A 56,937-nucleotide genomic window follows, 5' to 3' on the forward strand; every position below is an offset into this window, starting at 1 on the left:
ATCCTGCTGGTCAACGCCGAGGACAAGCCGGAAGGCATCTCGGTGCGTATCGATTCGGTGGAACCGCTCGACCAGGCGGCCGGCAAGCTGCAGAACGCGCTGCGCGTGTTCCTGCGCGGCGCCGAACCTCTGGCGGCGCTACGCGACGTGCTGAGGCCGGGCGGGGAGGGCGACGTGTCGCTGATCGTGCTCGGCGACGGCAAGCGCGGCGAGGTGGAAGTGAAGCTGCCTGGCAGCTATCGGGTGTCGCCGCAACTCGCGGGGGCGCTCAGGGCGGTTGACGGCGTGGTAGACGTCGAGCTGGCTTAGGCGCGATCGATTCCGGCGCAGGATGCCGCCTGCGAACGGGCAGGGCGGCTGCGGGAGGGTCGCGAGTGATTGGAGCGCCGGGATCCGGCCTGGATGGCCGTCCGCGCAGACACTGGGCCGTGGTCCGATCAGCGGCTCTCTGAGCCGGCCCAGAGGTCGCGGCGGACGGCAGCGAACACGGCACGGAACATTTCCGGTGTCAGCACGCCGGTGTTGGTGTTGTAGCGCGAGCAATGGTAGCTGTCGTAGAGGCGAACGCCGGGGAGTCCCTCCAGCGCGTGCACGGCGCCATGGCCGAACTTGTGGCGGACGAGCGGCACCCCCAGCGTCTTCAGCGTCTGGTCGTGGGCGATCTTGCCGAGAGCGATGATGGCGGAGAGCCGGGAAAAGCCGGCGAGCGTCGCGGCGAAGAAGCGCCGGCAGGTGTTGATCTCGTCGTTGGTCGGCTTGTTCTCCGGCGGCACGCAGCGAACGGCGTTGGTGATGGCGGCGTCGACCAGTTCGAGGCCGTCGGCGGGATCGGCGCGATAGGTGCCGCGGGCGAAACCGTAGTCGATCATGGTGTCATAGAGCAGGTCGCCGGCATAGTCGCCGGTGAACGGCCGGCCGGTGCGGTTGGCGCCCCGGAGGCCAGGGGCAAGCCCGACGATCAGCAGCCGCGCATCCGGCTTGCCGAAGGTCGGCACCGGCGCGTTGAACCAGTCTGGGTGGGCGGCACGCTGCACCTCGCGAAAAGCCGAGAGGCGAGGGCAGAGCCCGCAGTTCCGGTCGGGTTCGACCGGTTGCCCGGCATGGGCGGCAAGCGTCCCGTGGCCTCGCATGCGAATCTCCTTGCGCTCGAATCCGTGGGCCGCTGGTTTAGCCTGCCTCGGCGGGCGTTCGCCGGAAAATTTCGGCTCGATGCGGACGGCGGCAGGCCAGGACCAACAGCCGCAATCGGGGGCTGGTTCCGGCTGATGGACGGCGATCTTGCCGTCTTGGGCTCCGAAGATGGTTTGGCGGGCTGTCCGGGCATCCGACGAATCCCAAGAATCTGCCCTGTTGGTTTGCCGGAGGGATGATCGCTCTCGGTCGTTCCCATTCGTCGATGGACCTTCACATGCAGCGCGATGGGGGTATCCATATATGAGGCATACATACTAATTTTACCCTGTGTCGAGGCAGAGGACCAAAGATCGTGGCGTGAGAGACGGGCGTGGAGTGCCGGGCGCGGTGGAGCGGCAAGAACTGGCGAACGGCCGGCCGCCGATGACCACATCGAGGGAAGCGGAACTCCGAAAATCGCAAGCATCGAAAAAGAGGCCCAGAGAAGCACTCAGGTTGATGTCGATTGCTTTTCCCGTTGAGATATCCGGCGATCGACGGTGTCAGGCAGATGGGCAACTCCGGGCGGGAACTGCGGATCCGTTTCGGGAAGATGCCGGAAAAAGCGCGGGCGGCAGTCGCGGTTTGATCGCAATGAACAGCGCGGCGCCAAGACCGATCACAAATACGCAGTATCAATTCCTGGCGTGTTCGGAATGATCGATTGTCTGGTGCGCCCGATCGGCACTATTGCGTGACGGAATGAGAGCGCTTCAGCTCTTGCGTGCAAGAGGGCTATCCATGTCGCGATCGGCAGAGACCCGCATATTGGCTCTCCAATCCTGACGAAGCCAGCCGCGCGGGATTTCATATCAATTCGTGGAGAGGCTGACCCACCCACTCACTGAGCCCATCAGCGATCTCTCACTTGCTTCAGCGACATGGGAAATCGGTAAGCGGATGATCATCAGTCGTTTTCGATGCCTTGCACCGCAAGTCGGCGCTTCCGGCTTCAGCGAGGACGATGCCGGTCGGCCGGGGGCAGAGATCGTGGCGCCTCCCTGGCGCCTTTGTCTTCTGCCGCGTTGAAAGCGTGTCTCGTGCGGCGTGGCAGCGGATTTCAGCCGTCCCTGTCTTCGAAGCCGAGTCAGCATGCGCTACGCCCGGCAAACGACCGGAAGCGACAAGGCGCCGCTAAACGCGCATCCGAACGGATTCGGTTCTTTCCAGAGACCAGAAAACACCGAACCGTCTTCCGGCGGTTCGTATCGCAACAAGCATACGTCCAGCGCCCGACAACATCAGGTGAAGTCGATGCGCGCCATGCTGTCGTCAGACCTCGTCGACGGAACTCGCCCGGTCGGTGGCGCGCGGCGGTCGCTCGGCGGGATCGCGGCTGATGCGGGAAGCAAGATTGGCGAGGTCGATGAAGTGATCGGCCTGACGGCGCAGTTCGTCGGCCACCATCGCCGGCTGGGTCTGCAACGTCGAGACAACCGAAACCTTGCGGCCCTTGCGCTGGATGGCTTCGACCAGCGAGCGGAAGTCGCCATCGCCCGAAAACAGAACGATGTGGTCGACGTGTTCGGCCAGCTCCATGGCATCGACGGCCAATTCGATGTCCATCGATCCCTTCACCTTGCGGCGGCCGGTGGAATCGAAGAACTCCTTGGTCGGCTTGGTCACGACCTTGTAACCGTTGTAATCGAGCCAATCGATCAACGGACGAATGGAGGAGTATTCCTGATCTTCAGCGAGTGCAGTGTAATACAACGCTCTCAGGAGATACCCCTTGGCGCTGAATTCCTTTAGCAACCTACGATAATCAATATCAAATCCAAGAGCCTTGGCAGTCGCGTAAAGATTTGCACCGTCGATGAAGAGGGCGATTTTTTCGCGTTCGTCAAACATTACGACTTTTCTGACCTCACAACCGGCGATCGTTTGATGTTCTTTGTTCAGATAAACTGTCGCCCATGCAGGCGGTGGAATCCTTCCGCCCGACGACAGGCGGCGCGTATCATTTACGCCGCCAACGTTTTTTCCCCAGTAGTCTGCCTGTTAGCAAGTTTCGGCGCCCCAACCAAGTTAAAATCATTTCATTTCATGGATTCCCACGGAAAATGGCAGAAATGGCCGACTATGCGACCAATGGCGCAGGCAATCCTCACGGGGACTTTCCTCAGACGCTGCTAACATCACACGTTGTTGATGTTTGGCCGGGGCGCCTGTGCGCGAAACTCGCCAAATCATCCTTTGCATCTCCGCTTGCTTTCCGGTCGTCCTCCGCCTATTTAGGTCGTGAGTTCGGCGGTTCCGCCTTGCGCATTCGCGCGCGGGGCGGCGACACCGACGGCGAAATTCGCACTCTCAGGGCGCTTGCCGGACGGGATGCCGTTCGCGCAGGCGAAATTTGTTTCTGAAGCTGGAGTTGGACTATGGCACGCGTCACGGTCGAGGACTGCATCGACAAGGTGGACAACCGCTTCGAACTGGTCCTGCTGGCCAGCCATCGCGCCCGCATGATTTCTTCCGGCTCGCCGCTGACGGTCGACCGGGACAACGACAAGAATCCGGTCGTCGCGCTGCGCGAGGTGGCGGAATCGTCGATTTCGCCGCAGGACCTCAAGGAAGACCTGATCCATTCGCTGCAGAAGTACGTCGAGGTGGATGAGCCCGAGCAGGAGCCGGTGGCCGGCCTGATCGGCGGCCCCGGCGAGGGTGGCGAGGACGACGAGATCGTCTTCGACCAGATGTCCGAGGAGGACCTGCTGCGCGGTCTCGAGAGCATGGTTCCCCCCGAGAAGGTCGAGGAAATCTGATCCATTCGCGAATTCGCGGATCGGCAGACGGGCGGATCGGTTCAGGTCCGCCCGTTTTCGTTTGTCCGCAACGAAACGAAAAGCACGGATTCGATTTCGGCAGCCTTCGGCGTGAATGCGCTACATTCCAGCTTATTGTTGCGTTAGCTTGATTTCCGATACCGGCGCGGACCATGGGATTCGGCGTCCGGGCAGCGGAGTGATCGTTCCCAAATGATGCGGCAGTACGAACTCGTCGAGCGGGTGCAGCGCTACAATCCCAATTGCGACGAGGGACTGCTCAATCGCGCCTACGTCTATGCCATGCAGAAGCACGGCACGCAGAAGCGCGACTCCGGCGACCCCTATTTCTCGCATCCGCTGGAAGTTGCCGCCATCCTCACCGACCTCAAGGTCGACGACGCCACCATCGTCATCGCGCTCCTGCACGACACCATCGAGGATACCGACGCGACGCGGCAGGAGATCGACCAGCTGTTCGGCGTCGAGATCGGCCAGCTCGTCGAGGGGCTGACCAAGCTCCAGAAGCTCGACCTCGTCTCCAAGCGGACCGCCCAGGCGGAGAATCTCCGCAAGCTGCTGCTCGCCATCGCCGAGGACCTGCGCGTCCTGCTGGTCAAGCTCGCCGACCGCCTGCACAACATGCGGACTCTGCATTTCGCGCCCGAAGGCAAGCGCGGCCGCATCGCCGAGGAGACGATGGAGATCTATGCGCCGCTGGCCGGCCGCATGGGCATGCAGGACATGCGCGAGGAGCTGGAGGACATCGCCTTCAAGACGCTGCACCCCGACGCCTTCAGCGCCATCAAGGCTCGTCTCGACGAAATGGAGGCCCTGCAGAAGGACCTGATCGCCGACATCGAGAAGGAGCTTCGCGAGAATCTGGAGGCGCGCGGCATCGTCGCCGTCGTCAAGGGGCGCCGCAAGCAGCCCTATTCGATCTTCCGCAAGATGATCGACAAGCAGCTCGGTTTCGAGCAGCTCTCCGACATCTACGGCTTCCGCGTGCTGGTCGACGATGTCGACACCTGCTACCGGGCGCTCGGCGTCGTGCATCAGCTCTGGCGCACCGTGCCGGGCCGCTTCAAGGACTATATCTCGACGCCCAAGCCCAACGGCTACAAGTCGCTGCATACCACGGTGGTCGGCCCACATCGCCAGCGCGTCGAGCTGCAATTCCGCACCCACGACATGCAGCAGGTCAACGAATACGGCATCGCCGCCCACGCCCTCTACAAGGACAAGATCAGCGAGAGCGGCCACCTGCCGCAACTCGCCGACGACACGGCCGCCTATGCCTGGCTGCGCCAGACCGTCGAGGCGCTGTCGGAAGGCGCCAGCCCCGAGGAGTTCCTGGAAAACACCAAGCTGGAACTGTTCCAGGACCAGGTGTTCTGCTTCACGCCCAAGGGCCTGTTGATCGCCCTACCGCGCGGCGCCACGCCGATCGACTTCGCCTACGCCGTCCACACCAACATCGGCAACACCTGCGTCGGCTGCAAGATCAACGGCCGCATCACGCCGCTGGTCACCGAGTTGAAGAACGGCGACGAGGTGGAAATCATCCGCTCCAAGGCGCAGGTGCCGCCGCCCACCTGGGAGACCATCGCCGTCACCGGCAAGGCGCGCGCCGCCATCCGTCGCGCCACGCGCGCGGCGACGCGCAAGCAGTTCGCCGCGCTCGGCCGGCAGGTACTGGAAACGGTATTCACCCGCGAGGGCCGCGAACTGACCGACCAGTTGCTGGAGCAGGCGCTGCCACGGCTGTCGCAGCCGACGGTACCCGATCTCCTGGCCGCCGTCGGCCGCGCCGAGGTGCCGTCGGCCGACGTGCTGAAGGCTTGCTTCCCCGACTATCGCGAGGAGCGGGCGGCCCGCCAGACGGCGGCGACGCGCCAGGAAGGCGGCTGGTTCTCCTTCTCCGCCCAGGCCGGCATCAAGTTCCACGGCGATTCCGATTCGATCCGCGCCCACGGCCTGCCGATCCGCACTGTCGCCGCCGACCTGCCGGTGCGCTTCGCGCCGGACGGCGGTGCCGTGCCGGGCGACCGCATCGTCGGCATCGTCGAGCCGGAGGTCGGCATCACCATCTATCCGATCCAGTCGCCGGCCCTCGTCGCCTTCGAGGACTCGCCCGACCGCTGGCTCGACGTGCGCTGGGACATCGACAGCGAGGATCCGATCCGCTTTCCGGCCCGCATCTCCATCCAGTCGTTCAACGAGCCGGGTTCGCTTGCCCGCATCGCCAAGGCGATCTCCGACAGCGACGGCAACATCGACAATATCGGCATGGCTCGCCGCACGCCCGACTTCCACGAGATCGTCGTCGACCTGGAGGTCTGGGACCTCAAGCACCTGACGCAGATCCTGAACGAACTCAGGGTGCTGCCCAACGTCGGCAAGGTCGAGCGCGTCAACGGATAAACGGCATGATCATCGGCATCGGTTCCGACCTCATCGACATCCGCCGCGTCGAGAAGACGCTGGAGCGCTTCGGCGAGCGCTTCGTCCGAAGGGTGTTCACCGAGGTCGAGCGCCAGCGTTCGGACCGGCGGCACAACCGCGCCGCGTCCTACGCCAAGCGCTTCGCCGCCAAGGAGGCTTGCTCCAAGGCACTCGGCACCGGCATCCGCATGGGCGTCAACTGGCGCGAGATGGGCGTCGTCAACCTGCCGACCGGCCAGCCGACCATGCGGCTGGAAGGCTCGGCGGCGGCGCGCCTCGCGGCCTTGACGCCGGCGGGCCTCAAGCCGCGCATCGATGTCACCATCACCGACGACTATCCGCTGGCCCAGGCGTTCGTGGTGATCTCGGCCTGGCCGCCCGACTGGCCGGGCACGACGGCGTGATCGCCACAATTCGGCTCGCTTTTCCGCTTTTCGTTGCGCCGCCGGTGCCGCTCCGATAAAAGGCGCCGAGATCCGGGCCGCCGCAGGCCGGCCGCTTCGGCGCCGGCGAACGAGGTGATCGGATACCACTCCGATGGAAGGGCGGCCAAATGTCGGCAACCAAACAGAAGGCGGAATCGAAGGACGGTATGTGGGAGACGATCAAGGTCATCGTCGAGGCGCTGCTGCTGGCGCTTGTCGTGCGCACCTTCCTGTTCCAGCCGTTTTCGATCCCCTCGGGTTCGATGATGCACACGCTGCTGGTCGGCGACTACCTGTTCGTGTCGAAATACTCCTACGGCTACAGCAAGTACTCCTTCCCCTTCGGCCTCGGTCCCTTCGACGGCCGTATCTGGGCGAGCGCCCCCAAGGCCGGCGATATCGTGGTGTTCAAGCTGCCGGCCGACCACTCCACCGACTACATCAAGCGCGTCATCGGCCTGCCGGGTGACCGCGTCCAGATGAAGGGCGGCGTGCTCTATCTCAACGGCGAGCCGGTGAAGCACGAATACACCGGCGACTTCGTCGAGAAGGACGCCTTCGGCCGCGACATCACCGCCAAGATCTGGCGCGAGACGCTGCCGAACGGCGTCTCCTACGACACGCTCGACATGGGCACCACGGCCGGCGACGATACCCGCGAGTTCGAAGTCCCGCCGGGCCACTATTTCATGATGGGCGACAACCGCGACAATTCCGCCGACAGCCGCATCGACGGCTCCGGCGTCGGCTACGTGCCGTTCGACCATCTGGTCGGCAAGGCGCAGGTCATCTTCTTCTCCATCGACGAGAGCGCCAAGCCCTGGATGTTCTGGACCTGGCCGTGGACGGTGCGCGTCGACCGCATGTTCACCATGCTGAACTGATCCATGAACACCCATCAGGCACAGGTTCTGGAGGCGCTCGAAGGGCGTCTCCGCTACCGTTTCAAAGATCGCGCCGGCCTCCTGCGCGCGCTTACCCACCGGAGCGCCGTGCCCGGCGACCAGGTGGCGCACGAGAGCTACCAGCGGCATGAATTCCTCGGCGACCGCGTGCTGGCGCTGGTGGTGGCCGAGATGCTGTTTGCCGCCTACCCGCGCGAGGAGGAGGGCGATCTCGCCCGCCGCCTCAACCAGCTCGTCCGCCGCGAGACCTGCGCCGAGGTGGCGGCCGAACTCGATCTCGGCTCGGTGGTGCGGCTCGGCGCCGGCGAGCGCCAGTCCGGCGGCCGCCGCAAGGAGGCGATTCTCGGCGACGTGGCCGAGGCGGTGATCGCCGCCATCTACCTCGACGGCGGCTTCGAGGCGGCCAGGGACTTCGTTCTCGGCAACTGGAAGCCGCGCATGGAGAAGCTGACCGGCTCCCTGCGCGACCCCAAGACGCTGCTCCAGGAATGGGCGCAGGGCCGCGGGCAGGGGCTTCCGGTCTATACGATCGTCGAGCGCTCCGGCCCCGACCACGCGCCGGTGTTCCGCGTCGTCGTCACCATCGACGGCGAGACGGTCGGCGAAGGGCAGGGCAAGTCGAAGCGCGACGCCGAGCAGGCTGCCGCCGCCGAGGCGCTGGAGAAAAAGGCGGGATAACGCCCAACCCGGCGGGCGGCCAGCGTGCCGCCGCGTCCGGCAGCGGGAAGGACGCAATTCCCGCCGCCCCGGTAAGCCGTTCGTAACCGGACATTTCCATAATGTTTCGATGGATAGGGCGGTCATCAGGTCGGAACGGCAAGGCGGCGAGGACGCCCTTCGCGTGCTGTGCTTCCTGGCGATCGTCGTGCTGCACGCCAACGCCGCCGGCAGCTTCGATCATGTCCCGCTGACCGGATTCGTCGCGGACGAACTCTCACGCTTTGCCGTGCCGTGCTTCTTCCTGCTGTCGAGCTACCACTGGAAAAGCCTTGATGCCGGGCCTCTGACGAAGAGGCTGATCGACCGGGTGGGGCCGGCCTTCCTGTTCTGGCTGATCGTCTACAACCTTGCCGCCTATTGCGGCTTCCTCGATCCCAAGCTGAAAGGCGATCTGCCCTCGCCGACATGGCTGCTCACCGGGGGAGCCGGCTATCATCTGTGGTTCCTACCGGCGCTGGTGATGGGCGCGGTGATCGTGGCGCTCTTTCATCGCCGGGGCAGGGCGTTCGCCCTGCGCGCCACGGCATCGCTGCTGGTCGTCGGCATTCTGGTCGGCGCCTACGGCTCCTGGCTTTTCGGAGGCAGCACCCCGCATATCCTGTTCAGGAACGGCCTGCTGTTTTCTCCGTTCTTCCTGATGATGGGCGTCGTTCTGAAGGACGGCTGGGCGAGCCGGACAAGCGTGTCCGTCCTCGCTCTCTCCGCCACGGCATTCGCCGGTTTGCAGGTGGCGGAAGGGCTGCTGACGGGGCGCTTCCCGCTGGGGCACGACTTCGGCTTCGCAACGGCCGGATTCGCGCTGTCCGTCACTCTTCTCGCCCTGCGGTGGAAGGGACACAGCGCCGTTCTGGCCGCCCTCGGCAAGGCCAGCTTCGGCGCCTATCTCGTCCACGCGCTGCTGATGGCCGGGGCGATGCGGACGCCGCTGGCACAAAGACCGCTGATGCTGATCCTCGGCGTCGCCGCCGGCAGCCTGATCGTGTCGCTGGCGTGCCAGCCGCTCCTTGCCCGCCTCGGCTGGCCAGGATCTCGGGAGCATCCGCTCCGCACGAGAGGCGCGGGAGAAACCGCGCCGATCGCCGGGCCGGAGGCGATGGCAGCCGACGGACTGGACACATCGGCCACAAAGCTCTAGTCCACGCAGGAATCCTCCTACGGAGAGAGAGACGCGATGACCGACGCCCCCGCTCCCGCCGCTGACGCGCCCACCCGCGCCGGCTTCGTCGCGCTGATCGGCGCCCCCAACGCCGGCAAGTCGACGCTGCTCAACCGTCTGGTCGGGGCCAAGGTGTCGATCGTCAGCCACAAGGTGCAGACGACGCGCGCCATCATGCGCGGCATCGCCATGCACGGTTCGTCGCAGGTGGTGTTTGTCGACACGCCCGGCATCTTTGCGCCGAAGCGGCGGCTTGATCGCGCCATGGTCGACACCGCCTGGTCGGGTGCCGCCGATGCCGACATCGTCGGCCTGCTGATCGACGCCAAGCGCGGTCTTGCCGAGGAGGTGACGCAGGTGGTCGACAAGCTCGGCGAGCTGCGGCACCCCAAGGTAATGATCCTCAACAAGATTGACACCGTGAAGCGTGACAGCCTGCTGGCGCTCGCCGCCGACCTCAACGCCCGCGTCGGCTTCGAGGCGACGTTCATGGTGTCGGCGCTGAACGGCTCCGGCACCGACGACCTGCTCGCCCATCTGGCGGCGCGCGTGCCCGAGGGGCCGTGGCTCTATCCGGAAGACCAGATCTCCGACCTGCCGATGCGCATGCTGGCCGCCGAGATCACCCGCGAGAAGGTGTTCCTGCGCCTGCACGACGAGTTGCCCTATTCCTCCACCGTCGAGACCGACCAGTGGAAGGATCAGAAGGATGGTTCGGCCCGCATCGAGCAGACCATCTTCGTCGAGCGCGAAAGCCAGAAGAAGATCGTGCTGGGCAAGGGCGGCGAGACCGTCAAGGCCATCTCCATGGCCGCTCGCAAGGAACTGATCGACATTCTGGAGCGGCCGGTGCACCTCTTCGTCTACGTCAAGGTGCGCGAGAACTGGGCCGACGATCCCGAACGCTACCGCGAAATGGGACTGAACTTCCCGAGACGGTGAGGGAAGGGGAGTGCCCGCGGGCGCCTCCATCCTCTGCGGCAAGATGGGCGCCATCTCCGGTCCGGGGTAGTGGGCCTCGGCGGCGCTTGGCGCGTATTCCATTTATAAAATAAATATATAGCCGTCGTATTCACGTGGGAAGGCTGGCCTCGGACGGGTCGCCGGGAAGCGGATATCGGCCCTCTGCCGGCCGGAAAGCCCGGCGCTGCCGCCTTCGCTCCCAGGTGCCGGCAGAACGCTTTGCCCTGGCGGTTTTCCCACCGCTGATGTCATCCGCTTCTCCTCCGGCTGCCGTCCGCCTCTGTCCCCTCTCTTGTCCTGAGTGGCCGGAAATCAGCCCGATATCCTGTCCATGTGGACAGAACGCCCCGAATCCGGCCCATCCGCATGGCCGGATATGGTTCTGCCGGCTGAAATTCATTCTTGACATCGCTGTCACAACCTGATTTTCTGCTGCACGTGACAGCGATGTCAGGCAATCGGCCGGGGAGGGGTGATTGGTCACGTTGAAGGATGTCGCCCGCGAGGCGGGGGTGTCGCCGAAGACCGTATCGCGCGTCGTCAACGACGATCCGGCCGTCAACACCGGGACGCGCGAGGCTGTGGCGGCGATCATCAAGCGCATGCACTACGTGCCCGACCACGCGGCCCGCATGATGCGCATGTCGCATTCCTCCGTCGTCGGCCTGATGACCGACGTGGTGGCGACCACGCCCTACTCGGTGGACATCGTGCGCGGCACGCAGGCGGCGCTCAGGGAGCAGGCGCGCACCATGCTGATCGCCAGCACCGACGGCGATCCCGAGCAGGAGCAGGAGTACTGGCAGGTGTTCCGCGCCCACAAGGTCGCCGGTGTCGTCTACGCCACCATGTTCCATCGCCCGGTGGACATCGGCACGCCGGATTTCGAGCGTGGCATCGTGCTCGCCAACTGCTATTCGGCGCGCCGCAGCCATCCCTCCGTGGTGCCCGACGACGAGGGCGGCGGCTATACGCAGGCCCGCCATCTGATCGAGCTGGGCCACCGGCGCATCGGCATCGTGTCGCTGAGCCCGGTGCTGCGCGCCACGGTGCTGCGCGGCGCCGGCTATCGCACGGCCTTTGCCGAGGGCGGCATTTCCTACGACACCTCGCTCGACGTGCCGGGCTTCATCGGCCGGCCGGACGGGGGCGAGGACCTCGTCGCCTATGATGCGACGCTCGGCCTGTTGCGCCGTCCCGACCGCCCCACCGCCATCATCTGCGGCAACGACCAGATCGCCGTGCAGGTCTACGCCGCCGCCGCGACGCTCGGCCTGTCGGTGCCGGACGACCTCTCGGTGATGGGCTTCGACGACATGACGGTGATCACCCGCACCCTGAGGCCGATGCTGACCTCGGTGGCGCTGCCCTATTTCGAGATCGGTCGCATCGCCGTCGAGCAGCTTGCCCGGCTCAACCGCGAAACCGGAGGCGTGGTGACGCCGCAGACGCTGGTGCCCTGTCCGCTGGTGGCCCGCCAGTCCTGCCGGCAGGTCGCCTAGATGCTGGACGCAATTCCGGGCGCAAAACCGGTGCCCACTTTTGCTGGAATTGCTTTCGCACCGATCGTTCACTTTTATCGAACGTAATGACGACCGGACGCCGACTTGTTCCACGCAGGCCGTACGCTTAAATCCTGATCGAAACTGGCCGCCCTGACGCGGCCGCGCCTGGACCCCTGCGAGGGCGGGGTTCCCGAAAGGATGGTTCGATCATGGCCGCGCTCGGTCACCCCTTTGCCGATCTTCCCGTCAGCCCGCGCATGCCGGCGCTGTTCGTCGGCCACGGCAGCCCGATGAATGCCATCGAGGACACGCCTTACAGCCGAACCTGGCGCGAGCTGGGTGCCCGCCTGCCGGTGCCGAAGGCGATCCTCGTCGTCTCCGCCCACTGGATGACGCGCGGCGTCACGCTGGTACACGTCAAGGAGCACCCGGTCACCATCCACGATTTCGGCGGCTTCCCCGACGAGTTGTTCGCCCAGCGCTATCCGGCGCCGGGCGCCCCCGGCTATGCCGAGGCAACCATCGATCTGGTCAAGAACCACCACATCGAGCCGGACGAGCGCTGGGGCCTCGATCATGGCGCCTGGTCTGTGCTGATCCAGATGTTCCCGAAGGCCGACATCCCCGTTTACCAGCTGTCGATCGACCTCAGCTGCTCGCCGGAGGAGCATTTCGCGCTGGCTCAGGAGCTGAAGGCGCTGCGCGAGCGCGGCGTGATGATCATCGGCTCGGGCAACCTCGTGCACAACCTCCGGACCATCGCCTGGGGCGGCGGCCCGGCCTACGACTGGGCCGAGGAGTTCGATGCCCGCATGGCCGAGGCGATCGGCAAGGGCGACTACCGGGCCGTCGTCGAGGCGCCGAAGCTTGGCCGCATCGCCCGGTTGTCGCACCCGTCGCTGGAGCATTTCTTCCCGGCGCTCTATCCGCTGGCCGTCGCCGACAAGGCCGACGAACTGAGCTTCTTCAACGAAGGCATCGACCTCGGTTCGATCTCCATGCGATCCTTCATGCTGGCTTGACGCCAACGCCGCTGGCGGCCGAAACTGGGTCGCTTGTCAGCGGAGAAGGCCATGACTGCCAATCGACTGCGCATCGCGCTGGCTCAGATCATGGCCGGTGCCGACATCGATGCCTTGGTCGGCCGGGCGGCCGGCGAGGGCGCCGACGTCATCGTTTTCCCCGAAATGTTCTCCAACGGCTACGCCGGCTTCGATCCGGCCGACCCGGCTGCCCGCGCCGCCTGGGTCGCGGCTGCCGAACCGCTTGACGACGCCTTCGTCGGGCGCTTTCGCGATGCCGCCCGCCGGCATGGCATAGCCGTGGTCGCGACGCTGCTCGAGCGCGCCGCACCGAAGCCGTTCAACGCGGCGCTGCTGATCGATGCTGCCGGCGACATCGTCCTGCACCAGCGCAAGCGCCATATCTGCTTCTTCGGCCCGCCGGAGGAAGCCTGCGCCGCCGGAGAGCGCTCGGCGGTGGCCCGTCTTCGGACCGCGGCGGGCGAGGTGGCCATCGGCCTGATGATCTGCATGGACCGCGAATACCCGGATGTGGCCGCCGATCTCGTCCAGCAGGGCGCCGAGGTGGTGCTCATTCCCAACAGTTGCCCGCTGCACGACGATCCCGATATCGGCGACGTGCGGCTCTGCGGCCTGCGCGCCATGGCCTTCGAGACTGTCATGGCGATGGCGGTCGCCAACTATCCGGCGCCGAAGGACGACGGCCATTCGGCGATCGTCGATCCCCTCGGCCGCATCGTGGCGATGGGCGATGCGGCGCCCGGCCTCGTCTTCGGCGACATCGATCTCGCGGCGCTGCGGCGCTTGCAGGAGAGCGAATGGTTCCGCCGGGCGCCGATGCCCGCCGACCGCTGATGGACGGCCGACAGGGGGCGTTGTAAAGACTCGGGCCGCTTCACGACAACCGCGGCGGCGGGGTTCGCATGGCGCAGATCATTTTCCTGCATGGAGCATCGAGCAGCGGAAAGTCCACGATCGCGCGGGCGCTCCAGGCGCGTATCGAGAAGCCGTTCTGGCATATTTCCATCGATCATCTCAGGGACTCCGGCGTCCTGCCGATGAGCCGCTTTCGCAAGGGCGAGTTCCGCTGGTCGGACGCTAGGGCGGCCTTCTTCGACGGCTTTCACCGATCGCTGAAGGCCTATGCCGATGCGGGGAACAATCTGATCCTGGAGCATATTCTCGACACGAGCGGCTGGCTGGACACGCTGCGCCGACTGTTGGCGGACCACGACGTGCTGTTTGTCGGCGTTCATTGCCCGCTTGAAGTTCTCCTCGCGCGGGAGGTGGCGAGGGGAGACAGGCCGCCCGGCAGCGCCAGGCAGGACTACGAGACGATCCATCTCGGAAAGACCTACGACCTTGATATCGACACCATCAATGGGGTCGACGCCAATGTCGACAGGGTGCTCGCAGCCTGGCGAAGCGGCTCTCGATCGTCGAGCTTCACCGCGTGAGACCCCGGCGAGCGACTTATCGTAACCGCAATTCGCGATGAACCACGACAGGTGGAAACTCGACAAAGTCCACGAGATCGAAGACGACGGAAAAATCGAGCGTCTTGCTTTCCGCCCACTTGATTGCGGCGGACTTCGCCGACTGCGGAACTCTCGTCGCAAGCGAGCAATGGGGAACCCATCGTCCGACGCGATAGTGCTCATCGCAGGCAAGCGGATCGATATGGCTATGCAACGTCGCGTGGAGGTTCAGCAAGGCCTCGTTGGAGCAGGGCTTTGCCCACAGCACCAGCAGATCGTTGTCGAAATATCTGACGCCCTCGAAAGTTACCCGCAATGAATCCTGCGACGAGAATACCTCGGCTATGATCGCTCCAAACTCTCCCGGATATTCCGGAAAGACCGCAAGCGTCAGATGCGGCGGGTAGTTCAATTCCCGCATCGAGCCGACAGGCTCGAAGACGCTCGCCTCATCCCACATCCTGACGATGTTGGCGGCCGTAACGCCGGCGCTTTTCACACTGATCGCATAAGGCATCTGTTGGACCGATCATCCATGGCCATCTAAACTTATCGCCATCTGGCGATCTGGGTAAACTGTCCTCTTCAGGCCGAAAGCGGCCGACGAGAATGACCAGCGCATCAAGAGGCGAGACCGCCGCATTCCAAACCGGCCCGCCTACGGCCAGCCACATCACCCATTCGCATAATAGATATTATGGAACCTAAAGGCATTGGGGGGAATGTCGGGAATTCGGCGTTCCCTCGGATAGTTCGGCATTGGCTCAGACAAGGAAGCCGGAGATGGTCTCCCGGCCACCGTAAAGCCGGTGCTCGCCGAAGCGGTCTTCCGATCACTGCGCCGCGACGATCCTCGGATCGAGGCGCGCCATCAGCACGACGTCGCGATAGTCGTCCGGGCCGAGATATCGGGCCGCGCGCATCACGCCCTCGCGGACGAAGCCGGTCTTCTCGTAAAGCGCCATGGCCCGGAGATTGTCGGCGAACACCGTGAGTTCGATGCGCCGGAAATGGCGTTGATCGGCGGCGGCGATGGCTGCATCGAGCAGCGCCTTGCCGAGACCCCGGCCGCGATAATCCGGCAGCAATCCGATGCCCAGCACGCCGGCGTGCGCCTCGGTCTCCAGGTCGTGCCGGCAGATGTCGCACCAGCCGACGACCTCGTCGCCGAGGACCGCCGCCAGATGCACATTGCCGGCCGCCAGACCGTTACGCAGGAACGCGAGGCTGGCGTTCATCGGAAACGCGTCGACGACCCGCAGATAGCGGCGCTCGCGCGCCACCACGCCAACCACCCGGTTGAAGCCTTCCGCGTCTTCGATCGACATCGGACGTATGACGACGCCATCCCCAGCCATTTTTGATCTCGAAAAAACAATTATTTCAATAGATTATACTGTTTTCTTGAGAGTAGCAACAGCAAGCTGGCCTGTCCTGGAAAGACGAAACGCGCCCCCGATCCACTCGGAAGCGCGTTCCAACCCAGTCTGCAAACGTGTCCGCCGGTCAGCCGGCCGTACCGTCCCTCAGCACGTCGAGGAACACGTCGATCTCCTCGCGCAGCCGCTTGGCCTCGTCGTGCAGGGCCGAGGATGCGGTCAGCACGTCGCCCGCCGACGAGCGCGTCATGTCGATGGCCTGCGTGGCGCTGGAAACGCTGCTGGCAAGCTGGCTGGTGCCGGACGCCACCGTCTGCGTGGTGCGGGAGATCTCCTGCGTTGCCGCTGACTGCTGCCGCACGGCCGAGGAAATCGAGTTGGTGGCGGCGAGAACCTGCTCCATGGCCGCCGCGACGCCGCGGATGGAATGGACCGCCTGCCTGGTGGACGACTGGATGGCCGAGATTTCGCTGGAAATCTCCTCGGTCGCCTTGGCGGTCTGGCTGGCCAGTTGCTTCACCTCGCTGGCCACCACGGCGAAGCCCTTGCCGGCGTCGCCGGCCCGCGCCGCCTCGATCGTCGCGTTGAGCGCCAGGAGGTTGGTCTGGTCGGCGATGCCCTTGATCAGGCCGATGACGTTGCCGATCTTCTGGCTGGCCGCGTCGAGGGCGTCGATTTCCCGCGCCGATTCCTCGGTCATCCGGCCGGTTTCCATGACGATGCCATTGGTCTCCTGCACCTGGCGCGAGATATCGCCGATCGACGCCGTCAACTCCTCGGAGGACGCCGCCACGGCCTCGATGTTGCCGAGCGTGCCGTGCGATGCCTCGGCGGCCGATTGGGCCTGCGACGAGGCGCTGCTCGCCGTGTCGGCCATGCCCTCGGCCGTCAGGCGCAGATGGGCCGACGTCTCGTCGACGATGCCGAGCACCCTGTTGGCGATGTCGCGGAAATTGGCGACCGCCGCGTCGACGCGTCGACCCAGTTCCCGGCGGGCCTCCACCTCCTCGACGTTGACGTCCTCAAGCCGCAAGCGCTCCTTGGTCGACTGCCGGAATGCGGCGACGGACTTCTCGATGGCGTCGATCTCGGAAATCACCGAGGCACGCTCGACGTCGACGCACTCCTCGCCGCGCACGAGGCTGCTGAGGCAGCCGGCGATCGACACCAGGGGCCTGGCGATCATCCGGTCGAGGAAGAAGGCGCAGGCCACCACGGACAGCAGGATGACCACTCCGCAAACCAGCGCGAAGCGCAGGATGATGGAGGACTGGAGATCGTCGATCCCGGCGCGGTCGATGCCGACCGCCACGACGCCGATCGCCTTGCCGCTGGCGTCCTTCAGCGCCGCGTAGGACACCTCCAGCGTCCCGTCGCCAACCTCCTGACGGTTAACGACGGCATTCGCTCCGAGAGCCGCCTTCAGGTCGTCGGCCGAAGCCGAGAAGCCGGCCGGAAAACTGGTTGCCGCCGGCTCGGGGCTCTCTGCCCCGAGATAGACGGCAACGAAGCTGCCGCCGGTGCCCGCCAGCCTGTCGATGAACTTCTGGTCGAAACCGAAGCCGAATTCGACCGTCCCCACCGGGCCGCCCTCGCCCCGCACCGGCACCACGCCGCGAATGCCGACGCCCGCCACGCCGGATTCGATGCCGGCCACCGTCTTGCCGGACCTGTTGGCCTCGACGACCAGCGGACGGATCTGCGTCAGGTCGTCGCCGAATTTCTCAGGCTTGTGCAACCGCAGAAAGGATGTCGCCGATGGTTCGTGGAAATGGAACTGGTCGACGCCCTCCGGCTGGATGGCCTTGTAAGCATCCTGCAACTCGGCCAGCAGCCCTGCCCTGTCCCGCGCGGCGAACAGATGCCGGACGGAGCCGAGGCCGGCCGTGAACTCCGCCAGCGTCCGACTGGCGGCAATTTCCATCGAAATGGCACCCCTGATGCGATCCTGCTCGGCGGCCAGCCGGTCGGTCAGATTGCGGCTGGTGATCGAACCGGCAATCCACCAGCTCGCATAGATGCAAAGGGCCGCGCACAGAATGGCGGCGCTCGAAAGACCGAGCGCCAGAATCGACCGCAGACGCAAGATGGACCCCCATTAGCAGAATCTAATATGATCATATTGACGAGGGTCACTGTTAAATTTCTCTATATAAAATGCTACCCACGCGACAAATTCTCATTGCTATTTATCAATCAATTCAGATTGTTTATCAGGTATTTATATGTGCATCACTCAACATTTCGCTTTCGCTCAACGAATGCTTGCAACCATACCGTAAAGCCCTTAGGTAGATAACCGGGTTACGGTACGACGACCTGAGCTTTTCCCAAAGCCGTTCGTGCGCCCGTCGGCCAGTCTGGAACCTGGAGATCAGCATGGCGGTGAACTGGAAGCCGATCGGCCTGTTGCTCGTCGGCGCACTGGTCCTACAGGCAGTGGTGCTGCATTTGATGGGGCAGCCGGCCATCTGCGCCTGCGGCAGCGTGCGGCTGTGGGCCGGTACCGTACTCGGCCCGGAGAATTCGCAGCAGATCACCGACTGGTACACGCCGTCGCACGTCATCCACGGCCTGCTGTTCTACGCGCTCGGCTGGCTGCTGCTGCGAGGCCGGCCGCTTCTCGCCCTCGCCCTGGCGCTCGGCATCGAGATTGGCTGGGAGCTTGTCGAGAACTCGCCGCTGGTGATCGAACGCTATCGGGAGCAGGCGCTCGCCGAAGGCTATTCCGGCGATAGCATCCTCAACTCGCTCTGCGACACCACGGCCATGCTGATCGGCTACTGGCTGGCCTCCCGGCTGCCGGTGCGGGCCAGCGTGGCGCTGGCGCTCGCCGCCGAGCTGTTCACCGCCGTGATGATCCGCGACAACCTGACGCTCAACGTCGTCCAGCTCCTCGCCCCCAGCAGGGCCATTTCCGCCTGGCAGGCCGAAGGCGGCCTCTACGGCGCGCCGACCGTCGAGTGACGGCCCCTTGCCCTGCCCGCCGTCTTGAATCGAATCAGAAAGCCGCCGGCCGCAAGTTCGGCTTACACTTCCTGCCGCGATGTTTTATGGAGCCAGCAGCCGCCGCGCCGCGGCCCCGCCCGTCAAGGAGGCACCGATGGCCCTCGACCGCGTTCTCTCCGAAGCCTTCATTCCCGAGCTGCCCAATTACTACAAGGGCAAGGTCCGCGAGAACTACGACCTGCCGGACGGCACCCGCGTCATCATCGCCACCGACCGTCTCAGCGCCTTCGACCGGGTGCTGGCGGCCATCCCCTTCAAGGGACAGGTGCTGACCCAAACGGCTCGTTTCTGGTTCGACGCCACCGCCGACATCTGCCCCAACCACGTCCTTGCCTATCCGGACCCCAATGTGGTGATCGGTCGCCGGCTCGACATCCTGCCGGTCGAGGTGATCGTGCGCGGCTATCTCGCCGGCACCACTAGCACGTCGGTGCTGACCAAATACCGGGCCGGCGAGCGCACCATGTATGGCCTGACGCTGCCCGAGGGCCTGTTCGACAACGAGAAACTGCCCAGGCCCATCCTGACGCCGACCAGCAAGGCTTTCGACGGCGGTCACGACGAGCCGCTGAGCGGCGACGATATCCTCGCCAAGAAGCTGCTGACCGAAGAAGAATGGGCCACCGTCTCCGACTATGCGTTGCGGCTTTATGCGCGCGGCACCCATCTTGCCGCCGAGCACGGCCTGATCCTCGCCGACACCAAATACGAGTTCGGCCGCGACAGGGAGGGCAACATCGTACTGGCCGACGAGATCCACACTCCCGATTCGAGCCGCTACTGGATCGCCGCCGCCTATGACGAGGATTTCGCCGCCGGCCGCCGGCCGCGGAGCTTCGACAAGGATTTCATCCGCGCCTGGGTGGGCGAGCGCTGCGATCCCTACAAGGATCCCATCCCGGTCATCCCCGAAAGCCTGATCGCCGAGACCTCCAGGGTCTACATCTCGGCCTACGAGGCGATCACCGGCCAGGCTTTCGTGCCCGACCTGACGGGGGCGACGCCGCTCGACCGGGTACGGGCCAACCTCGAGTCCTATTTCAAGCGCTAGCCAAGCGTGTGGTTTGCCGGCTCGGAAACATCCTGTGAACCACTTGCGGGTTATGCTGCGAAAAGTCAGGCAGGTCCGGCTCTTCGCCGGCCGAGCGTTGGGGCTGGGGCAGCATCATGGGGCAGATCGCCGGCGAGGCAGCGCCGTTCGATGACAATCCGGGATTGAGGAAGGCGCTCGACCAGCTGGAGCGGCTGACGTCGGTGCTGCGCAAGCCCGATGCCCCGCCTCGGACGCAGGACCCCGCCAATCCCGTCCACGCCCTTCAGGCCACCACCGAGGCCGCCTTCGCCGCACCACCGGCGTCGCCGGAGGCGGAGCCGGCAGCCGCCGCTCCATCCCGCCGGGCCAAGCCGGCGACCACGCCGGCGCCGACGCTGCTGTCCATGAAGCAGGCCTCGGCCATGACCACGCTCTCGGTGTCGTCGATCAAGCGAATGATGGCGGCCGGCACCTTCCCCAAGCCCGTGCGGCTCGGCGAAAGCCGCATCGCTTTCGTCGACACGGAAATCCACGCCTGGGTGCGCGCCCGCATCGCCGAGCGCGGCTGACACGCTTCCAAGACCCGCCGTCAGGCGTTGCGGATCGCCTGCGTCACCGCTTCGGCGGCGCCGCGCACCAGCGCCGACAGGCCGTCGTGGCGATCCGGGGTGATCTGTTCGGCCTTGCCGATGGAGGCGACCGCGGCGACCACCCGGTTGCGACCATCGAATATCGGCGCCGCGATGCAGGCGGTATCCTCGAGGATTTCCCGGTCGTCGAACGCCCAGCCGCGCTGGCGCACCAGCTCCAGCTCCCGGTTGAGAGCATCCATCGAGGCGATGGATTGAGGCGTCGCCCGCGTCGCCCAATCGAGATCGGCGATCAGCCGCTGCCGCTCCGCCTCGTCCAGGAAGGCCATCAGCGCCTTGCCGGCGGCCGTCCGGTGCAACGGCCATCGCCGGCCGTCGCCGCCGGTGCTGCGGGCGCCGCCCTGGGGGCTGGCACTGGCCAGCACCACGGCATGCCGCCCTTCGAAGGTGGTGATTTCACAGGGCAGGCACGATTGACCGGCCAGAAGGTCGAGCGGCCCGAGGGAAACGCGGTCGATGACGCGCTGCTGCGAGCCGAGGGCGCCAAGCTCGCAGACTTTGGAACCGAGGATGAAGCCGCCGTCGCTTTGCACCTGCAAGGCGCCGACGTCCGTCAGCGCCTTCAAGAGCTGGTGGGTTGTACTCTTCGGCAGGTCGAGGGTTCTTTGGATGGCCGAAAAAGGGAGCTTGCCGCGCCTTCCTACCAGATCGAGAATCAGCGTCGCCTTGCGCAGCGAGGGAACGGCGACCGCCCGACGCGAGGCGGAAACCCCTTTTTCATGCTCGCGGACCATGCCCGTCCTCTTGAGTTGTCGTCCGTTGCAAGCTTTACGACGTGCGGCGAATCCGGCCATCCGTGGCGACACGTGGATATGTATAAAAATCCGCATTTGTCCCGAGACAATGCCCAATAAAGTGAAGGAATTCGCTTGCGCCCTTGAACGACTCCCCGCAAAACCCCCAGACTCGGCGGGCCGTGGAGGCCGCGCCGTCGCGCCCTTTGCCGCTTTGCGAGGGCCGACCGGCCGATGGATTCGGCGGCCGGAGCCTGGAGCCGCCCATGTCGACCTTGCCCGAAGCGTCCGGAGAGGCGCCCTCCCCACCCTCCAGCTCTCCGGAGCGGGTGCTGCTCGCCATCCTGCTGGTCGTCGGCTCGACGATCTTCTTCGCCGGCGGCGACATCGGCGCCAAGCTGATGAAAGAGACGGCGCCGGCGCCGCTGGCCACCTGGTTCCGCTATTTCGTGTTCTTCCTGGTGGCGATGCCATGGGCGCTGTCGTCGCGCGGGCTTTCGGCCTTCCGGCCGGCCAGCTACCGGCTGCAGATCGCCCGCGGCCTTTCCGCCGTCGCTTCGACGAGCTTCTTCATCCTCGGCCTCGCCTATCTCGACGTGCCCTCGGCCACCACCATCCACTTCATCTCGCCGATCATCGTCATGGTGCTGTCGATCTTCGTGCTCGGCGAGACGGTCGGTATCCGCCGCTGGCTGTCGGCGGCGGTCGGTTTCACCGGCGTGCTGCTGATCGTCCGGCCGGGCACCGCCAGCTTCCAGCTGGCCGCCCTGCTGCCGCTCGGCTCGGCGACGGCCTGGGCATTCGGCGCCCTGTTCACGCGCCTGATGAAGAACGAGCCGACCGAGGTCACCTTCATGTGGACCGGCATCATCGGCCTCGGCGTATCGACGCTTCTGGTGCTGCCGGTGTTCCATGTGCCGACCGGCCGCGAACTGGCCTATGGCATCGGCGGCTCGCTCAGCTTCACCATCGCCCACCTGCTGTTCATTTCAGGCCTCAAGCTGGCGCCGCTGTCCGTCCTGGCGCCGATCACCTACGTGCAGTTGGTGTCGGCTGGTGTTCTCTCCTATCTGTTCTTCGGCGATTTCCCGAGCTATTATACGCTGATGGGCATGGGCTTGATCGCGGCGTCCGGCCTCTACTCGGCGCACCGCGAGCGAGTCCGGCACAAGACGCCGGCGATGCCGGCGCCCCCCGCCCAATAGGCGCCGGGCGCCTCCCCGTCGCACGGAACCAACCGCCGCAAACATCGTTTCCTGTTTGCGGCGCTGGTGGACCGCGGTTCTTCGGTGCTTTCAATGAGTTCATCGAGCGATAGGAGAACGCCCATGAGGAAATCATCCATCATCTGGATCATCATTGCCGTCATCGTGGTGATCGGCGCCATTATCTATTTCTCCGGCAGCAAGACGACCCCGCCGCCGCCGCCGCCCGCCACCTCGACCGCGCCCGCGGCTCCTGCCGCGCCGGCCCCGGCCGAACCGGCTGCGCCCGCGACGCCCGCTCCGGCCGCGCCTGCTCCGGCGACCCCGGCTCCTGCCGAGCCCGCGACGCCGTCGACGCCGGCTGCTCCGACCACGCCGTAACGCGGCGACAACCCGTCAGAAACGCGATCGGCGCCCGAAGGGGCGCCGATCCTGCATTTACCGGATCGCTTGGCTCAGACCTTCTGGTCGAACACCGCGCTGCGCGGCGTGCCGCCGGTGCCTCCCCATGCCTCGATCATTGCCTGAAGGCGGAGAGCGAATTCCTGATTGTCCTGGACAACGGAGGCATTGGCCGGCGAGTCGGCCGTCTCGGCCTTCGCCGAAGCCTTGCCGTCCTCGGCCGAGAACAGATCGAAGCCGGATACCTCGTCGCGCGGGCTGGCCTTGATCGTGTTGGCCGCCGTCAGCGCATTGGAGGACGCCGCCTCGCCCTTCGGCTTGTCGGCCGAAGCGTCGACGGAGCGACCGTCCGTCTTCTCGGCCATCTTCACCGCCTTGGCGGCGGCAAGATCGGTGGCCGTCGACTGGCTTTGCTCGCTCGGCGCTTTCGGCACCGGCGAGGTCACGCCGGCCAGTACCGGCTTCGCGCTCCCGATATCCATGCCCTGTCCTTTCGAGACGGAGTCCGAGGGATCCGGATCTTCAAAAGAAGGGTACGCGCGAGATTTGAAGGTCCCGTTTCAACAATCGTTAAAGTTCTAGCAACCTCTCATAACCGGGAGGTGTTGAGAGTGACTCCCCGGTATTCCGCTTGCCGATTTCTCGTGCCGCGGATGCAGATGAGAAATCGGCAATGGCCTCAATGAGCGGATGCGTCGGCATCTCCGCGAATTGGCATCAGGGCGCCGGATGGATGAACGGCCAGGGCGACGCCTCCGAATCGCTCGGCACGGCGACGCGGATCAGCACCGGCCCTGCCGCGTCGAGCGCCGCCGGCAGCACGGCGGCCAGCTCGGCCGGCGAGGCCACGCCGTGCGCTTCGACGCCGAACGCCTCGGCCAGCTTCAGGAAGTCCGGATTCTGCAAGTCCGAGGCGATGAAGCGGCCCTCGTAACGGGTGCGCTGGTCGCGTCGGACATTGCCGTAGGCGCCGTTGTCGAACACCACGGCCACCACGGCGATGCCCTCCTGCGCCGCCGTCGCCAGCTCCTGCACGCCGAACATGAAGCCGCCGTCGCCGCAGACGACGACCACCTTGCGATCGGGATTGGCCACCTTGACGCCGAGCGCCGTCGGGAAGCCGTAGCCGAGCGTGCCCTGATAGCCCTCGCTGACGTAGGTGCGCGGCTGCCGCGCTTCCCAGGCAAAGTAGGAGGCGAAACCGGCCTGGCACAACTCGGTCAGGAAGAAGCCGTCATCGGGCAACGCCGCCCGGATCGCATCGAGATAGTCGACCTCCGGCTGCACCCCGGCGACCTCCGCCGCCACGGCCGCCTTGGCGGCGGCGATGTCGGCGCGGATGGTGGCGCCGTCGCGTCTCGGCGCACCGGCTTGCAGCCGCTGGACTGCCTCGATCAGCGCCTGGGCGCCAGCCTTGGCGTCGGCGACCACCGGCGCGTCGGCCTTGAGGCGGATCATTTCCTCGGGATCGACGTCGATGCGGACGAGCTTGCGGCCGCCCGGCAGGCGGTCGTGCCAGGTCATCATGCCGGTCCAGCGCATGGTCGGCAGTTCCAGCCGCGTGCCGATGCCGAGCACCACGTCCGTTTCCGGATAGAGCCGGTGGGCAACCGCCGACGACAGGCCGAGCGGCTCGCCCCCGCCGACGATGCCGCGGCCGCCGCGCAACGCCGTCACCGGTGCGTCGAGGAGGGCGGCGAGCGCCCTCACCTCGCCGGCGGCGTGCTGGGCGCCGCTGCCGGTCATGATCATCGGCCGTCGGGCGGTGACGAGCAGCCGCGCCGCCGCCTCGATCGCCGCCGGATCGGCGGCGGTCGGCGCGGGGATGTCGGCCGGGCCGAGCGGATCGACCACCGCCGTCTCGCCCATGGTGTCCCAGGCCATTTCAAGGGCGACCGGACCGGGCCGGCCGCTCAGCATCTGCCGGAAGGCTTCGTTGACCAGGACCGGCGCGTCCTCCACCCGCTCGATGCGGGCCGACCACTTGGTCATCCGCTTGAGGAGGCCGAGCTGGTCGGGAATTTCGTGCAGGTGGCCGCGTCCCCGACCCTTGAAGGCGGACGGCACGTCGCCGGTCAGGAGCAGCACCGGCGCGCAGCAGCCGAGCGCGGTGATCAGCGCCGCGCCGGCGTTGAGCACGCCCGGCCCAGGCACCACCGAGAACACGCCCGGCCGGCCGGTGGAACGGGCATAGCCGAAGGCCATGTAGCCCGACGCCTGCTCGTGGCGGGCGCCGTAGGTGCGGATGCGGTCGTCCGAAAGCGCCAGCGCATCGAAGATCGGATAGGTCTGCGCGCCCGGCAGGCCGAACACGGTATCGACGCCGTTGGCGATCAGGGCGTCGACGATCGCGCGACCGCCGGAGACGGCGTCACGGACTTGCAGCATGGTATCCTCCGTCAATCCCGCCTTTCGACCTCAGTCGACCGGATAGCCCACCGCCTTCAGCGCCGTCACGAAGGCCGGAATGTCGCGCACGTGCAGGCCGGCGACGTTGATGCGGCCCGAGCCGGCCATGTAGACGGCGTGGTCCTTGCGCAGCGCCAGCACCTGCTCCGGGCTGAGCGCCAGCGTCGAGAACATGCCGGTCTGGTTCTCGTGCGCCTTGAGGCCGGGGCCGGCGGCGGCCAGCGCCGCCCGCACGCCGCGCACACGGGCACCCATGCGGTCGATCTCCTCGCGCCAGATGCGCGTCAGCTCGCCGTCCTCCAGGATCGTCCGGACGATGGCGGCGCCATGGTCCGGCGGCATCGACCAGGAGACGCGGCTGAAAGCGGCGAGGTTGGACATCACCGCCGCGGCCGCCTTGTCGTCGTGCGCCTTGACGTAGAGGGCGCCGACGCGCTCGCGGTAGAGGCCGAAGTTCTTGTCGCAGGAATAGGCGACCATCACCTCGTCGAGGTTGTCGGTCAGCAGGCGAACGCCGTAGGCATCACCCTCGAGGCCCTTGCCGAGGCCGTGATAGGCAAAGTCGATCAGCGGCACGACGCCGGTCTCCTGCAACGCCTTCAGCACCGTCTGCCAGTCGGCCGGCTCCAGCTCGCCGCCGGTCGGGTTGTGGCAGCAGCCGTGCAGCAGCACGACGTCGCCGGCCGAGGCTCCCTCGATCGCCGACACCAGCGCCGCCACGTTCACCGTCTGCGTCTTGACGTCGAAATAGGGATGCGGCACCGCCTTGAGCCGGGTGGCGTTGAGGATCTGCAGGTGGTTCGGCCAGGTCGGCGCGCCGTAGAGAATCTTCGCTTCGGGACGGGCCAGCGCCACGAGATCGGCGGCAAGCCGCACGGCGCCGGTGCCGCCCGGCGTCTGGATGCCGGCGACGCGGCTGCCGGGGTCCTTGCCGAAGACGATCGGCTTCAGGAGATCGGTGTAGACGGGGTCGCCCTCCGGCCCGAGATAGGCCTTGGTGGCCCGCGTCTCCAGGAGCACCTTCTCGGCCGCCTTCACAGCCGCCATGATCGGCGTCACGCCGTCATCGTCGCGATAGACGCCGACGCCGAGGTCGAGCTTTCCGGGGCGCGGATCGGCGCGGTAGAGACCGATGAGGGCGAGCAGGGCGTCGGCAGGCTGTTGCGGCAGGGTGTCAAACATGGGAAGCGATTCCGGCTGGCGGTGGAAAGCCGCACCTTAGCCGGTCGCGACGGAAATATCTCTGCGATTTCCGTAAAGCCGATTGCTCCCGGCGAATATTTTCAGCATTATGCGGCCCGTTCGCGCATGTTTCTTGCGAAAGGTTTGCCGGAGTTCCGCGCTTTGGAAGAGCTGGATGTCTTCGACCTGCGTCTCCTTGCCGCCATCCAGGCCAAGGGCGACATGACCCAGGCCGAATTGTCAGAAAAGGTGCATCTGTCCCCCACCCAGTGCGCCCGCCGCCTGCAACGCCTCAGGGCCGACGGCTATGTTCGCGACATCGTCGCCATCCTCGACCCCGAGCGTCTGGGCATCAACATCATCGCCCACACGCTGGTCGGCCTCAGGAACCACGACGACGAGACCGGCCGGGCCTTCCGCGCTTTCATCGATGACGCCGACGAGGTGGTGGAATGCTGGTCGCAGACCGGTGACGCCGACTATCTCCTGAAGATCATGGTCAAGGATCTCGGCGAACTGGCCAGTCTGATCGAGCGGCTGATCACCGCCGTCGGCGGCTTCGCCTCGCTCCGGTCCTTCGTGGCGCTGAAGGCGATCAAGCGGACGACCACGGTGCCGATCCGGGCATGAGTAAATCGGCCATGTCGTGAGAGGCGTCCCAAACGGGCGCCGGGTTCCATCTGGCCCGAGATCCTCCCCCTCACGCGGAGGATGACAACATCTGTATCTCTATATGGAATACGCCGAGATGGTCCGTGGAGGCGGACCATCTCGGGGAGAATGCATCGTCACCGAATTCGCGGCTTCACGCCTTCCGCCACTCTCTCCTCGGCTCTCTTGAGAAAATCCTGCCGGACTTTCGTTTCAGCTTCATCTGCTTTCGTTTATTTGCTAGCGTCGCGCCGACTGAAGGCCGGAACCGGAGGGCGGCATGGCGGAAGTGGATATTCTGGTGATCGGCGGCGGCATCAATGGCTGTGGCATTGCCCGCGATGCAGCTGGGCGCGGCTATCAGGTGCTGCTGGCCGAGCAAAGCGACCTCGCCTCCGGCACCTCGTCGGCGTCAACCAAGCTGATCCACGGCGGCCTCCGCTATCTCGAGCACTACGAATTCCGTCTGGTCCGCGAGGCGCTGACCGAGCGCGAGGTGCTGTGGGCCATGGCGCCGCATATCGTCTGGCCGCTGCGCTTCGTGCTGCCGCACCATGCCGGCCTCAGGCCCGCCTGGCTGTTGCGGCTCGGCCTGTTCCTCTACGACCACCTCGGCGGCCGCAAGCGCCTGCCCGCCACCCGCGCGCTCGATCTCTGCGCCGACGCCGCCGGCCGGCCGCTCAAGGTTGGATACCGCAAGGGCTTCGAGTATTCCGACTGCTGGGTGCAGGACGCCCGTCTGGTGGCGCTCAACGCCGCCGACGCCGCCGCCCGCGGCGCCACCATCCTGACGCGCACCGGCGTGACGGCGGTCGTCCGCGACGGTGATCACTGGATCGCTACGCTCACCGACATGGACACCGGCGCGAGCCGCACCGTCACCGCCCGCCTGGTCGTCAACGCCGCCGGCCCGTGGATCGACGAGGTGCTGCGCCTCGTTCCCGGCACGCCGGACGTACGCAACGTTCGTCTGGTACAGGGCTCGCACATCGTCGTGCCCAGGCTCTACGATCACGACCGCGCCTACATCTTCCAGAATGCCGATGGCCGCATCGTCTTCGCCATTCCCTACGAAACCGACTTCACGCTGATCGGCACCACCGACCGCGACTATTTCGGCGACCCGGCCGCCGTCCGCATCACCGAGGCGGAGACCGCCTATCTCACGGCCGCCGCGTCCGAGTATTTCGACAAACCGGTCACGCCGGCCGACGTCGTCTGGAGCTACTCCGGCGTCCGGCCGCTTTATGACGACGGCGCCTCGAAGGCGCAGGAGGCGACGCGCGACTATGTGCTGAAGCTCGACGGCGACGACGGCGCGCCGAAGCTGCTCAACGTGTTCGGCGGCAAGATCACCACCTATCGCCGTCTCGCCGAAAGCGCGCTCGAACGGATCGGCGAGGCGCTCGGCAAGCGCGGCACGCCCTGGACGAAGGGTGCGACGCTGCCGGGCGGTGACATCCCGCTTGGCGGCCTCGACGACTATGCCTCGCGCCTTGCCGCCGGCCGCCCCGGCATCGATCCGGCGCTGATCCATCGCCTCGTCCGCACCTATGGCAGCAGGACCGAAACGATCCTGACCGGCGCCGCCGTCACCGCCGATCTCGGTCGCGATTTCGGCGCCGGATTGACGGAAGCCGAGGTGCGTTATCTCGTCCGCCGCGAATGGGCGAAAAGCGCCGAGGACATCCTGTGGCGGCGTACCAAGCTCGGGCTCCGCGTGCCGCGGGAGGCGGCCGCCGGGATCGATGCCTTCATCGCCACGCTGCATCAGACCTGATAGACACCAAAGGACGGGAGGAGACCGACCATGGCCGCATACATCCTGGCGATCGACCAGGGCACCACCTCGACGCGGGCTATCGTCTTCGACGAGGAATACCGCGTCAAGGGCGTCGGCAAGCAGGAATTTCCGCAGCATTTTCCGGATTCGGGCTGGGTGGAGCATGAGCCGGAGGACATCTGGCACACCACGCTCGAAACCATGCAATACGCCCTGGCCCGCGCTGCCCTGTCACCGCAGGACATCGCCGCCATCGGCATCACCAACCAGCGCGAGACGACACTGATCTGGGATCGCGACACCGGCAAGCCGATCCACCGCGCCATCGTCTGGCAGGATCGCCGCACCGCCGACCGTTGCGCCGCGCTCCGGGCCGACGGCGCCGAGGAGATGGTGCGGGAGAAGACCGGCCTGCTGCTCGACCCCTATTTCTCCGGCACCAAGATCGCCTGGCTGCTCGACAACGTGACCGGCGCCCGCGCTGCCGCCGAGGCTGGACGGCTGGCCTTCGGCACCGTCGATACCTTCCTGCTCTGGCGCCTCACCGGCGGCAAGGTGCACGCCACCGACGCCACCAACGCCTCCCGCACCCTCCTCTACGACATCGCCGCCGGCGACTGGGACGACGACCTCCTGCGCCTGTTCGGCGTGCCGCGCGCCCTGCTGCCCGACGTGCGCGACAGCGCCGCCGACTTCGGCACCACCGACCCGAACCTGTTCGGCGTCGCCATTCCGATCCGCGGCATCGCCGGCGACCAGCATGCGGCGACCGTCGGCCAGTCCTGTTTCTCGCCGGGCATGCTGAAGTCGACCTACGGCACCGGCTGCTTCGCGCTGCTCAACACCGGCAGCGAGATCGTCCGTTCCTCGAACCGGCTGCTGTCGACCATCGCCTACCGTCTCGACGGCAAGGTCACCTATGCCCTCGAAGGCTCGATCTTCATGGCCGGCGCCACCGTGCAATGGCTGCGCGACGGATTGCGCTTCTTCGAGCGCTCCGATCAGGCCGGCGCGCTGGCCGACCACGCCGATCCCAACCAGAACGTCTATCTGGTGCCCGCCTTCACCGGCCTCGGCGCCCCGTGGTGGGATGCCGAGGCGCGCGGCGCCCTCTATGGCATGACGCGCAACACCGGCCCGGCCGAGATCGCCCGCGCCGCGCTGGAGGCGGTCTGCTACCAGACGCACGACCTCCTGGAAGCCATGCGCCGCGACTGGACCGGCTCGTCGGAGACCGTACTGCGCGTCGACGGCGGCATGGTGGCCAGCGACTGGACCATGCAGCGCCTCGCCGATCTCCTGAACGCGCCGGTCGACCGGCCGCTGGTGCTGGAGACCACCGCGCTCGGCGCCGCCTGGCTGGCCGGCCACAAGGCCGGCGTCTGGCCGGACATGGCGGGCTTCTCGGCAAGCTGGAAGCGCAACCGCCGCTTCGTGCCGCAGATGGACGACGATATCAGGCGGACGAAACTCGCTGGCTGGGCCGACGCCGTGCGGCGGACGCTGACCACCTGACGCCGAAAGACATTGAAAAAGCCTCTATGTGTTTCGCTTGCCGATTTCTCGTGCCGTTGAGGCGAACGAGAAATCGGCGATGGTCTCAACGAGCGGATGCTTGGGCGTCTTCGTGAGTTGATTTGAGGACCGCATCCGGCGGGCCCACCGGCAAGTCCGCGTCGGCCCGCCGGCAGCGTCGTTGCGTCCGAATGCCTACAGAATAGTCATTTGCCTAATTCGTATTCAGCACCGGCGTAGTATTTTCGCGGATATCCAGATGGGATTGAGTGTCAACACCATCGACACGACCATATTCACCTGCCGATCGGCGTGAATTCATGACATTTCGACTTGCGGCCGGAGCAATTTGCCGATCACATCCATGTAATCTTGATCCATGTCATCGCCAGACCTAGCCTTAAGGCCAATCATGGCGGCATCGCGTATCGTGAACGTGGAGGTGTGAATGATCGACAAATCGTCCTCCAAGCCGGATGGCTGCGGCTGCGAGCGGGAACCGGAGCTGATGCGCCGCATGGCGACGACGCTGGATTCCGATCCGTTCCTGAAGGGGATCGAGCGCAAGCTGGCCGCCGACCGCTGCCACGAATGCACCGAGCTGGATGCCTGCAAGGTGTGGCTCGACATCACCGCCATTCGCGGCGCCGTACACCCGCCGAAGTTCTGCCGCAACGCCGACCTGTTCGAGGAAATCAGCAACGACGCCGCCGGTTCGACTTTCTGAGCTTCCGGCCGCTGCCGCTGGGATCAGGCCGCGTCGGCCTCGTCCGGTCCGTCGGTCGGGTCGACCGATACGGTCAGCGAGGCGAAGCTGTCGGACACTTCCACCGGCTTGTCGGTGCGTGCGCCGAGACCCGATCTGCTGCGCTCCAGCGACTTCAGGGTGAACTCCCGGAACGCCTTGACCGGGATGGGCGGCGAATAGATGTAGCCCTGCGCCTGCACGACACCGATCGACTTCAGGTGCTCGACCTGATCGGGCCGCTCGACGCCCTCGGCGACGATGCCGAGGCCGAGCTGGTGCCCCAGTTCGACCAGCGTATCGACGATCGTCTGCGACGAGTGGTCGGTACCGATATGATCGATGAACATCTTGTCGATCTTGATGATGTCGACGCCGAGCTTCTGCAGGTAGGCGAGGCCGCCGTGGCCGGTGCCGACGTCGTCGAGCGCCACCGAGGCGCCGAGCGCCTGGATGCGGCCGATGATGGCGCGCGACAGCGCGAGGTCCTTCAGCGGATGCTGCTCGGTGACCTCGAAGCACAGCTGCTCGTAGCGGATCTTCGAGTTGCCGTAGATCCGCTTGATGTCGTCCATGATCTCCAGGTCGTTGAAGTGCATGGCGGTGAGGTTGATGGCGAGCTTCAGGCCGGGATTCTTGTCGTAGATGTCGGAAACGTCGACCACCGTCTGCGCCATCAGCTGGCGCGTGATGTCGCGGATGGCGCCGGTCGCCTCGGCATAAGGCAGAAACTGGCCCGGCGACACCATGGTGCCGTCCGGCCGCTGCCAGCGCACCAGCACCTCGCAACCGCGAATCTCGCCGGTCATCAGGTCGAACACCGGCTGGTAGAAGGGAATGAACTCGTGATTGTCGACGGCGCGCGAGAAGCTGTCGCCGTCCGACTGCCGCCACATCGACCAGGTGACGATGATGAACACGCCGAGGCCGGCCAGCGTCGACAGGATGATGGTGATGGTCCTGAGACCGGCGATCGACTTCTGCGCCGCCTCCTCGTCGACGGCCACCCGCACCTTGATCGGATAGCGCTCCGAGGACATCGTCGACACCAGCGCCGAAGACCGGTCGCTTTCGGTCCACTTGCCGACGAACTTGCTCCATTCGGAGCCGTCGTCGAGATAGACCGAGACGATGCTGGAATCCTCGAAGTAGCTGGCACCGGCATTGATGTCGAGCGCCCGCGCCGCGAGGCGGGCGACGAGGCGCATCCGTTCGTCGATGCGCAGCGTCACCACGGCCTGCCGCTTGTCCTTGCCGTCGCTCAGCACCGACAGCATCACCGACGGATCGCCCTTCTCGGCCACTGGCAGCCGGGCCGGCGCGGCGAGCGCCCCCATCGGCTCGCCGCAGATCAGCGTGCCCGCCTCGTCGGTGAGGCCGACCTGGACAACGAATTCCGAGTTGAAGGCGGCCATGCCGAAGGCGGTGCGGTCGGCGAGGCTGCATGTCAACCGGCCGGCCGACCTGAGGTCGGCGAGCACGCGAAGCCCCTCGGCCACCGTCGTCTCGGCGCGGGCGATATAGCGCGCCGCCATGGAATCGGCCTCGGCCTGGCCGGTGGCGATGGCGTGCTGGGTCAGGACGTAATCGGCGGCGGCGATCGGCGCGGCGGTGACCACGGCCGACAGGCCAAGAAGCCGGAGCCATTTCAACCAGCGCAGCTTCACGTCGCGTCCATTCCCCGGCCGTCATCCCGAGAGCGAGACGGCCTCCGCCTGCCCGCGGCGCGGGACCGGATACCGTCGTTTTGAGGGTTTATCTTTGTAGACCGGCAATGAAGAAATGGTTTCCCGCGGCGGCCGCCGCCGTTTTTCTTTGGCGCGCAGGAAGCCGCTTCTCCACGATGAAAAATGGCCTAGGGCATGGCTTGTGCGCCGACCGTCATTTGGCCACAATGTCGGGCTCGTAAAGCGTGGGTTGGGCCTATTTGCCGACAAAGACTTTAATCGGGAGTATGAAATGACGATTTCCAGTCGCTGGTCCCTCACTGTAGCCGCCGTGGCGCTGACGGTGGGGCTGGCGGGGCCAGCCATGGCGGCGGCAACGCCTGAACAGGTGACCGCAGCGCTGACCAAGCTGCTGGCGGCCGACAAGGCGGTGACCGTCACGCTGGGTACTCCGGCCCAAACCGACGACGGCGTCGTCTATCATGACGTCACGATCAAGGAGGCCGACGGCGGCGAGACGAAGATCGCCGTGCTGACGATCGGCAAGCCGGAGGTCGAGGGCGACACGCTGAGCGCCGACTCCATCGTCGCCGAGAACGTCACCGGCACCAGCAAGGGCGACAACCTCACCGTCGCCTCGCTGGAGATCACCGCGCCGGTGTTCACCGGCAAGGAAACGGGCAACCGCATCGACGCCATCTCGGCCGAGGGCATTTCCCTGACCCAGCCGGGCAAGTCGCCCCTCGCCATCGACAGCGCCGGCGTCGATCTCTCCGATTATGCCGATGATGTGCCGCACGCCATCGACATTTCCGTCGAGGGCATCGCCGTCGATCCGGCCTCCGTCGACGATAGCGGCCAGTTCGCCGGCCAGCTGAAGGCCATGGGCTACGACAAGCTGACGCTCGGCTTCTACGGCTCCGGCTCGCTCGACGAGACGAGCGGCGACCTGGTGGTCAATGAGATCACCATCGACGGCACCGACCTGGGCACGGTGACGCTGACCGGCACCTTCGGCGGCCTCGACGCCGACACCATCAAGCAGCTGAAGCAGAAGAATCCGCCGGAGGAAGCCCTGTCCAAGGTGACGCTGAAGCAGGCGTCGCTCTATTACGGCGACGCCTCGCTGGCTGGCCGCATCATCGCCCTGCAGGCCAAGCAGATGGGCCAGGAGCCGGCCGCCTTCGTCGGCCAGATCACCGGCGCCCTGCCGCTGTTCCTGTCGGTGATCGGCAACCAGCCCTTCCAGGACAAGCTGGCTGGCGGCCTGACCACCTTCCTGAAGGACCCGAAGAACCTGACCATCACCGCCAAGCCGGCCGCCCCGATCGCGCTGCTGGACCTCGTCGTCACCTCGCAGACCGCGCCGCAGACCCTGCCGGACGTGCTGAAGGCCGACGTGATCGCCAACCAGCCCGAGACGGAAGACGACGACGCGGGCGAAGGCACCGACCCCAACTGACCGTCAGGCCCGTTGCGCCTGGTCCGCTTGCACCCACGCGCCGGCGCATCCGCGCCGGCCGCTTGCTCTGAGGTCCGGCGCCGGCCGCCGAAGCCCGCTGCGCGGGTTCAATCATGATAAATCCGGGAGGATCGCCGATGAGGACCAATGCACTGCTTGGCGTCGTCGCGGCGTTTGCCGCACTTGCCTCCGCCTCGCACGCCGGGGCGGCGACGCCGCGGGAGGATCTCGTCCGGCAGTGGCTGGCCTCGGCCGCCTTCGGCCTGCCGGTGAGCGTCGGTGACAGCAGCTTCGATCCGGCAACGCAGACGGTGACGCTGTCCGACGTCGGCATCGGCGATCTCGACGATGACCTGATCGCCATCCATTTCGACGAACTGAGCGTCGAGGACCCGCGTGCAGCGCCGGGAGGCGCCTTCGCCGCCCATGCCATTCGCGGCTCGAACTATAGCGTCGAGGTGCATTTCGACGTCGGCAAATGGTTCCCCGGCCTCACCTCCCTCGCCGAAGCCGGCAAGGAAGACGGCAAGGCCACGGCGCCGGCCACCCCCGCGCAGAAGCCGGCCGGCCGATCGCAGAAGAGCCGTGCCGACAGCGCGGCGCCCGCCGCCCAGCCTCCGGCCGACGGGACGGCTGCCGATGCCACCAGCGAAGCGGACAAGCTGCCGGTGGTCGACTATTCCCTTTCCGCCGACTCGCTGCTGATCGAGCGTCCCGTCTTCCCGTCGCTGCCGGCCGCGCTGCCCGCCGACCGGCCATTCTACGAGAAGGTGTTCTACTATTCCGGCTGGCTGACCGGCCTGCGGGCCGACTGGGCAGAGATAAACAGCGTCCGCGTCGAAACAAACGGCATGACGCAGGGCGACGTCGTCGCCACCTATTCCCTCGCCTACCTGTCGGGGCTGCACGAGGGACGCATCGAGCGGGCGGGCGTCAACTCGCTGAACCAGAAGCCGAAGGACGAGACGCAGCCGCTCAAGTCGATGACCATCGACAGCAGCTATATCATTGGCATGGATTTCGGCGCGGCGCTGGAAGCGCTCGATCCGGCCCGCTATGCCGGCGGCGTCGGCGACGGCAAGGCGCGTACCATCTACACGCAATACGGCCTCAACAACGTCGCCGTCGCCTTCGAGGGCGTGACGGTCAGCATCGACAACATCGAGGCCAACAACGTCTTCCTGCGACAGACCGGCCAGCCGGTGGTGAAGCTGATCGCCGAGGCGCTCGCCGATCCCAAGCGGATCGAAGACGACCCGATCGCCTTCCTCTCCACCGTTCTGCCCAATTACACCCAGCTCTCCGGCGTCGACTTCGTCCAGATGAACAAGCTGGAGGTAAAGGCCGGCGAGACCTTCAATCTCGCCATCAATCGCTTCGACGGCAACGACATCGACGGCAACGGCATCGGCGCCTTCACGCTGCGCGATATCAGCGCCGAGTCCAAGGAGGCGTCGACCAAGTTCAGTCTGTCGCTGCTGACGCTTCAGGACGTCCGCTTCGGCTCGCTCGCCTCCCTGCTGGAGCTTGGCAAGAGCGCTTCCGAGGGCAAGAGCCCGTCCGGCGAGGCGATCCGCAAGGCGGTTCTCGAAGGCAACACCACCTTCGGTTTCGTCGAACTCGGCACGCTGTCGGTGGAATCGCCATTCGGCACGGTGGGGCTCGACACGATGGCGATGACCAGCGGCAACTACCTCAACACCCTGCCCCAGCGCGCCGACTTTACCTTCACCTCGCTGACGCTGCCGGTGGCGCTGCTGTCCGACGAGACGATGGTCTCCGAGCTGACCGACATGGGCTACGAAACCCTCGACCTCTCCGGCGGCCTGACGCTGACCTGGGATGCCGACAAGGGCGATGTCCGGCTGGAGGACCTGACGCTGAAGGCGGCCGACATGGGCGTCGTCTCCGGCGACTTCCACCTCGGCGGCCTGCCGCTGTCGCTGATCGAGAAGCCCGACGAGATGGAAGCCCGGCTCGATGCGGCGACGCTGGTCTCCGCTTCGGTCACCTATGGCAACGCCGGCATCGTCGAGAAGGCTTTCGAGGCGCAGGCCAAGAAGCTCGATCAGGACGGCGACAAGTTCCGCGAGAACACTGCCGGCGCGCTGCCGCTGATGCTGAATTTCCTTGAGGACAAGGAGCTTCAGGCGCGTTTCGAGGGGCCGATTTCCGCCTTCATCCGCAATCCCCAGTCGATCACCCTGACGATCGCTCCGGAAAAGCCGGTTTCCTTCGGCGAACTCGAGAAGATCAACACCGATAAGCCCAACGATATGATCCGCATCCTCAATGTCGGCGTCACCGCCAACGAGTGACGAGGGGATCTTTCGGCATGAGATGGTCTGCCAAGGCGGACCACCTCGGGCAGAGCGAGGCTCCAGAAGCAAAAAGGCCGGGGAGGCGCCCTCCCCGGCCTTCTTCATTTCCGAAGCCTCGTCCCGCCGCTCAGTTCGGCAGGTTCAGCTTGAGGTGCAGTTCGCGGAGCTGCTTGATCGAGGCTTCCGACGGTGCGCCCATCAGCGGGTCCTCGGCGCGCTGGTTCATCGGGAACAGCGTGATCTCGCGCAGATTGTGCACGCCGCAGATCAGCATGACGATGCGGTCGATGCCCGGCGCCATGCCGCCGTGCGGCGGCGCGCCGTACTGGAAGGCGCGATAGAGGCCGCCGAAACGCTCCTCGACCGTCTTGGCGTCGAGGCCGACGAGGCTGAACGCCTTCACCATCAGCTCGGGCATGTGGTTGCGGATGCCGCCCGAGGCGATCTCGAAGCCGTTGCAGACGAGGTCGTACTGATAGGCCTTGATGGTCAGCGGGTCCTGGTTGTTCAGCGCATCGAGGCCGCCCTGCGGCATCGAGAAGGGATTGTGCGCGAAATCGATCTTCTTCTCGTCGTCGTTCCACTCGTAGAAGGGGAAGTCGACGATCCAGGCCAGCTCGAAACGTTCGGTATCGACGAGGCCGAGTTCGGTGCCGGCCCGCGTGCGCGCCTCGCCGGCGAACTTGTAGAACTTCGCCGGGTCGCCGGCGACGAAGAACACCGCGTCGCCCTCGGCGAGGCCGAGCTGCGTCCGGATCGCCTCGGTGCGCTCCGGGCCGATGTTCTTGGCCAGCGGACCGGCCCCTTCGAGGGCGCCGTTCTCCGACCGCCAGAAGATATAGCCAAGGCCCGGCTGGCCCTGGCCCTGCGCCCAGGAGTTCATGCGGTCGCAGAAGGCGCGGCTGCCGCCGGTCTTCGCCGGGATCGCCCACACCTCGGCCTTCGGATCGGCCTCGATCATCCGGGCGAACACCTTGAAGCCCGAGCCGGCGAAATGCTGCGTCACCGCCTGCATCTCGATCGGGTTGCGGAGGTCCGGCTTGTCGGAGCCGTAGGTGCGGATCGCCTGGTCATAGGGAATGCGGCGGAAGGTCTGGGTGACCGGCTTTCCCTCCGAGAATTCCTCGAACAGGCCGCGCAGCACCGGCTCCATCGTGCCGAGGATGTCGTCCTGCGTCACGAAGCTCATTTCGAGGTCGAGCTGGTAGAACTCGCCCGGCAGGCGGTCGGCGCGCGGGTCCTCGTCGCGGAAGCAGGGGGCGATCTGGAAATAGCGGTCGAAGCCGGCCACCATCAGGAGCTGCTTGTACTGCTGCGGCGCCTGCGGCAGCGCGTAGAACTTGCCGGCGTGGATGCGGCTCGGCACCAGGAAGTCTCGCGCGCCCTCCGGCGAGGAGGCCGTCAGGATCGGCGTCGAGAACTCGGTGAAGCCGGCATCCTCCATGCGGCGGCGCATCGAGCGGATGACCTTGGTCCGCTTGACGATGTTGCCGTGCAGCGTCTCGCGCCGGAGGTCGAGGAAACGGTACTTGAGGCGCACGTCCTCCGGATAATCCGGCTCGCCGAATACCGGCAGCGGCAGGTCCTTGGCCTGCGCCAGCACGGAAATCTCGTTGGCGAATACCTCGATCTCGCCGGTGGAAAGGTTGGGGTTGACGGTCTCCGGCGTGCGGGCGCGCACGAGACAGTCGACGCGGATCACCCATTCGGCGCGCAGCGTCTCGGCCAGCTTGAAGGACGCGCTGTCGGGATCGACCACCACCTGCGTCATGCCGTAGTGGTCGCGCAGGTCGATGAACAGCAGGCCGCCATGGTCGCGCACGCGATGCACCCAGCCGGACAGCCGCACGTTCTGCCCGACGTCGCTGGCTCGAAGCTGGCCGCAGGTGTGGGAGCGATAGGCGTGCATGATGATCGTCCTGTCTGGTTGATTCCGTTGGGAACGGCTCCGGAATCCGCCTCGCGGGCGGCCGGATGTGTGGGCGCGACAAGCGCACGGCGGGGCGATTTTGTCAAGAATGCGCGTGGCCGCCGAGGCTCGGGCACAGGCCGTCAGCCGGGCGCCCGGCACACCGCCTCGACGTTGTGGCCGTCGGCATCGATGATGTAGGCGGCATAGTAGTTCGGCGCGTAGGGCCGGAGGCCCGGCGCGCCGTTGTCGGTACCGCCGGCCGCAAGCCCGGCGGCATGGAAAGCGGTCACCGACTGGCGCGTCGGCGCCTTGAAGGCGAGGTGCAGCTGGCCCCGCCGGCTGGCGGTCGACAGCCAGAAGCCGGCATGACCCTCGCGGCCGTAGCCGGCGTTGGAGGCGCCGCCCGGCCGGGTGGCGACGCGGGTGATCAGCCGCGCGATGCCGAGCGGGGCGAGCAGCGCGTCATAGAAGGCGATGGCGCGGCGGATGTCCGACACCGGACAGTCGACATGATCGAACATGGTCTCTCCCGGACGCGCGGAAGCAGGCGCCTCGGGCGCCCGCCTGCCTGTCATTCCACCCCGCCGTCACTCCGGCTTGTGGCAGACCGCCTCGATGTTGTTGCCGTCGGGATCGAAGACGAAGGCGGCGTAGTAGTTGGGATGATAGTGCGGCCTCAGGCCCGGCCCGCCGTTGTCACGGCCGCCGGCCGCCATTGCTGCCGCGTAGAAGGCGTCGACGGTGGCGCGGTCGCTGGCGACGAAGGCGACGTGGAAATGGGTGATCTCGCCGGCCGGCCGGCCGCTCGCCACCCAGAAGTCCGGCTTGCCGTCGCTGCCGTAGCCGGCGAAGGCGTCGCTGCCGCTCTCCTCGGCCGAGACGGCCATCACCATGGAAACGCCGAGCGGCGCCAGCGCCTTGTCGTAAAAGGTCTTCGACTTCTCGAAGTCGACGGCCGGAAAGCCCATGTGGTCCAGCATGTTCCCCTCCCATTTTCGGGTGGCCGGAGACCTAGCAGCCGGCCCTGCCAGCCCCTGTCAGGATCGTCCCTCGAAACCCGTCAGCACGCCGACGGCGTTGTGGCCGATGTCGGCCACGGCATAGCCGCCCTCCTGCACGAACAGCGTCCGCCGGCCGAGCCGGGCGATGCGCTCGCCGATCTTCGGATAGTCCTCGCGCTTCAGCTTGAACTTGGAGATCGGGTCGCCCTCGAAGGTGTCGAGGCCGAGCGACACCACCACGGCATCCGGACCATAGGCCTCGATCGCCCGGCAGGCGTCGTCGAGCGCCGCGCCCCAGGTTTCCCAACTGGTGCCGAACGGCAGCGGATAGTTGCGCGTGAAGCCCTCGCCCTCCCCCTTGCCGGTCTCGTCAGTGCGGCCGGAGAAGAAGGGATAGGCGACGGTCGTGTCGGCGTGCAGGTCGATCATCTGCACGTCGCGGCGGCGGTAGAAGATCTCCTGCGTGCCGTTGCCGTGATGATAGTCGACGTCGAGGATGGTGACGCGCTTCGCCCCGAGGTCGAGGAAGCGCTGCGCCGCCACGGCGGCATTGTTGATGAAGCAGTAGCCGCCCATGGTCGATGAGCCGGCATGGTGACCCGGCGGCCGGCAGAGCGCATAGGCCCCCCGTTCGCTGCCGGCGATCAGTTCGGCCGCCCCAAGCGCCGACCAGACAGCCGACTGCACCGCCTCCCAAGTGCCCTCGACGAAGGAGGCGCCGCCGTCGAAGGAATAATAGCCCATCAGGCCGTTGACGTGCTCGGGCCGGATGTCGTGCTGGCCGCGCGCCGGCCAGACGTAGGGCATGGTCGGCCCGCTGCGGCCCTCGGCCAGCCACAGGCGCCAGAAGTCGGCCATGAACTGGAGATAGCCGGCATCGTGCACCTTCGACGCCGCCGCGACGGCGTCGACGCGCGTCGCCTCGATCACCTCGCCGAGCCCCACCGCCGCGATCCGTTGCAGGATGAAGTCGACGCGGGCCGGCAGCTCGAAGGCCGGCGTGATGACGCCGGCGTTGAGTTCCTGGTTGTCGGCATGCAGGCGGTGGCGCGGCGAATAGACGGTTTTCATGGGCGATTCCGGTCCAACGGCTGTCTCGGAGCGACGACGCTACACCGGTCCTCTCCATCGGCAAGGGCGAAAAGGCGACAGGCGGCTGAAAATCGCGCCCGCCGTCTTGCCTTTCACGGCCGTTCGGGCGAAATCGCCGGGCCATGCTGATCATCTCCGACCTTACCTACCGCATCGCCGGCCGCACGCTCATCGAGAACGCCTCGGTGACCATCCATGACGGCGCCAAGGTCGGCCTCGTCGGCCGCAACGGCACCGGCAAGACGACGCTGTTCAACATCGTCGCCGGCGACCTCTCCGCCGAAAGCGGCTCGATCGACCTGAAGCGCGGCGCCCGCATCGGCCGCGTCGCCCAGGAGGCGCCTGGCTCGGACATTTCGCTGATCGACTTCGTGCTGGCCGCCGACACCGAGCGATCGGCACTTCTCGCCGAGGCAGAGACGGCCAGCGATCCGCACCGCATCGCCGACATCCAGGTGCGGCTCGCCGACATCGAGGCGCATTCGGCCGAGGCGCGTGCCGCCACTATTCTCTCCGGCCTCGGCTTCGACGCCGCCGACCAGCGCCGCCCCTGCGCCGACTTTTCCGGCGGCTGGCGGATGCGCGTGGCGCTGGCCGCCGTGCTGTTCACCCAGCCGGACCTGTTGCTGCTCGACGAGCCGACCAACTATCTCGACCTCGAGGGCACGCTGTGGCTGACCAGCTACGTCCAGCGCTATCCCTATACCGTCGTCCTCATCAGCCACGACCGTGATCTCCTCGACAGCGCCGTCGACCACATCTGCCACCTCTCCGAAGGCAAGCTGACGCTCTGGAAGGGCGGCTACACCTCGTTCGCCCGCCAGCGGCAGGAGAAACTGCTGCTCCAGGAGAAGGCGCGCGAGAAGATCGAGGCGCGGCGCAAGCATCTGCAAGCCTTCGTCGACCGCTTCCGCTACAAGGCCAGCAAGGCGACGCAGGCGCAGTCGCGCATCAAGATGCTGGAGAAGCTCGATATCATCGACGCCGTGGTCGAGGACCACGTGCAGCCGATCCTCATTCCCAACCCCAAGGCCAAGCTGGCGCCGCCGATCGTCACCTACAGTCAGGTCGACCTCGGCTACACCCCCGGCAAGCTGGTGCTGAAGCGCCTGACGCTCCGCATTGACGACGACGACCGCATCGCGCTGCTCGGCAAGAACGGCAACGGCAAGTCGACCTTCGCCAAGGCGCTGGCCGACCGGCTGGCGCCGTTCTCCGGCAACATCGTCAAGGCCGGCAAGCTGGAGATCGCCTTCTTTGCCCAGCACCAGCTCGACGAGTTGCACCCTGACGAAACGGCCGTCGCCCACGTCCGCCGGTTGATGCCGGAGGCGCCGGACGCCCGCGTGCGGTCGCGCGTCGCGCAGATGGGCCTCGACACCAACAAGATGGACACGCCGGCCCGCGAGCTTTCCGGCGGCGAGAAGGCGCGCCTCCTGCTCGGCCTCGCCACCTTCCACGGCCCGAACCTGCTGATCCTCGACGAGCCGACCAACCATCTCGACATCGACAGCCGCGAGAGCCTCATCCAAGCGCTCAACGACTTCGAGGGCGCCGTCATCCTGATCAGCCACGACCGCCATTTGGTCGAGGCGACCATGGATCGTCTCTGGCTGGTGGACAACGGCGGCATCACGCCGTTCGACGGCGACATGGACGACTACAAGCGCTTCATCCTCTCCGGCCCCGGCGACGCCGACCGGGCGGCGCGCAGCGACGAGCAGAAGGTCACCAACGCCGACCGCCGCCGCCTCGCCGCCGAGCGGCGTGCCCAGCTCGCCCCGCTCCGCAAGCGCATTCAGGGCATCGAGGCGGACATGGAGAAAACCCGCAAGCTGATCGCCCGCATCGACGCGGCGCTGGCCGAGCCGTCGCTGTTCACGCAGGACCCGGCCAAGGGCGCCAGGCTCTCCAAGGAGCGGGCCGACGCCGTTCGCAATCTCGACACGTTCGAGGAGGAATGGCTGATCCTGTCGGCCGAATACGAGGAAGCGGAAGCGGCCGACGGCTGACCGCCGGCCCGCCTTTTGCACCGCGCCGCGGGCCGCTATCCTGCGCCCGCCTCGCCACTCCGGACGCCCGCCATGATCAACGCCTTCAGTCCCATCGACATCGCCGCCTTCGTCTGGTTCCTGGCCATGTGGTTCGGGCAGGCCTGGCTGACCGAGAAAAGCCCTTGGGCCAAGCACTCGCTGACCCATTTCATCAACATCGGCCGCCACGGCTGGGTGCGGCAGGCGTCGACGCGCGATCTCCGCATGGTCGACACCGCCATCGTCGCCGGCCTGCAGAACGGCACCGCCTTCTTCGCCTCGACGTCGCTTCTGGCCATCGGCGGCGGCTTCACGCTGCTCAACTCGGTCGATCATGCCGTCGGCGTCGTGTCGGCGCTGTCCGACCTCACGGCCACCGACCGCACCGCTTTCGAGTACAAGGTGATCGGCCTCCTCGCCATATATGCCTACGCCTTCTTCAAGTTCGGCTGGGCCTACCGCATGTTCAACTTCGGCTCGATCCTGCTGGGCGCCTTGCCGCCGCCGGTTCAATCGGGCACCGTCGAGATGGACAAGGCAGTGGCGCGCGCCTCGTCGATCATCGTGGTGGCCGGCACCAACTTCAATCGCGGCCTCCGGGCCTTCTTCATGTCGATCGGTTATCTCGGCTGCTTCCTTGGGCCGTTGCCGCTCGTCCTGAGTTCCACCTTCATCGCGGTGGTGCTCGCCCGCCGCCAGTTCACCTCCAACGCCGTCAAGGCCATGCGGAGATACGAGTGACCGAAATCGATACCCACCGCGTCAGGGCCGGCCAGATCCGCGACGTGCTGCTGCTGATGGCCGCCGAGGCGCCCGACGGCAAGCCGATCGGCCCGGACGCCGTTGCCCGCGCCATCGCCGGCAGCAACGAAAAGGTCTGGCGGCGGCTGATGAAGCCGATCAAGGACGAGGCGGCGCGGCTTGCCAGGGACGGCAAGGTGATTCTGATCCGCAAGGGCAAGCCGGTCGATCCCGATCGCATCCGCGGCCTCTACCGCATCCGCCTCAGGGCGGAAGGCGAGCCGATGCCGGTCTATGAGGCGCCGGTTCTCGATGCTGACGACCTGCTGATCGATACCGACGACGAGGATTGAGACGGCCGCCCCGGCGTCAGCGATTTGACAACTTTTAGGTGTGTTTGGTTGAGATGCATTTTTAAGGGGAATTTAGGACACTCCGGGGTATCGACTGTAGGTCGCGAGTCATCGAACCGGGTGACGATCACGTTGTCCATCGGCGTGGCTGTTTCCTCCCCAGAGTGCCGCCATGAACGACTGCAGCCACGATAGCCTGACATACACCTCGTCCCTCCTCCGTCGCTGGACCTCCGCCGCCGGAGCGACGCCCCAGCCGGTGCGACAGCTGCTGGCCGCCATCGCCGACCGCCATGCCGCCCAGCTTGCCGACGTCTTCTACTCGACCATGCTGTCCGACCCCGAGGCTGAGCGCTTCCTGACCCAGGATCTGGTCGCCAAGCGCCTCACCCACGCCATCCGGCACTGGATCCGCACCCTGTTCTCGTCCTGGGAGCCCGAGAGCATTCCGCCGGTGATCGAACAGCAACACACGCTCGGCAGCGTGCACGCCCGCATCGGCGTGCGGATCTGTCTGGTGCTCTACGCCGCCGGCATCCTGAAATCGGCCCTCCGCGACATCCTGCGTACGGCGGACACGGCCGATTCCCTGCGAATCGAGGCATGGACGACAGCGGCAGCGCTGATCGACCACGCGGTGGAGGCGATCTCCGCCCACTACGAAAGCGCCACCGAGCAGGGCTCGCGCGATGACGAAGCCTACCGCATCTATACGGCGACCATCGACCCGTCGCTGGAGCGCCAGCGTCAGCGCGCCGCCATCATGGACTGGGAGAACGCCTTTCTGCGCGCCATCATGATCGGCAGCGCCGAGGAACCGCTGGGGGTGATCGGCGCCTCGCCGTTCGGCCTCTGGGTCTACCACAAGGCGACGGCCATCTTCGACCGGTCGGATGATCTCCGCTCCATCTTCGCCGCCTTGCGGCGCATCGACGACGAACTGCTGCCGGCCTGCCAGCGCGAGATGGACGGCGCGTCGGTCTCCGAGCTGCGGCGCCTCATCCGCCAGGTGGCCGGCGAGGTCGAGCGGGTGAAATACCTGCTCGACGCCATGTTCGAGCGCCTGCTGCACGTCGAGTCCGGTCGCGACGCGCTGACCAAACTGCTCAACCGCCGCTTCCTGCCGGCCATCCTCGGCCGTGAGATCAAGCTTTGCGAGGAGCAGGGAAAATCCTTCTCCGTGCTGCTGATCGACATCGACCACTTCAAGAAGATCAACGACACCCACGGTCATCCGGCCGGCGACAATGTCCTCTGCCAGATCGGCGAGCGCCTGTCCTCGGCCGTGCGCATGGGCGATTTCGTGTTCCGCTATGGCGGCGAGGAATTCCTCGTCCTCTGCACCCAGACAGAAGAACGGCAGGCGCTGCTCACCGCCGAGCGCATCCGCGCGCTGATCGCCGGCGAGCCGTTCGATCTCGGCAACGGCGGCATGGCGGACGTGACGGTCAGCATCGGCGTCTCCAGCCACGACGGCCATCCCGACTACCAGCAGCACGTCGCCCGCGCCGACCAGGCGCTCTACCGGGCCAAGAACGAAGGACGCAACCGGGTGATCGTCGCCTGACCAAGCGTCCCCAGGCGCATCACGGCCGCGGCAGCAGCGCGCCGGTGTAGCCGGCGAAGCGATAGGCGACGAGGCCGATCCACTCGCGCACGGCCATGTCGGTCATCATCAACCCCTCGGCCGCGGTGCGGCCGCCCAGCCAGTCCGTGTCGGCGCCGTTGCGGTAGTCGACCGGCCAGGCGACGATGCCGTTCCAGCCGGCGGCGCGGAAGGTGCCGACGGCCCGCGGCATGTGGAAGGCCGAGGTGACCAGCAGCCATTGCTCCTGCGGCGTCGGCTCGACGGCCGCGAAGCTGAACTCGGCGTTCTCGTGCGTGTTGCGCGAGCGGTCCTCGATGGTGATGCGCTCGGCCGGCACGCCGAATTCGATCAGCAGGTCGCGGGCGATGACCGATTCGGCCAGATCGTCGTTGACGAACACGCCGTTGGAGCCGCCGGACAGCAGGACGCGCGCCTCGGGATAGCGCTTGGCGAGTTCGGCGGCGACGATCAGACGCTCGGCCCCGTCGGTCAGTTCGCGCGTTCCAAGTTCGGTGGAAAGGTCGGTGTCGACCACGCCGCCGAGAACCAGGATGCCGGCCGGAGCGAGCCGATCGGGGTTGGCCGGCACGGAGAAGCGCTGTTCGAGCGGCCGCAACATCAGGGTGGGAACGCCGGTCCAGGCGCAGATCACCAGGAGCAGCAGCGCGAAGCCGATCAATTCGGCGCCGCGCCGCCGCCAGCCGAGAAATCGCAGCCCGGCGCCGACCAGCATGGCCAGGATCAGCGCATTGGAGGGGCGCAGGAACAGGAAGCCGAGCTTGGAGAGCACATAGAACACGCCGCCTGCCCTCCTTCCCGGAGCCGCCGCCTCAACCGGTCACTGGGGCGTCAGCACCTTGCCCGGCACGTTGCCGACCGCTCCATTGTAGGAGATTTCGCACCAGCGCGCATCGAGAAGGCCGAGCTGGGCCTTGCGGCTGCCGAACTGCCAGGAACCGAAGGGAATCTCGTCGCGGCACCAGCGCAGCACGATGCCCTTGGCGTCGCCCGGCAACGTGCCCTTTTTTGCCGACGCCTCGCTCATGTCGGCGTAGAGCGTCGTCGGCTTGCCGTCGCGCAGGGCATAGGTCATGTCGTAGGGACTGGCCGACTGGGCCATCGCCGCGCCGGCCGACAGGCCGAAACCGATCGCCAGAGCCACCAACCTGAAGCCGGTCATGTCGTCTCCTTCCGGCCGCCATATGCGGCGTGCAGCACTCCTGACACCGGAGATGATCCGAGGACGGCGCGCCGGTCAATCCGTTGATCGGCTTAATCGTCCGGCGCCAGCTCGGGAACAGGCCGGGGCGGCCGGCCCGTCGTCACTCGCGCGTACCTTGCCAGCCGGGCCATTGTCGCCGAGGATCAGGCGATCGCCATGGTTTCGGACCCTTGGGGGCTTGCCCAAACGCCGCCATCCTGCGAAACCGCTAAGCTGGAGAGTCCGTCTCTGGAGCCGCCGACCATGACCTCGCCCATCATCACCGTTACGCTCAATCCGGCGATCGACCTCACCGTCACGCTCGATGACCTGACGCCCGGCAAGGTTCATCGCGCCCGCGCGGCGCAGTCCAACGTCGGCGGCAAGGGCATCAACGTCGCCGGCTGCATCGCCGACTGGGGCATCCCCGTGGTGGCGACCGGCGTGCTCGGCCGCGGCAACGACGCCACCTTCACCGACTTCTTCAAGGACAAGGGCATCCAGGACCGCTTCGTCCGCATGGCCGGCGACACCCGCACCAACATCAAGATCTCCGACATCACCACCGGCGAGACCACCGACATCAACCTGCCCGGCCTCGTCTTCGACGACGAGACCTACGACATGGTGCTCGACGTGCTGCGCCGCGAGGTGGTCGAAGGAGCGCTGGTGGTGCTGGCCGGCTCGCTGCCGCTCGGCCAGCCGGACAGCGTCTGGGCGCGGCTGACCGACGACCTCTGCCGCCTCAAGGCGCGCGTCGTGCTCGACACCTCCGGTGCGCCGCTGGCCGCCGCGCTGGCGGCGCCGCGCGACTGCCTGCCCTTCGCCATCAAGCCCAACCGGGTGGAGCTGGAAGCCTGGGTCGGCCGGCCGACGCGCGAGGTGGCCGACATCGTTGCCGCCGCCCGCGTCATCCAGGCGCTTGGCATCGAGGTGGTGGCGGTGTCGCGCGGCGAACAGGGCGCCATCTTCCTGCGCGGTCCCGTGGCGCTGTCCGCGCGGCTGCCGGTGGTCAACGCGCTGTCGACGGTCGGCGCCGGCGACGCCATGGTGGCTGGCATCGCCTCGGCGCTGGCCGACAACCTCGGCCTGGAGGCGCTGGCCCGCCGCGCCGTGGCCTTCGCCACCGCCAAGCTCGGTCGAATCGGACCGCACCTGCCCTCGCCCGACGACGTGCGCCAGCTCGCCCGCCGGGTCGATGTCGCCGTGCTTGCAAGCTGAATCGTTGGGCAGTAGTTTGCCCATGGAGGAAAGCACGAATATTCAGGCGAACTATCAATCCCGTTCACGTTTTTTTGGCGCAACGAACGGCCCTGATCGAACTCGCCTCTGGTAAATCGTGCTAAAGTCGTAGATATGGGCCAGTCGGTTCCGCCGGTCGCGCGCGATAGGCGGGAAGGGCTCGGGACCACGAAAATTCGCGAAGGAGTTCCCCTATGGCGCTGGTTTCACTGCGGCAGCTGCTCGATCATGCCGCCGAACACGGCTACGGCATGCCGGCCTTCAACATCAACAACATGGAGCAGATGCTGTCCGTCATGGCCGCGGCCAAGGAGACCGACAGCCCGGTGATCATGCAGGCCAGCCGCGGCGCCCGCGCGTTCGCCAACGACATCGTGCTCAGCCACCTGATCAAGGCCGCCATCGAGCTTTATCCCGATATCCCGGTCTGCATGCATCAGGACCACGGCAACTCGGAAGCCACCTGCCTTTCGGCCATCACCAACGGCTTCTCGTCGGTGATGATGGACGGCTCGCTGAAGGCCGACGGCAAGACCCCGGCCGACTTCGACTACAACGCCAACGTCACCGGCCGCGTCGCCGAGATGAGCCACATGGTTGGCGCCTCGACGGAAGGCGAACTCGGCGTGCTCGGCTCGCTCGAGACCGGCATGGGCGACAAGGAAGACGGCCACGGCGCCGAGGGCGTGCTCAGCAAGGAGCAGCTGCTGACCGATCCGGACGAAGCCGTGAAGTTCGTCAAGCGCACCAAGGTCGACGCCCTGGCCATCGCCATGGGCACCAGCCACGGCGCCTACAAGTTCTCCCGCAAGCCGACGGGCGACGTGCTCGCCATCTACCGCATCAAGGAAATCCACGAGCGCATGCCGAACGTGCATCTGGTCATGCACGGCTCGTCTTCGGTGCCGCAGGACCTTCTGGACATCATCAACGCCTACGGCGGCCAGATGCCCCAGACCTTCGGCGTGCCGGTCGAGGAGATCGTCAACGGCATCAAGCACGGCGTGCGCAAGGTGAACATCGACACCGACTGCCGCATGGCCATCACTGGCGCCATCCGCAAGTTCTTCGCCGAGAAGCCGGCCGAGTTCGATCCGCGCTCCTTCATGAAGCCGGCCATGGCCGCCATGCAGAAGGTCTGCAAGCAGCGCTACGAGGAATTCGGCGCTGCCGGTCACGGCTCCAAGATCAAGGCGATCCCGCTGGCCGAGATGGCCAAGCGCTACGCCTCGGGCGAGCTTGATCCCAAGATCGCCTGATTGGATCGCGACTGAATCATCGGATGGGGCGCTTCGGCGCCCCATTTGCATTCTGCGACGGCGGCGCTTGATCCGACCGGCGTGCATGGGGCTATAATGGCCGCTCCTATTCAGCCGGAGACCGCCGATGAGCACCGTTGCCGTGGGTTCCCCTGCCCCCGATTTCACCCTGCCGACCGACCAGGGCGAGGTTTCGCTCGCCGCCCTTCGCGGCAAGCCGGTGGTCGTCTACTTCTACCCCAAGGACGACACGCCCGGCTGCACCAGGGAGGCGATCGGCTTCTCCTGCCTCGCCGACGAATTCGAGAAGGCCGGCGCCACGGTGATCGGCATTTCACCCGACACCGCTGAAAAGCACGGAAAATTCCGCGCCAAGCACAAGCTGACGGTGGCCCTTGCCTCCGATCCCGAGCACAAGGTGGCGGAAAGCTACGGCGCCTGGGGCGAGAAGTCGCTCTATGGCAAGAAATACTTCGGCATTGTCCGCTCCACCTTCCTGGTCGCGCCCGACGGCACCATCGCCAGGGCCTGGCCAAAGGTCAGCGTGGAAGGCCACGCCGAGGAGGTGCTGGCCGCCATCAAAGCGTTGTGAGGCGGCGGTCTCAAGCCTTCATTAACCCTAACGGTTTCTAATCGCTCCAACGGGGCCGCGCTTCGGCGTCGGCATGGGTTCCCCTGGAGCGTCGCGTTGATGATGAGACCGCAAGCCGCAGATCGATATCGCAGCCAGAATTCGGCGAGACGCATCGTCATCATCAGCCGGGACAACACCCGCACCTACACCTTCAGCCCGCTGGCGCTGTTCGGCGGCCTGACCCTGTTCCTGACGGTGTCGCTGGGCTTCCTCGCCGCCACCACCTATCTCGTGTTCCGCGACGACCTGTTCGACCTCGTCCGCGAGCGCAACGCCGACATGCAGCAGGCTTACGAGGACCGCATCGCCCGCCTGCGCTCGGAGATCGACCGCATCTCCAGCCGGCAGATCCTCGACAGCGTCGCCATGGACGAGAAGGTCGAGAAGATCCTGTCGGCGCAGCAGGGCATCGCCGCCCGCCAGCAGGCCGTGGGTGCGCTGATCGACAAGGCGCGCAGCATCGGCCTGATCGACGGCCGCAACGCGCCGGTCGGCGCCGACAAGCGCGCGGCGCTCGATCCTGACGTCACCGGTTCGATCAACGCCTATGCCGCCGATGCCGGTAACGCCGCCCGAATCGATCACCAGTTCGACGCGCTGACCGCCGCGGCGCCGGCCGCTGCCGCGCCCAAGCTGGCGGAATTGCGCACGACGGACGGCAGGCCCGATTTCAAGGCGATCGCCAGCCACCTTGCCGCCGTCGATGCCCAACAGGCGAAAGCCGTCGAGGCGATCGCCGACGCCGCCAACTCGCGCGTCGACGCGGCGGTGGATGTCATCTCCGACGTCGGCCTCAGCGTCAACGTGCCGGACGCCCCGGCGGATCAGGAGGACGCAGTCGGCGGCCCGTTCATTCCGCTCGGCAGCGCCCAGGCGCTGGCCGCCGCCATGCAGGAAGCCGATCAGGCGTTCGAGCGCATCGAGCGGGTGAAGGCCGAGGCGGCGCGGCTGCCGCTGATCCGTCCCCTGCCCGGCGCCGACATGACCTCCAACTTCGGTTCGCGGCGCGATCCCTTCCTCGGCTCGCTGGCCTTCCACGCCGGCATCGACTTCCGTTCGCCGACCGGTTCCGATATCCGGCCGACGGCGCCCGGCGTCGTCACGGCGGCCGGCTGGTCGGGCGGCTACGGCAACATGGTCGAGGTCGACCACGGCAACGGCATCACCACCCGCTACGGCCATATGTCGCGCATCATCGCCCGCGTCGGCGACAAGGTGACGCGCGACACGGTGATCGGCGAGGTGGGCTCCACCGGCCGCTCGACGGGCCCGCATCTCCATTATGAGACGCGGCTCAACGGCACGCCGCTCAACCCGATCAACTACATCGCCGCCGGCAACCGGCTGGCGGGCCTGCTGCCCTGACCGATCGGTCCGGACATGACAAAGGCGGGGCGCACCGGCACCCCGCCTTTTCCGTTTTCAACCCGCAACAGCCGCTCAGTCGATGTCCGAGATTTCGGCCGGCTGCTTGCCGAAGGCGCGCTGGGCGAGCGCCGCCTCCATGAAGGCGTCGAGGTCGCCGTTCAGCACGTCGGACGGCGCGGTGCTCTCGACGCCGGTGCGCAGGTCCTTCACCAACTGGTAGGGTTGCAGCACGTAGGAGCGGATCTGGTGGCCCCAGCCGATGTCGGTCTTGCCGGCGTTCTCGGCGTTGGCCTTCTCCTCGCGCTTCTTCAACTCGGCCTCGTAGAGGCGGGCGCGCAGCATGTTCCAGGCCGTGGCCCGGTTCTTGTGCTGCGAGCGCTCGGCCTGGCAGGAGACGACGATGCCCGAGGGATAGTGGGTGATGCGCACCGCCGAGTCGGTGGTGTTGATGTGCTGGCCGCCGGCGCCCTGCGCCCGGTAGGTGTCGATGCGGCAGTCGCTTTCGTTGACCTCGATCTCGATCTTGTCGTCGATCACCGGATAGACCCACACCGACGAAAATGAGGTATGCCGCCGCGCCTGGCTGTCAAAGGGCGAGATGCGGACGAGGCGATGCACGCCCGATTCGGTCTTCATCCAGCCGTAGGCGTTGTGGCCCTTGACGAGCACAGTGGCGCTCTTGATGCCGGCCTCTTCGCCGTCGTGGACTTCCAGCACCTCGACCTTGTAGCCGCGCTTCTCCGCCCAGCGCGTGTACATGCGCAGGAGCATGTTGGTCCAGTCCTGGCTCTCGGTGCCGCCCGCCCCGGAGTTCACCTCGATATAGGTGTCGTTGGCGTCGGCCTCCCCGGACAGCATGGACTCCACCTGCTGGCGGGCGATCTCGTCCTTCAGGCCGCGCAAGGTGTTCTCGGCGTCGGCGACGACGGTGGCGTCGCCCTCCATCTCGCCTAGCTCGATCAGTTCGACGCTGTCCTTGAGGTCGCGGTCGAGCCTGAGATAGCCGTTGATTCGGTTCTCGAGATCGGTGCGCTCGCGCATGATCTTCTGCGCGCGCTCGGGATCGTTCCAGAGGGCGGGGTCTTCGACGAAACCGTTGAGTTCGGCTAGACGCTGCTGGGAGGCATCCCAGTCAAAGATGCCTCCTCAGCAGGGCCATACCCTGCTTGATCTCGTCGACGATGGCCTCGATTTCGGCTCGCATGGCTGTGCGCTCCAGTCAGGAGGTTGAGGGAACGCCGCGGCGGAGCCGGCGGCGGGCGCCCGTCGTCGATCACGGGCGCGGCGGACCATAGAAATGGAAGCCGCCAATGTAAACCCCGTGGGGCCGATCGGCACCCGCGGGGGCTTTCGTCAATAAAGCCCGCCGGTGCCGCTCACCGCCGCCTTGTCGGCCTCCGGGTTGACCTGGGTCGGCACGCCCCAGGCCATGCCGTCGCCGCCGATCACCGAATAGACGTCGGACGGGCCGGTGCCCGGCTTGAACGCCTCGATGATGGCGCTGTCGCCCTCGTAGGCGCGCATGCCGGTCTTGCGGTCGATCGGGATCAGCACCATGCCCTCGGGCACCTTGAATTCCTGCGGCGGCTGGCCGACCAGCGCCTGGGCCATGAAGTCGCGGAACACCGGCGCGGCGATCAGGCCGCCGGTCGCGCCGTGGCCCATCGGCTTCGGCGTGTCGAAGCCGAGGAAGACGCCGACGGTCAGCTCCGGCGTGAAGCCGACGAACCAGGCGTCCTTCTCGTCGTTGGTGGTGCCGGTCTTGCCGGCGATCGGACGGTTGAGGCTCTTGACCACGGTGGCCGTGCCGCGCTGGACCACGCCCTCCATCATCGAGGTGATCTGGTAGGCGGTCATCGGATCGAGCACCTGCTCGCGCTCGTCGACGAGCTGCGGCTCGTCCTGCCCCTTCCAGCCGTCGGCGTTGCAGCCCTCGCAGACGCGCTGATCGTATTTGTAGATGGTGCGGCCGAAGCGGTCCTGCACGCGGTCGATCAGCGTCGGCTGCACGCGCCGGCCGCCGTTGGCGATGATGGCGTAGGCGTTGACGAGGCGCATCACGGTGGTTTCGCCGGCGCCGAGCGCCATGGCCAGCACCGGCTGCATTTTGTCGTAGATGCCGAAGCGCTTGGCGTATTCGGCGACCAGCGGCATGCCCATGTCCTGGGCGAGACGCACGGTCATCAGGTTGCGCGACTTCTCGATGCCGGTCCGGAGCGTCGACGGGCCGGCGTAGCCGCCGCCGTAGTTCTGCGGCCGCCATATGCCGAGGCCGGGGCCCTGGTCGATCTCGATCGGGCCGTCCATGATCACCGAGGCCGGCGTATAGCCGTTGTCGAGGGCGGTCGAATAGACGAACGGCTTGAAGGAGGAGCCCGGCTGACGCATCGCCTGGGTCGCCCGGTTGAACTCGCTTTCGGCAAACGAGAAGCCGCCGACCATGGCGCGCACGCGGCCGGTGGTCGAGTCCATGGCGACCAGCGCGCCGGAGATGCCGGGGAACTGGCGGAGGCGGTAGGCTTCGAGCGTGCCGACGGCATCGCCGGTCTTCTCGACGTAGACGACATCGCCGACCGACAGCACGTCGGAGGCCGCCTTCACCGCCGCGCCGCGCTTGGGACCGCTGTCCCACTTCGCCCATTTGAGCTGGTCGAGCGGGATGACGCCCTCGACGCGCTCGTCGTTGACCTTGCCGGTCGGCCCCTTGGAGGGCTGGAGGCCGATGCGGGCGGCATCGCCGTCGAAGCCGAGCACCACGGCGACGTTCCACTCCGGCACGTCGACCAGCGCCGGCTCGGCGGCCAGCGGGATGCCCCAGTCGCCGGTGACGTCGATCTGCTTCTTGGCGCCGCGCCAGCCGTGCGCCTCGTCATAGCGCAGCAGCGCCCGCTGGAGCACGCCGCGGGCGATCACCTGCATCTTCGGGTCGAGCGTGGTGCGCACCGACAGGCCGCCCTCGTAGAGACCCTTCTCGCCGTACATGGCGAGCAGCGAGCGGCGGACCTCCTCGACAAAATAGTCGGAGGCGAACACCTTGGCCGACTGGTTGCGCTCGGCGACCACCAGCGGCGCCTTCAGGGCGGCGTCGCCCTCCTCGCGCGTCACATAGCCGTTCTGCACCATCTGCTCGATAACGTAGTTGCGGCGTTCGACGGCGGCCTGCCGGCTGCGGTAGGGGTTGTAGTTCTCCGGCGCCTTGGGCAGCGCGGCGAGATAGGCCACCTCTTCGAGCTTCAGGTCGCTGAGCGGCTTGTCGAAATAGGCCAGCGAAGCGGCGGCGACGCCGTAGGAGCGGAAGCCGAGGTAGATCTCGTTGAGATAGAGTTCGAGGATCTGGTCCTTGGTGTAGGTCTGCTCGATCTTCAGCGTTAAGAGCGCCTCGCGGATCTTGCGGTCGATGGTGCGCTCGTTGGTCAGCAGGAACACCTTGGCCACCTGCTGGGTGATGGTCGAGGCGCCGACCATCCGCTTGTTGGAGCCGGAGACGAGGGTGTCGAGGTTCTTCACCGCCGCGCCAGCCAGACTCAGCAGGTCGATGCCGGGATGGGTGTAGAAGCCCTTGTCCTCGGCGGAAATGAACGCCTGCTTCACCCGGTCGGGAATCATCTGGATCGGCAGGAACAGGCGGCGTTCATGGGCGTATTCGGCGGCAAGCTGGCCATCGGCGGCGTGGACGCGCGTCACCACCGGCGGCTGATAGTTGCGCAGCTGGTTGGTGTCGGGCAGATCGCTCGACAGCGAGTGGATGTAGACGGCGAGGCCGCCGGCCACCACCAGGAACAGCAGCGCCGCGATCGAGAAGACCCAGCCGAAGAACTTTGCGAAGATCATGTCCCGTCCATACGTTCCCATCGACGCCGGCCGCGCCGGGTTGTCGATCCGCGGCGACCGCGCCAAATCCGGCTTGCCGGAGGCGCCTCTGCCCGAATGCCCATCCATCGGTGTGTTCGGGCCAGCCGATATCGCAAAACGCCGCGAAATGCGAATGTTTCCGTGGATGACGACGTTCGTCGCTCTTTGTGGCGAAGGCGGGGCCGCGCCGTTGCCCGGCCGCAACAGTCGACCGTCGAGCTACTTGCCGAGATAGGCGTATTTCTGGCCGAAGAAGCGCAGCACCGCCTGCGTGACGGCGTCGGCGACGCGTAGCCGCCACTCGTCGGAGGTCAGGAGCTTCTCGTCCTGATCGTTGGAGAGATAGCCGATCTCCAGCAGAACCGACGGCACGTCGTGGGCGCGCAGCACCTGAAAGCCGGCGGAACGGCGCGGATTCTTGATCATCCGCGTTGCCGAGGCGAGATCGCCGACGAGGCCGCCGGCGAAGGAGGCGGAAAAGTTGCGCGTCTCGCGGCGGGTGAGATCGACGAGGATGTCGGTGACGTCGCCCGTCTCCTGTTGCAGGTCGAGGCCGGCGATCAGGTCGGAGGCGTTCTCCTTGGCGGCCAGCGCCGCCGCCTCCTGGTCGGACGCCTTGTCGGACAACGTGTAGACGGTGGCGCCGCGCACCGAGCCGACATGCTCGGAATCGGCGTGGATCGACAGGAAGAGGTCGGCGGCGTGGTCGCGGCCGAACTGCACGCGGGCGGCCAGCGGCAGGAAGGTGTCGTCGGTGCGGGTCAGCAGCACCGCCACCTTGCCGGTGCGTTCGAGGCGCTCCTGAAGCTTCTTGGCGAAGGCGAGGACGATGTCCTTCTCCCGGACGCCCGACGCCGATACCGTGCCGGAATCGACGCCACCGTGGCCGGGGTCGATGACGATGAGCGGCTTCTCGCGCTTGCTGCGGTCGGGCGGCGGCAACTGGTCGGCCTTCTGCACCGGCGCCTCGTTGGCGGTGTCGCGGGCGAGCTGGCTCTTGCGCAGGTCCTCGTCGAAGGCGGCGGCCGAGGTCTTCAGAAGGTCGAGCACCAGGCGGGCCGGCTGGTTCTCGATGGCCGGCAGCACGAAGGCCTTGTCGATCTTCACCGGTCCGGTGACGTCGAGCACGATGCGCGAGCGTCCGGCCGCGAACTGGCCGTAGCGCCAGTCGCTGACCAGACCCCGGCCGGTGGTGCCGGTGCCGGCCGGCAGGCGGAAGTCGATCTCCGGCAGATCGACCACCACGCGATAGGGTTCGGCGAGCGTGAAGGCGCTGAGATCGACCTCGCCCGTCAGGTCGAGCACAAAACGGGTGCGGTTGTCGTCGCCGACGACGCGGCCGTCGCTGGCGATCGGCGCTCCCTCGGCGAACGCGGCCGCCGTGAGACAGGCGAGCGCCAGTACCGCCAGCACGGCGGTGCGGACAAAGGCTGCCAAGCGGTTTGCAACGGTCGTCAAATGATCGCTCCCACGATCCGATGAGCGGCCCAAACTGCCACAGACGGACGGGATGGCAACTCCCCAATTCAAGCGCCCGGCGCGGCGGCCGGGTTTTGCTCCCGTGCGGCTGTCCGGCCGGAGTCCATTTCTAACGGAACTAAGCCAATTTGGTTAACCATTCCTCGCCTCTCGCCGGCTGGAGCGGCCGACCGTTCACAATGCGAGGAATTGATCGGGCGCCCATTTGATCGCCTTGCATATGGGACTTCACGCAAGTAATAAGAAATTGGAGCCCGAATCCTTGCTCTCGGTACTTGAGAGCGTCCAGCCGGCTCGCCTCCCGCTTGCAAACAGGCGAAGAGGATCGAGGCCGGCAGCCGGGAGTCCGAGAAGTCAGCGCAACCGCCGGTGTGGTTTTCCGGCCCTGCGCGGACGCCGGATTTCCGCCTGTTGTCGTCCGCCCGGCCTTTGGCCATGTCGCGGAGGACATGCGTGACGCCCGTAGATCCACCGGAAAGTT

51 protein-coding genes (1 of these 51 cut by a window edge) are annotated in these 56,937 nt (G+C 66.4%); 32 read left to right on the top strand and 19 right to left on the bottom strand.

All coding sequences use genetic code 11. The annotated features are described in order from the left end of the window. On the top strand, positions 1-309 hold the 3' end of the coding sequence (gene dnaE, locus H512_RS0110370; protein ID WP_026783393.1) for a DNA polymerase III subunit alpha. 3,144 nt of this gene lie to the left of the window's left edge; only the last 309 of its 3,453 coding nucleotides appear in the window; its start codon lies off the left edge, out of view; its stop codon occupies positions 307-309. Positions 310-437: 128 nt separating this feature from the next. Here dnaE and H512_RS23485 read toward each other — a convergent pair whose 3' ends face one another. After that, positions 438-1,130: a uracil-DNA glycosylase gene (locus tag H512_RS23485; protein ID WP_036791131.1), complete on the bottom strand. Its 693-nt coding sequence runs from the start codon at positions 1,128-1,130 to the stop codon at positions 438-440. Positions 1,131-2,445: 1,315 nt separating this feature from the next. Beyond that, entirely contained in the window at positions 2,446-3,024 is a 579-nt protein-coding gene (locus tag H512_RS0110380) for a LabA-like NYN domain-containing protein (RefSeq protein ID WP_026783394.1), read from the bottom strand. Positions 3,025-3,089: 65 nt separating this feature from the next. Here H512_RS0110380 and H512_RS26950 point away from each other — a divergent pair, with 65 nt between their 5' ends. From H512_RS26950 to H512_RS0110435, 12 genes are all read left to right on the top strand, one after another. Further along, the gene (locus H512_RS26950) at positions 3,090-3,536 is read left to right on the top strand and encodes a hypothetical protein (protein ID WP_156899450.1); all 447 of its coding nucleotides are present in this window, start codon (positions 3,090-3,092) and stop codon (positions 3,534-3,536) included. 15 nt (positions 3,537-3,551) lie between these two features. Then, on the top strand, positions 3,552-3,935 hold the full coding sequence (gene rpoZ, locus H512_RS0110385) for a DNA-directed RNA polymerase subunit omega (protein WP_026783395.1): 384 nt from the start codon (positions 3,552-3,554) through the stop codon (positions 3,933-3,935). A 213-nt stretch (positions 3,936-4,148) separates the two neighbouring features. Continuing rightward, entirely contained in the window at positions 4,149-6,359 is a 2,211-nt protein-coding gene (locus H512_RS0110390; protein ID WP_026783396.1) for a RelA/SpoT family protein, read from the top strand. A 5-nt stretch (positions 6,360-6,364) separates the two neighbouring features. Continuing rightward, entirely contained in the window at positions 6,365-6,784 is a 420-nt protein-coding gene (acpS, locus tag H512_RS0110395; RefSeq protein WP_026783397.1) for a holo-ACP synthase, read from the top strand. Positions 6,785-6,933: 149 nt separating this feature from the next. Next, entirely contained in the window at positions 6,934-7,689 is a 756-nt protein-coding gene (lepB, locus tag H512_RS0110400; protein WP_026783398.1) for a signal peptidase I, read from the top strand. A gap of 3 nt (positions 7,690-7,692) precedes the next feature. Further along, positions 7,693-8,388, top strand: coding sequence for a ribonuclease III (rnc, locus tag H512_RS0110405; protein ID WP_026783399.1), 696 nt, complete (start codon positions 7,693-7,695; stop codon positions 8,386-8,388). 109 nt (positions 8,389-8,497) lie between these two features. Further along, the gene (locus H512_RS0110410; protein ID WP_026783400.1) at positions 8,498-9,565 is read left to right on the top strand and encodes an acyltransferase; all 1,068 of its coding nucleotides are present in this window, start codon (positions 8,498-8,500) and stop codon (positions 9,563-9,565) included. A gap of 36 nt (positions 9,566-9,601) precedes the next feature. Continuing rightward, positions 9,602-10,528 carry a GTPase Era gene (gene era, locus H512_RS0110415; protein ID WP_026783401.1) on the top strand — a complete coding sequence of 309 codons (927 nt, stop codon included), beginning with the start codon at positions 9,602-9,604 and terminating at the stop codon, positions 10,526-10,528. Positions 10,529-11,025: 497 nt separating this feature from the next. Beyond that, complete coding sequence (locus H512_RS0110420; protein ID WP_026783402.1) at positions 11,026-12,051, top strand: LacI family DNA-binding transcriptional regulator; 1,026 nt, start codon at positions 11,026-11,028, stop codon at positions 12,049-12,051. Positions 12,052-12,263: 212 nt separating this feature from the next. Next, positions 12,264-13,076, top strand: a complete 813-nt coding sequence (gene ygiD, locus H512_RS0110425) for a 4,5-DOPA-extradiol-dioxygenase (RefSeq protein ID WP_036791134.1) — start codon at positions 12,264-12,266, stop codon at positions 13,074-13,076. 51 nt (positions 13,077-13,127) lie between these two features. Next, positions 13,128-13,931 (top strand): carbon-nitrogen hydrolase family protein, encoded by an 804-nt coding sequence (locus tag H512_RS0110430; protein WP_026783404.1) that lies wholly within the window; start codon positions 13,128-13,130, stop codon positions 13,929-13,931. Positions 13,932-13,999: 68 nt separating this feature from the next. Continuing rightward, complete coding sequence (locus H512_RS0110435) at positions 14,000-14,533, top strand: chloramphenicol phosphotransferase CPT family protein (RefSeq protein ID WP_026783405.1); 534 nt, start codon at positions 14,000-14,002, stop codon at positions 14,531-14,533. A gap of 16 nt (positions 14,534-14,549) precedes the next feature. On the opposite strand, the gene H512_RS0110440 is transcribed toward H512_RS0110435, so the two are convergent. From H512_RS0110440 to H512_RS0110450, 3 genes are all read right to left on the bottom strand, one after another. Further along, a complete protein-coding gene (locus H512_RS0110440) occupies positions 14,550-15,071 on the bottom strand; it encodes a 2'-5' RNA ligase family protein (protein ID WP_026783406.1) in 522 nt (173 codons plus the stop codon). A gap of 316 nt (positions 15,072-15,387) precedes the next feature. Further along, entirely contained in the window at positions 15,388-15,912 is a 525-nt protein-coding gene (locus H512_RS0110445) for a GNAT family N-acetyltransferase (protein ID WP_026783407.1), read from the bottom strand. Between the two features lie 148 nt (positions 15,913-16,060). Next, a complete protein-coding gene (locus tag H512_RS0110450) occupies positions 16,061-18,019 on the bottom strand; it encodes a methyl-accepting chemotaxis protein (RefSeq protein ID WP_026783408.1) in 1,959 nt (652 codons plus the stop codon). Positions 18,020-18,312: 293 nt separating this feature from the next. On the opposite strand from H512_RS0110450, the gene H512_RS0110455 reads away from it, so the two are divergent. The 3 genes from H512_RS0110455 to H512_RS27615 all read left to right on the top strand — a co-directional run bounded on the left by H512_RS0110455 (position 18,313) and on the right by H512_RS27615 (position 20,544). Beyond that, positions 18,313-18,900 (top strand): DUF2585 family protein, encoded by a 588-nt coding sequence (locus H512_RS0110455; RefSeq protein ID WP_036791137.1) that lies wholly within the window; start codon positions 18,313-18,315, stop codon positions 18,898-18,900. A 136-nt stretch (positions 18,901-19,036) separates the two neighbouring features. Beyond that, on the top strand, positions 19,037-19,993 hold the full coding sequence (locus tag H512_RS0110460) for a phosphoribosylaminoimidazolesuccinocarboxamide synthase (RefSeq protein WP_026783410.1): 957 nt from the start codon (positions 19,037-19,039) through the stop codon (positions 19,991-19,993). 116 nt (positions 19,994-20,109) lie between these two features. Next, positions 20,110-20,544, top strand: a complete 435-nt coding sequence (locus H512_RS27615) for a helix-turn-helix transcriptional regulator (protein ID WP_036791140.1) — start codon at positions 20,110-20,112, stop codon at positions 20,542-20,544. Between the two features lie 20 nt (positions 20,545-20,564). On the opposite strand, the gene H512_RS0110470 is transcribed toward H512_RS27615, so the two are convergent. Continuing rightward, positions 20,565-21,359, bottom strand: coding sequence for an IclR family transcriptional regulator (locus tag H512_RS0110470; RefSeq protein WP_026783411.1), 795 nt, complete (start codon positions 21,357-21,359; stop codon positions 20,565-20,567). Positions 21,360-21,625: 266 nt separating this feature from the next. Between H512_RS0110470 and H512_RS23495 the strand changes: the two genes are divergently transcribed. Continuing rightward, a complete protein-coding gene (locus H512_RS23495; RefSeq protein WP_084798411.1) occupies positions 21,626-22,564 on the top strand; it encodes a DMT family transporter in 939 nt (312 codons plus the stop codon). 123 nt (positions 22,565-22,687) lie between these two features. Continuing rightward, on the top strand, positions 22,688-22,945 hold the full coding sequence (locus H512_RS26955; RefSeq protein ID WP_026783412.1) for a hypothetical protein: 258 nt from the start codon (positions 22,688-22,690) through the stop codon (positions 22,943-22,945). A 74-nt stretch (positions 22,946-23,019) separates the two neighbouring features. Here the strand turns inward: H512_RS26955 and H512_RS0110485 are convergent, their stop codons facing one another. From H512_RS0110485 to H512_RS0110495, 3 genes are all read right to left on the bottom strand, one after another. After that, positions 23,020-23,448 (bottom strand): hypothetical protein, encoded by a 429-nt coding sequence (locus H512_RS0110485; RefSeq protein ID WP_026783413.1) that lies wholly within the window; start codon positions 23,446-23,448, stop codon positions 23,020-23,022. A gap of 235 nt (positions 23,449-23,683) precedes the next feature. Beyond that, positions 23,684-25,354 (bottom strand): thiamine pyrophosphate-dependent enzyme, encoded by a 1,671-nt coding sequence (locus tag H512_RS0110490; RefSeq protein ID WP_026783414.1) that lies wholly within the window; start codon positions 25,352-25,354, stop codon positions 23,684-23,686. A gap of 30 nt (positions 25,355-25,384) precedes the next feature. Continuing rightward, a complete protein-coding gene (locus H512_RS0110495) occupies positions 25,385-26,557 on the bottom strand; it encodes an amino acid aminotransferase (RefSeq protein WP_026783415.1) in 1,173 nt (390 codons plus the stop codon). Positions 26,558-26,719: 162 nt separating this feature from the next. Here H512_RS0110495 and H512_RS0110500 point away from each other — a divergent pair, with 162 nt between their 5' ends. The 4 genes from H512_RS0110500 (at position 26,720) to H512_RS23500 (ending at position 31,233) form a co-directional block, all read left to right on the top strand. Next, positions 26,720-27,187 (top strand): Lrp/AsnC family transcriptional regulator, encoded by a 468-nt coding sequence (locus H512_RS0110500; RefSeq protein WP_210162678.1) that lies wholly within the window; start codon positions 26,720-26,722, stop codon positions 27,185-27,187. A gap of 301 nt (positions 27,188-27,488) precedes the next feature. Beyond that, positions 27,489-28,988 carry a glycerol-3-phosphate dehydrogenase gene (glpD, locus tag H512_RS0110505; protein WP_026783417.1) on the top strand — a complete coding sequence of 500 codons (1,500 nt, stop codon included), beginning with the start codon at positions 27,489-27,491 and terminating at the stop codon, positions 28,986-28,988. Positions 28,989-29,018: 30 nt separating this feature from the next. Continuing rightward, positions 29,019-30,506 carry a glycerol kinase GlpK gene (glpK, locus tag H512_RS0110510; protein WP_026783418.1) on the top strand — a complete coding sequence of 496 codons (1,488 nt, stop codon included), beginning with the start codon at positions 29,019-29,021 and terminating at the stop codon, positions 30,504-30,506. 448 nt (positions 30,507-30,954) lie between these two features. Next, positions 30,955-31,233, top strand: coding sequence for a DUF6455 family protein (locus H512_RS23500; protein WP_036791145.1), 279 nt, complete (start codon positions 30,955-30,957; stop codon positions 31,231-31,233). 23 nt (positions 31,234-31,256) lie between these two features. Here the strand turns inward: H512_RS23500 and H512_RS23505 are convergent, their stop codons facing one another. Further along, complete coding sequence (locus tag H512_RS23505; RefSeq protein WP_053239753.1) at positions 31,257-32,918, bottom strand: EAL domain-containing protein; 1,662 nt, start codon at positions 32,916-32,918, stop codon at positions 31,257-31,259. Between the two features lie 292 nt (positions 32,919-33,210). Between H512_RS23505 and H512_RS0110530 the strand changes: the two genes are divergently transcribed. Continuing rightward, positions 33,211-34,380 (top strand): YdgA family protein, encoded by a 1,170-nt coding sequence (locus H512_RS0110530; protein WP_156899451.1) that lies wholly within the window; start codon positions 33,211-33,213, stop codon positions 34,378-34,380. 137 nt (positions 34,381-34,517) lie between these two features. After that, positions 34,518-36,698 (top strand): hypothetical protein, encoded by a 2,181-nt coding sequence (locus H512_RS0110535; protein ID WP_026783420.1) that lies wholly within the window; start codon positions 34,518-34,520, stop codon positions 36,696-36,698. A 130-nt stretch (positions 36,699-36,828) separates the two neighbouring features. Here H512_RS0110535 and aspS read toward each other — a convergent pair whose 3' ends face one another. The 4 genes from aspS to H512_RS0110555 form a co-directional block, all read right to left on the bottom strand. After that, a complete protein-coding gene (gene aspS / locus H512_RS0110540; protein ID WP_026783421.1) occupies positions 36,829-38,610 on the bottom strand; it encodes an aspartate--tRNA ligase in 1,782 nt (593 codons plus the stop codon). Positions 38,611-38,753: 143 nt separating this feature from the next. Next, a complete protein-coding gene (locus H512_RS0110545; protein WP_026783422.1) occupies positions 38,754-39,134 on the bottom strand; it encodes a VOC family protein in 381 nt (126 codons plus the stop codon). A 66-nt stretch (positions 39,135-39,200) separates the two neighbouring features. Next, positions 39,201-39,593: a VOC family protein gene (locus tag H512_RS0110550; RefSeq protein ID WP_026783423.1), complete on the bottom strand. Its 393-nt coding sequence runs from the start codon at positions 39,591-39,593 to the stop codon at positions 39,201-39,203. A 57-nt stretch (positions 39,594-39,650) separates the two neighbouring features. Next, positions 39,651-40,685 carry a histone deacetylase family protein gene (locus H512_RS0110555; protein ID WP_026783424.1) on the bottom strand — a complete coding sequence of 345 codons (1,035 nt, stop codon included), beginning with the start codon at positions 40,683-40,685 and terminating at the stop codon, positions 39,651-39,653. Between the two features lie 143 nt (positions 40,686-40,828). Between H512_RS0110555 and H512_RS0110560 the strand changes: the two genes are divergently transcribed. The 4 genes from H512_RS0110560 (at position 40,829) to H512_RS23515 (ending at position 45,400) form a co-directional block, all read left to right on the top strand. Next, positions 40,829-42,718, top strand: coding sequence for an ABC-F family ATP-binding cassette domain-containing protein (locus H512_RS0110560; protein WP_026783425.1), 1,890 nt, complete (start codon positions 40,829-40,831; stop codon positions 42,716-42,718). Positions 42,719-42,790: 72 nt separating this feature from the next. Continuing rightward, on the top strand, positions 42,791-43,480 hold the full coding sequence (locus H512_RS0110565) for a DUF599 domain-containing protein (RefSeq protein ID WP_026783426.1): 690 nt from the start codon (positions 42,791-42,793) through the stop codon (positions 43,478-43,480). Beyond that, positions 43,477-43,833: a DUF3253 domain-containing protein gene (locus H512_RS23510; protein WP_053239754.1), complete on the top strand. Its 357-nt coding sequence runs from the start codon at positions 43,477-43,479 to the stop codon at positions 43,831-43,833. The genes H512_RS0110565 and H512_RS23510 overlap by 4 nt, the downstream gene beginning before the upstream one ends. 172 nt (positions 43,834-44,005) lie before the next feature. Further along, positions 44,006-45,400: a GGDEF domain-containing protein gene (locus tag H512_RS23515; RefSeq protein WP_053239755.1), complete on the top strand. Its 1,395-nt coding sequence runs from the start codon at positions 44,006-44,008 to the stop codon at positions 45,398-45,400. A 19-nt stretch (positions 45,401-45,419) separates the two neighbouring features. Here the strand turns inward: H512_RS23515 and H512_RS0110580 are convergent, their stop codons facing one another. Both H512_RS0110580 and H512_RS0110585 read right to left on the bottom strand, forming a co-directional pair. After that, positions 45,420-46,220, bottom strand: a complete 801-nt coding sequence (locus tag H512_RS0110580) for a YdcF family protein (RefSeq protein ID WP_026783427.1) — start codon at positions 46,218-46,220, stop codon at positions 45,420-45,422. A 39-nt stretch (positions 46,221-46,259) separates the two neighbouring features. Continuing rightward, complete coding sequence (locus H512_RS0110585; RefSeq protein ID WP_026783428.1) at positions 46,260-46,601, bottom strand: hypothetical protein; 342 nt, start codon at positions 46,599-46,601, stop codon at positions 46,260-46,262. A 285-nt stretch (positions 46,602-46,886) separates the two neighbouring features. Between H512_RS0110585 and pfkB the strand changes: the two genes are divergently transcribed. From pfkB to H512_RS0110605, 4 genes are all read left to right on the top strand, one after another. Next, on the top strand, positions 46,887-47,843 hold the full coding sequence (gene pfkB / locus H512_RS0110590; protein WP_026783429.1) for a 1-phosphofructokinase: 957 nt from the start codon (positions 46,887-46,889) through the stop codon (positions 47,841-47,843). Positions 47,844-48,058: 215 nt separating this feature from the next. Further along, the gene (gene fba / locus H512_RS0110595; RefSeq protein WP_026783430.1) at positions 48,059-49,123 is read left to right on the top strand and encodes a class II fructose-bisphosphate aldolase; all 1,065 of its coding nucleotides are present in this window, start codon (positions 48,059-48,061) and stop codon (positions 49,121-49,123) included. Between the two features lie 127 nt (positions 49,124-49,250). Continuing rightward, positions 49,251-49,715: a thioredoxin-dependent thiol peroxidase gene (gene bcp / locus H512_RS0110600; protein WP_026783431.1), complete on the top strand. Its 465-nt coding sequence runs from the start codon at positions 49,251-49,253 to the stop codon at positions 49,713-49,715. Positions 49,716-49,814: 99 nt separating this feature from the next. Next, the gene (locus H512_RS0110605; protein WP_053239756.1) at positions 49,815-51,122 is read left to right on the top strand and encodes a peptidoglycan DD-metalloendopeptidase family protein; all 1,308 of its coding nucleotides are present in this window, start codon (positions 49,815-49,817) and stop codon (positions 51,120-51,122) included. A gap of 75 nt (positions 51,123-51,197) precedes the next feature. Here H512_RS0110605 and prfB read toward each other — a convergent pair. The 3 genes from prfB to H512_RS0110620 all read right to left on the bottom strand — a co-directional run bounded on the left by prfB (position 51,198) and on the right by H512_RS0110620 (position 56,435). Next, positions 51,198-52,329, bottom strand: a protein-coding gene (gene prfB, locus H512_RS0110610; protein WP_156899452.1) for a peptide chain release factor 2 whose coding sequence is annotated in 2 segments (ribosomal slippage) — positions 51,198-52,259 and positions 52,261-52,329 — 1,131 coding nt in all. Because the reading frame shifts where the segments join, the coding sequence is not laid out codon by codon here. A gap of 149 nt (positions 52,330-52,478) precedes the next feature. After that, positions 52,479-54,956, bottom strand: a complete 2,478-nt coding sequence (locus H512_RS0110615) for a penicillin-binding protein 1A (protein ID WP_026783434.1) — start codon at positions 54,954-54,956, stop codon at positions 52,479-52,481. Positions 54,957-55,196: 240 nt separating this feature from the next. Continuing rightward, entirely contained in the window at positions 55,197-56,435 is a 1,239-nt protein-coding gene (locus H512_RS0110620; protein ID WP_245585388.1) for an N-acetylmuramoyl-L-alanine amidase, read from the bottom strand. Positions 56,436-56,937 lie beyond the last annotated feature (502 nt).

This window comes from Pleomorphomonas koreensis DSM 23070, from assembly GCF_000425185.1.
Taxonomy (GTDB): domain Bacteria; phylum Pseudomonadota; class Alphaproteobacteria; order Rhizobiales; family Pleomorphomonadaceae; genus Pleomorphomonas; species Pleomorphomonas koreensis.

What these genes read in the sequence shown, in the direction of transcription:
- H512_RS23485 (WP_036791131.1), bottom strand. Translation starts at nt 1,130, where the DNA reads ATGCGAGGCCACGGGACGCTTGCCGCCCATGCCGGGCAACCGGTCGAA.
- H512_RS0110380 (WP_026783394.1), bottom strand. Translation starts at nt 3,024, where the DNA reads ATGTTTGACGAACGCGAAAAAATCGCCCTCTTCATCGACGGTGCAAAT.
- H512_RS26950 (WP_156899450.1), top strand. Translation starts at nt 3,090, where the DNA reads ATGCAGGCGGTGGAATCCTTCCGCCCGACGACAGGCGGCGCGTATCAT.
- rpoZ (WP_026783395.1), top strand. Translation starts at nt 3,552, where the DNA reads ATGGCACGCGTCACGGTCGAGGACTGCATCGACAAGGTGGACAACCGC.
- H512_RS0110390 (WP_026783396.1), top strand. Translation starts at nt 4,149, where the DNA reads ATGATGCGGCAGTACGAACTCGTCGAGCGGGTGCAGCGCTACAATCCC.
- acpS (WP_026783397.1), top strand. Translation starts at nt 6,365, where the DNA reads ATGATCATCGGCATCGGTTCCGACCTCATCGACATCCGCCGCGTCGAG.
- lepB (WP_026783398.1), top strand. Translation starts at nt 6,934, where the DNA reads ATGTCGGCAACCAAACAGAAGGCGGAATCGAAGGACGGTATGTGGGAG.
- rnc (WP_026783399.1), top strand. Translation starts at nt 7,693, where the DNA reads ATGAACACCCATCAGGCACAGGTTCTGGAGGCGCTCGAAGGGCGTCTC.
- H512_RS0110410 (WP_026783400.1), top strand. Translation starts at nt 8,498, where the DNA reads ATGGATAGGGCGGTCATCAGGTCGGAACGGCAAGGCGGCGAGGACGCC.
- era (WP_026783401.1), top strand. Translation starts at nt 9,602, where the DNA reads ATGACCGACGCCCCCGCTCCCGCCGCTGACGCGCCCACCCGCGCCGGC.
- ygiD (WP_036791134.1), top strand. Translation starts at nt 12,264, where the DNA reads ATGGCCGCGCTCGGTCACCCCTTTGCCGATCTTCCCGTCAGCCCGCGC.
- H512_RS0110430 (WP_026783404.1), top strand. Translation starts at nt 13,128, where the DNA reads ATGACTGCCAATCGACTGCGCATCGCGCTGGCTCAGATCATGGCCGGT.
- H512_RS0110435 (WP_026783405.1), top strand. Translation starts at nt 14,000, where the DNA reads ATGGCGCAGATCATTTTCCTGCATGGAGCATCGAGCAGCGGAAAGTCC.
- H512_RS0110440 (WP_026783406.1), bottom strand. Translation starts at nt 15,071, where the DNA reads ATGCCTTATGCGATCAGTGTGAAAAGCGCCGGCGTTACGGCCGCCAAC.
- H512_RS0110445 (WP_026783407.1), bottom strand. Translation starts at nt 15,912, where the DNA reads ATGGCTGGGGATGGCGTCGTCATACGTCCGATGTCGATCGAAGACGCG.
- H512_RS0110455 (WP_036791137.1), top strand. Translation starts at nt 18,313, where the DNA reads ATGGCGGTGAACTGGAAGCCGATCGGCCTGTTGCTCGTCGGCGCACTG.
- H512_RS0110460 (WP_026783410.1), top strand. Translation starts at nt 19,037, where the DNA reads ATGGCCCTCGACCGCGTTCTCTCCGAAGCCTTCATTCCCGAGCTGCCC.
- H512_RS27615 (WP_036791140.1), top strand. Translation starts at nt 20,110, where the DNA reads ATGGGGCAGATCGCCGGCGAGGCAGCGCCGTTCGATGACAATCCGGGA.
- H512_RS0110470 (WP_026783411.1), bottom strand. Translation starts at nt 21,359, where the DNA reads ATGGTCCGCGAGCATGAAAAAGGGGTTTCCGCCTCGCGTCGGGCGGTC.
- H512_RS23495 (WP_084798411.1), top strand. Translation starts at nt 21,626, where the DNA reads ATGTCGACCTTGCCCGAAGCGTCCGGAGAGGCGCCCTCCCCACCCTCC.
- H512_RS26955 (WP_026783412.1), top strand. Translation starts at nt 22,688, where the DNA reads ATGAGGAAATCATCCATCATCTGGATCATCATTGCCGTCATCGTGGTG.
- H512_RS0110485 (WP_026783413.1), bottom strand. Translation starts at nt 23,448, where the DNA reads ATGGATATCGGGAGCGCGAAGCCGGTACTGGCCGGCGTGACCTCGCCG.
- H512_RS0110490 (WP_026783414.1), bottom strand. Translation starts at nt 25,354, where the DNA reads ATGCTGCAAGTCCGTGACGCCGTCTCCGGCGGTCGCGCGATCGTCGAC.
- H512_RS0110495 (WP_026783415.1), bottom strand. Translation starts at nt 26,557, where the DNA reads ATGTTTGACACCCTGCCGCAACAGCCTGCCGACGCCCTGCTCGCCCTC.
- glpD (WP_026783417.1), top strand. Translation starts at nt 27,489, where the DNA reads ATGGCGGAAGTGGATATTCTGGTGATCGGCGGCGGCATCAATGGCTGT.
- glpK (WP_026783418.1), top strand. Translation starts at nt 29,019, where the DNA reads ATGGCCGCATACATCCTGGCGATCGACCAGGGCACCACCTCGACGCGG.
- H512_RS23500 (WP_036791145.1), top strand. Translation starts at nt 30,955, where the DNA reads ATGATCGACAAATCGTCCTCCAAGCCGGATGGCTGCGGCTGCGAGCGG.
- H512_RS0110530 (WP_156899451.1), top strand. Translation starts at nt 33,211, where the DNA reads ATGACGATTTCCAGTCGCTGGTCCCTCACTGTAGCCGCCGTGGCGCTG.
- H512_RS0110535 (WP_026783420.1), top strand. Translation starts at nt 34,518, where the DNA reads ATGAGGACCAATGCACTGCTTGGCGTCGTCGCGGCGTTTGCCGCACTT.
- aspS (WP_026783421.1), bottom strand. Translation starts at nt 38,610, where the DNA reads ATGCACGCCTATCGCTCCCACACCTGCGGCCAGCTTCGAGCCAGCGAC.
- H512_RS0110545 (WP_026783422.1), bottom strand. Translation starts at nt 39,134, where the DNA reads ATGTTCGATCATGTCGACTGTCCGGTGTCGGACATCCGCCGCGCCATC.
- H512_RS0110550 (WP_026783423.1), bottom strand. Translation starts at nt 39,593, where the DNA reads ATGCTGGACCACATGGGCTTTCCGGCCGTCGACTTCGAGAAGTCGAAG.
- H512_RS0110555 (WP_026783424.1), bottom strand. Translation starts at nt 40,685, where the DNA reads ATGAAAACCGTCTATTCGCCGCGCCACCGCCTGCATGCCGACAACCAG.
- H512_RS0110560 (WP_026783425.1), top strand. Translation starts at nt 40,829, where the DNA reads ATGCTGATCATCTCCGACCTTACCTACCGCATCGCCGGCCGCACGCTC.
- H512_RS0110565 (WP_026783426.1), top strand. Translation starts at nt 42,791, where the DNA reads ATGATCAACGCCTTCAGTCCCATCGACATCGCCGCCTTCGTCTGGTTC.
- H512_RS23515 (WP_053239755.1), top strand. Translation starts at nt 44,006, where the DNA reads ATGAACGACTGCAGCCACGATAGCCTGACATACACCTCGTCCCTCCTC.
- H512_RS0110585 (WP_026783428.1), bottom strand. Translation starts at nt 46,601, where the DNA reads ATGACCGGCTTCAGGTTGGTGGCTCTGGCGATCGGTTTCGGCCTGTCG.
- pfkB (WP_026783429.1), top strand. Translation starts at nt 46,887, where the DNA reads ATGACCTCGCCCATCATCACCGTTACGCTCAATCCGGCGATCGACCTC.
- fba (WP_026783430.1), top strand. Translation starts at nt 48,059, where the DNA reads ATGGCGCTGGTTTCACTGCGGCAGCTGCTCGATCATGCCGCCGAACAC.
- bcp (WP_026783431.1), top strand. Translation starts at nt 49,251, where the DNA reads ATGAGCACCGTTGCCGTGGGTTCCCCTGCCCCCGATTTCACCCTGCCG.
- H512_RS0110605 (WP_053239756.1), top strand. Translation starts at nt 49,815, where the DNA reads ATGATGAGACCGCAAGCCGCAGATCGATATCGCAGCCAGAATTCGGCG.
- H512_RS0110615 (WP_026783434.1), bottom strand. Translation starts at nt 54,956, where the DNA reads ATGATCTTCGCAAAGTTCTTCGGCTGGGTCTTCTCGATCGCGGCGCTG.